At 35.2% G+C, this 57,671-nt stretch carries 50 protein-coding genes, 1 rRNA gene and 1 pseudogene (1 of these 52 running past the window's edge); 34 read left to right on the forward strand and 18 right to left on the reverse strand.

Translation table 11 applies throughout. From position 1 onward, the window contains the following. Positions 1-5: 5 nt before the first annotated feature. The 7 genes and pseudogenes from rrf (at position 6) to DKK70_RS00165 (ending at position 5,636) form a co-directional block, all read left to right on the forward strand. Positions 6-121 (forward strand): 5S ribosomal RNA (gene rrf / locus DKK70_RS00135). A 75-nt stretch (positions 122-196) separates the two neighbouring features. Beyond that, complete coding sequence (locus tag DKK70_RS00140) at positions 197-763, forward strand: pseudouridine synthase (RefSeq protein WP_110422370.1); 567 nt, start codon at positions 197-199, stop codon at positions 761-763. 155 nt (positions 764-918) lie between these two features. Further along, positions 919-1,842, forward strand: a pseudogene (gene ftsY / locus DKK70_RS00145) (signal recognition particle-docking protein FtsY); the annotation flags it as partial. A 9-nt stretch (positions 1,843-1,851) separates the two neighbouring features. Further along, complete coding sequence (gene ftsE / locus DKK70_RS00150; RefSeq protein ID WP_110432230.1) at positions 1,852-2,511, forward strand: cell division ATP-binding protein FtsE; 660 nt, start codon at positions 1,852-1,854, stop codon at positions 2,509-2,511. Then, positions 2,511-3,485: a permease-like cell division protein FtsX gene (gene ftsX / locus DKK70_RS00155; RefSeq protein WP_110432231.1), complete on the forward strand. Its 975-nt coding sequence runs from the start codon at positions 2,511-2,513 to the stop codon at positions 3,483-3,485. Before ftsE ends, ftsX begins: the two co-directional genes overlap by 1 nt. 162 nt (positions 3,486-3,647) lie before the next feature. Continuing rightward, a complete protein-coding gene (gene rpoH, locus DKK70_RS00160) occupies positions 3,648-4,508 on the forward strand; it encodes an RNA polymerase sigma factor RpoH (RefSeq protein ID WP_110432232.1) in 861 nt (286 codons plus the stop codon). An 828-nt stretch (positions 4,509-5,336) separates the two neighbouring features. Then, positions 5,337-5,636: a hypothetical protein gene (locus DKK70_RS00165; protein ID WP_110432233.1), complete on the forward strand. Its 300-nt coding sequence runs from the start codon at positions 5,337-5,339 to the stop codon at positions 5,634-5,636. On the opposite strand, the gene DKK70_RS00170 is transcribed toward DKK70_RS00165, so the two are convergent. Further along, positions 5,622-6,311 carry an aspartate/glutamate racemase family protein gene (locus tag DKK70_RS00170; RefSeq protein WP_110432234.1) on the reverse strand — a complete coding sequence of 230 codons (690 nt, stop codon included), beginning with the start codon at positions 6,309-6,311 and terminating at the stop codon, positions 5,622-5,624. The genes DKK70_RS00165 and DKK70_RS00170 overlap by 15 nt on opposite strands. Before the next feature lie 192 nt (positions 6,312-6,503). Between DKK70_RS00170 and DKK70_RS00175 the strand changes: the two genes are divergently transcribed. Both DKK70_RS00175 and cobB read left to right on the forward strand, forming a co-directional pair. After that, positions 6,504-7,319 (forward strand): hypothetical protein, encoded by an 816-nt coding sequence (locus DKK70_RS00175; protein ID WP_110432235.1) that lies wholly within the window; start codon positions 6,504-6,506, stop codon positions 7,317-7,319. Positions 7,320-7,371: 52 nt separating this feature from the next. Continuing rightward, entirely contained in the window at positions 7,372-8,058 is a 687-nt protein-coding gene (gene cobB / locus DKK70_RS00180; RefSeq protein ID WP_181415205.1) for a Sir2 family NAD+-dependent deacetylase, read from the forward strand. A gap of 9 nt (positions 8,059-8,067) precedes the next feature. Here cobB and mtgA read toward each other — a convergent pair whose 3' ends face one another. Then, positions 8,068-8,760, reverse strand: coding sequence for a monofunctional biosynthetic peptidoglycan transglycosylase (mtgA, locus tag DKK70_RS00185; RefSeq protein ID WP_110422375.1), 693 nt, complete (start codon positions 8,758-8,760; stop codon positions 8,068-8,070). Positions 8,761-8,841: 81 nt separating this feature from the next. Continuing rightward, on the reverse strand, positions 8,842-9,336 hold the full coding sequence (gene mobB, locus DKK70_RS00190) for a molybdopterin-guanine dinucleotide biosynthesis protein B (protein WP_110432236.1): 495 nt from the start codon (positions 9,334-9,336) through the stop codon (positions 8,842-8,844). Positions 9,337-9,409: 73 nt separating this feature from the next. Between mobB and DKK70_RS00195 the strand changes: the two genes are divergently transcribed. Further along, a complete protein-coding gene (locus tag DKK70_RS00195) occupies positions 9,410-10,441 on the forward strand; it encodes a threonine aldolase family protein (protein WP_110432237.1) in 1,032 nt (343 codons plus the stop codon). A gap of 372 nt (positions 10,442-10,813) precedes the next feature. Here the strand turns inward: DKK70_RS00195 and mobA are convergent, their stop codons facing one another. Then, complete coding sequence (mobA, locus tag DKK70_RS00200) at positions 10,814-11,407, reverse strand: molybdenum cofactor guanylyltransferase MobA (RefSeq protein WP_110432238.1); 594 nt, start codon at positions 11,405-11,407, stop codon at positions 10,814-10,816. Between the two features lie 236 nt (positions 11,408-11,643). Here mobA and DKK70_RS00205 point away from each other — a divergent pair, with 236 nt between their 5' ends. Further along, positions 11,644-11,913 (forward strand): YihD family protein, encoded by a 270-nt coding sequence (locus DKK70_RS00205; protein ID WP_034884473.1) that lies wholly within the window; start codon positions 11,644-11,646, stop codon positions 11,911-11,913. Positions 11,914-11,927: 14 nt separating this feature from the next. Further along, positions 11,928-12,674 (forward strand): DsbA family protein, encoded by a 747-nt coding sequence (locus DKK70_RS00210; RefSeq protein WP_110432239.1) that lies wholly within the window; start codon positions 11,928-11,930, stop codon positions 12,672-12,674. A gap of 89 nt (positions 12,675-12,763) precedes the next feature. Here DKK70_RS00210 and DKK70_RS00215 read toward each other — a convergent pair whose 3' ends face one another. Next, positions 12,764-14,728 carry a MacB family efflux pump subunit gene (locus tag DKK70_RS00215; protein WP_110432240.1) on the reverse strand — a complete coding sequence of 655 codons (1,965 nt, stop codon included), beginning with the start codon at positions 14,726-14,728 and terminating at the stop codon, positions 12,764-12,766. Position 14,729: 1 nt separating this feature from the next. After that, entirely contained in the window at positions 14,730-15,929 is a 1,200-nt protein-coding gene (locus DKK70_RS00220; protein WP_110432241.1) for an efflux RND transporter periplasmic adaptor subunit, read from the reverse strand. A gap of 305 nt (positions 15,930-16,234) precedes the next feature. Here DKK70_RS00220 and DKK70_RS00225 point away from each other — a divergent pair, with 305 nt between their 5' ends. Both DKK70_RS00225 and DKK70_RS00230 read left to right on the forward strand, forming a co-directional pair. Then, positions 16,235-16,996 carry an IclR family transcriptional regulator gene (locus DKK70_RS00225; RefSeq protein ID WP_110422382.1) on the forward strand — a complete coding sequence of 254 codons (762 nt, stop codon included), beginning with the start codon at positions 16,235-16,237 and terminating at the stop codon, positions 16,994-16,996. A gap of 53 nt (positions 16,997-17,049) precedes the next feature. Next, positions 17,050-17,817: an IclR family transcriptional regulator gene (locus DKK70_RS00230; protein WP_110432242.1), complete on the forward strand. Its 768-nt coding sequence runs from the start codon at positions 17,050-17,052 to the stop codon at positions 17,815-17,817. A gap of 43 nt (positions 17,818-17,860) precedes the next feature. Here DKK70_RS00230 and DKK70_RS00235 read toward each other — a convergent pair whose 3' ends face one another. From DKK70_RS00235 to DKK70_RS00255, 5 genes are all read right to left on the reverse strand, one after another. Beyond that, positions 17,861-18,793 (reverse strand): sugar kinase, encoded by a 933-nt coding sequence (locus DKK70_RS00235; protein ID WP_110432243.1) that lies wholly within the window; start codon positions 18,791-18,793, stop codon positions 17,861-17,863. Between the two features lie 95 nt (positions 18,794-18,888). Then, positions 18,889-19,353, reverse strand: coding sequence for a YhcH/YjgK/YiaL family protein (locus tag DKK70_RS00240; protein ID WP_110422384.1), 465 nt, complete (start codon positions 19,351-19,353; stop codon positions 18,889-18,891). 77 nt (positions 19,354-19,430) lie between these two features. Then, positions 19,431-20,192, reverse strand: coding sequence for a 2-dehydro-3-deoxy-D-gluconate 5-dehydrogenase KduD (gene kduD, locus DKK70_RS00245; protein WP_110422385.1), 762 nt, complete (start codon positions 20,190-20,192; stop codon positions 19,431-19,433). 28 nt (positions 20,193-20,220) lie between these two features. After that, positions 20,221-21,225, reverse strand: coding sequence for a zinc-dependent alcohol dehydrogenase (locus tag DKK70_RS00250; protein WP_110432244.1), 1,005 nt, complete (start codon positions 21,223-21,225; stop codon positions 20,221-20,223). 29 nt (positions 21,226-21,254) lie between these two features. Beyond that, the gene (locus DKK70_RS00255) at positions 21,255-22,199 is read right to left on the reverse strand and encodes a C-terminal binding protein (protein ID WP_110432245.1); all 945 of its coding nucleotides are present in this window, start codon (positions 22,197-22,199) and stop codon (positions 21,255-21,257) included. 466 nt (positions 22,200-22,665) lie between these two features. On the opposite strand from DKK70_RS00255, the gene kdgT reads away from it, so the two are divergent. The 8 genes from kdgT to DKK70_RS00295 all read left to right on the forward strand — a co-directional run bounded on the left by kdgT (position 22,666) and on the right by DKK70_RS00295 (position 33,626). After that, a complete protein-coding gene (gene kdgT / locus DKK70_RS00260; RefSeq protein WP_110432246.1) occupies positions 22,666-23,664 on the forward strand; it encodes a 2-keto-3-deoxygluconate transporter in 999 nt (332 codons plus the stop codon). Positions 23,665-23,689: 25 nt separating this feature from the next. Then, positions 23,690-24,124 carry a nuclear transport factor 2 family protein gene (locus DKK70_RS00265; RefSeq protein ID WP_110432247.1) on the forward strand — a complete coding sequence of 145 codons (435 nt, stop codon included), beginning with the start codon at positions 23,690-23,692 and terminating at the stop codon, positions 24,122-24,124. A 1,598-nt stretch (positions 24,125-25,722) separates the two neighbouring features. Then, the gene (locus DKK70_RS00270; protein WP_110432248.1) at positions 25,723-26,271 is read left to right on the forward strand and encodes a pentapeptide repeat-containing protein; all 549 of its coding nucleotides are present in this window, start codon (positions 25,723-25,725) and stop codon (positions 26,269-26,271) included. A 551-nt stretch (positions 26,272-26,822) separates the two neighbouring features. Beyond that, positions 26,823-27,341, forward strand: coding sequence for a pentapeptide repeat-containing protein (locus DKK70_RS00275; protein ID WP_110432249.1), 519 nt, complete (start codon positions 26,823-26,825; stop codon positions 27,339-27,341). A gap of 633 nt (positions 27,342-27,974) precedes the next feature. Continuing rightward, complete coding sequence (locus tag DKK70_RS00280) at positions 27,975-28,988, forward strand: pentapeptide repeat-containing protein (RefSeq protein ID WP_110432250.1); 1,014 nt, start codon at positions 27,975-27,977, stop codon at positions 28,986-28,988. A 512-nt stretch (positions 28,989-29,500) separates the two neighbouring features. Continuing rightward, entirely contained in the window at positions 29,501-30,649 is a 1,149-nt protein-coding gene (locus tag DKK70_RS00285) for a pentapeptide repeat-containing protein (protein WP_110432251.1), read from the forward strand. A gap of 845 nt (positions 30,650-31,494) precedes the next feature. Continuing rightward, complete coding sequence (locus DKK70_RS00290; protein WP_110432252.1) at positions 31,495-32,229, forward strand: pentapeptide repeat-containing protein; 735 nt, start codon at positions 31,495-31,497, stop codon at positions 32,227-32,229. 1,142 nt (positions 32,230-33,371) lie between these two features. Then, positions 33,372-33,626 (forward strand): YfhL family 4Fe-4S dicluster ferredoxin, encoded by a 255-nt coding sequence (locus DKK70_RS00295; RefSeq protein WP_110432253.1) that lies wholly within the window; start codon positions 33,372-33,374, stop codon positions 33,624-33,626. Here the strand turns inward: DKK70_RS00295 and ispH are convergent. From ispH to folE, 5 genes are all read right to left on the reverse strand, one after another. Beyond that, positions 33,623-34,573 carry a 4-hydroxy-3-methylbut-2-enyl diphosphate reductase gene (gene ispH / locus DKK70_RS00300; RefSeq protein WP_110432254.1) on the reverse strand — a complete coding sequence of 317 codons (951 nt, stop codon included), beginning with the start codon at positions 34,571-34,573 and terminating at the stop codon, positions 33,623-33,625. The genes DKK70_RS00295 and ispH overlap by 4 nt on opposite strands. 1 nt (position 34,574) lies before the next feature. Beyond that, entirely contained in the window at positions 34,575-35,045 is a 471-nt protein-coding gene (lspA, locus tag DKK70_RS00305; protein ID WP_110432255.1) for a signal peptidase II, read from the reverse strand. A 98-nt stretch (positions 35,046-35,143) separates the two neighbouring features. Then, the gene (gene ileS, locus DKK70_RS00310; protein WP_110432256.1) at positions 35,144-37,951 is read right to left on the reverse strand and encodes an isoleucine--tRNA ligase; all 2,808 of its coding nucleotides are present in this window, start codon (positions 37,949-37,951) and stop codon (positions 35,144-35,146) included. Positions 37,952-37,988: 37 nt separating this feature from the next. Then, entirely contained in the window at positions 37,989-38,927 is a 939-nt protein-coding gene (gene ribF / locus DKK70_RS00315) for a bifunctional riboflavin kinase/FAD synthetase (protein ID WP_110432257.1), read from the reverse strand. Positions 38,928-39,114: 187 nt separating this feature from the next. Next, a complete protein-coding gene (gene folE / locus DKK70_RS00320) occupies positions 39,115-39,774 on the reverse strand; it encodes a GTP cyclohydrolase I FolE (protein ID WP_110422393.1) in 660 nt (219 codons plus the stop codon). Positions 39,775-39,977: 203 nt separating this feature from the next. Here folE and polA point away from each other — a divergent pair, with 203 nt between their 5' ends. From polA to asnB, 6 genes are all read left to right on the forward strand, one after another. Then, entirely contained in the window at positions 39,978-42,752 is a 2,775-nt protein-coding gene (polA, locus tag DKK70_RS00325; RefSeq protein WP_110432258.1) for a DNA polymerase I, read from the forward strand. Between the two features lie 264 nt (positions 42,753-43,016). Continuing rightward, positions 43,017-44,447, forward strand: a complete 1,431-nt coding sequence (gene gltX, locus DKK70_RS00330) for a glutamate--tRNA ligase (protein WP_110432259.1) — start codon at positions 43,017-43,019, stop codon at positions 44,445-44,447. A 48-nt stretch (positions 44,448-44,495) separates the two neighbouring features. After that, on the forward strand, positions 44,496-46,103 hold the full coding sequence (locus tag DKK70_RS00335) for an intermembrane phospholipid transport protein YdbH family protein (RefSeq protein WP_110432260.1): 1,608 nt from the start codon (positions 44,496-44,498) through the stop codon (positions 46,101-46,103). A gap of 18 nt (positions 46,104-46,121) precedes the next feature. Then, entirely contained in the window at positions 46,122-46,307 is a 186-nt protein-coding gene (locus tag DKK70_RS00340; RefSeq protein WP_110432261.1) for a YnbE family lipoprotein, read from the forward strand. A gap of 125 nt (positions 46,308-46,432) precedes the next feature. After that, positions 46,433-46,777: a YdbL family protein gene (locus DKK70_RS00345; RefSeq protein ID WP_110422398.1), complete on the forward strand. Its 345-nt coding sequence runs from the start codon at positions 46,433-46,435 to the stop codon at positions 46,775-46,777. Positions 46,778-46,936: 159 nt separating this feature from the next. After that, complete coding sequence (gene asnB / locus DKK70_RS00350; RefSeq protein ID WP_110432262.1) at positions 46,937-48,610, forward strand: asparagine synthase B; 1,674 nt, start codon at positions 46,937-46,939, stop codon at positions 48,608-48,610. Between the two features lie 86 nt (positions 48,611-48,696). On the opposite strand, the gene satP is transcribed toward asnB, so the two are convergent. Beyond that, a complete protein-coding gene (gene satP / locus DKK70_RS00355) occupies positions 48,697-49,275 on the reverse strand; it encodes an acetate uptake transporter (protein ID WP_110432263.1) in 579 nt (192 codons plus the stop codon). Positions 49,276-49,505: 230 nt separating this feature from the next. On the opposite strand from satP, the gene dnaK reads away from it, so the two are divergent. From dnaK to DKK70_RS00380, 5 genes are all read left to right on the forward strand, one after another. Further along, the gene (dnaK, locus tag DKK70_RS00360; RefSeq protein WP_110432264.1) at positions 49,506-51,425 is read left to right on the forward strand and encodes a molecular chaperone DnaK; all 1,920 of its coding nucleotides are present in this window, start codon (positions 49,506-49,508) and stop codon (positions 51,423-51,425) included. A gap of 125 nt (positions 51,426-51,550) precedes the next feature. Beyond that, positions 51,551-52,693, forward strand: a complete 1,143-nt coding sequence (gene dnaJ, locus DKK70_RS00365; RefSeq protein WP_110432265.1) for a molecular chaperone DnaJ — start codon at positions 51,551-51,553, stop codon at positions 52,691-52,693. A gap of 195 nt (positions 52,694-52,888) precedes the next feature. Beyond that, a complete protein-coding gene (locus tag DKK70_RS00370) occupies positions 52,889-53,386 on the forward strand; it encodes a MarR family winged helix-turn-helix transcriptional regulator (RefSeq protein WP_110432266.1) in 498 nt (165 codons plus the stop codon). Then, complete coding sequence (locus DKK70_RS00375; protein WP_110432267.1) at positions 53,383-54,018, forward strand: peroxiredoxin-like family protein; 636 nt, start codon at positions 53,383-53,385, stop codon at positions 54,016-54,018. The genes DKK70_RS00370 and DKK70_RS00375 overlap by 4 nt, the downstream gene beginning before the upstream one ends. 240 nt (positions 54,019-54,258) lie before the next feature. Further along, the gene (locus DKK70_RS00380; protein WP_110432342.1) at positions 54,259-54,981 is read left to right on the forward strand and encodes a GntR family transcriptional regulator; all 723 of its coding nucleotides are present in this window, start codon (positions 54,259-54,261) and stop codon (positions 54,979-54,981) included. Between the two features lie 54 nt (positions 54,982-55,035). Here the strand turns inward: DKK70_RS00380 and DKK70_RS00385 are convergent, their stop codons facing one another. Further along, the gene (locus DKK70_RS00385) at positions 55,036-56,235 is read right to left on the reverse strand and encodes an enolase C-terminal domain-like protein (protein ID WP_110432268.1); all 1,200 of its coding nucleotides are present in this window, start codon (positions 56,233-56,235) and stop codon (positions 55,036-55,038) included. A 267-nt stretch (positions 56,236-56,502) separates the two neighbouring features. Here DKK70_RS00385 and DKK70_RS00390 point away from each other — a divergent pair, with 267 nt between their 5' ends. Next, positions 56,503-57,671 carry the 5' portion of a PTS transporter subunit EIIC gene (locus DKK70_RS00390; protein WP_110432269.1) on the forward strand. It continues 220 nt past the right edge of the window, so 1,169 of the gene's 1,389 nt are visible here — the first part of the coding sequence; its start codon is at positions 56,503-56,505; its stop codon lies beyond the right edge, outside the window.

Below are 57,671 nucleotides of genomic sequence, written 5' to 3' on the forward strand. Positions count from 1 at the left end.
ATATGTCTGGCGGTAATAGCGCGGTGGTCCCACCTGACCCCATGCCGAACTCAGAAGTGAAACGCCGTAGTGCCGATGGTAGTGTGGGTATTACCCATGTGAGAGTAGGGTGCCGCCAGACTTTTAAATACACGAGCCCAGCAGCAATGCTGGGCTTTTTTGCATTCTAAGATTATTTAATTCTTCTGGGGATAAGATGAGTTCCTTAATCGCCTTTAATAAACCGTTTAATGTTGTGACGCAATTTTCTGCTCATGAAAAATATCAGACGTTAAAAGATTATATATCCTTACCACGATTTTATCCTGCTGGCCGTTTAGATACTGATAGTGAAGGATTATTATTACTCACCAACGATGGTCAATTACAAGCAAAAATTAGTTCGCCAAAGTTTAAATTACCTAAAACTTATTGGGTACAAGTGGAAGGACTAATTGATAACCAAGCGATTGATAAATTAACCAGAGGTGTTCAACTAAAGGAATTTCATACGGCACCGGCAATAGTGACTTTTCTCGATGAGCCAACTAATTTGTGGCAACGAGTTCCACCTATTAGAGAACGCAAAACAATTCCGACTTCATGGATCACTATTACCATAACCGAAGGAAAAAATCGGCAAGTTAGAAGAATGTGTGCTGCTGTTGGATTTCCTTGCTTACGCTTAATTCGCGTTCAGATTGGTAACTATAATTTATTTACTCATCACTTACCGTTAGGCGAATGGCGATCTATTAACATTAACGATCTTTATATTAGATAATTAATTTATGATCCTTAAAGAATTCTATTTTTGTAGGATCAAATAGATCAATAATATGATTCTCTTTGCTCGAATCCGTTGGGCTTTAAACTAAAATAAGATAAAATGATCACCAACATTGATCATGGGATAAGTTATTTATGATTGAAAAAAAGAAAGAAGGTTTTTTTTCTCGTTTAAAAAAAGGTCTTTTTAAAACTAAACAAAATATAGGATCTGGTTTTCTTAGCTTATTTAAAGGAAAAAAGATCGATGATGAGCTATTTGAAGAATTAGAAGAACAATTACTTATTGCGGATGTTGGTTTTGATACCACACAAAAATTAATAACTACGTTAACGCAGCAAGCTTCGAGAAAAGAGTTAAAAGATGCCGATGCATTACATGATCTATTAAAAAATGAAATGAAATCTATTTTAGATGGTGCTCAACAACCGTTGAATTTAGAAGAGCATAAGCCTTTCGTTATATTAATGGTTGGTGTAAATGGCGTTGGCAAAACCACAACCATAGGTAAATTAGCCCGTCAATTTCAACAACAAGGGAAATCGGTTATGCTTGCCGCTGGTGATACTTTTCGTGCAGCTGCCGTTGAACAGTTACAGGTATGGGGTGAGCGTAATAATATCCCTGTCATTGCTCAGCATATTAATGCTGACTCAGCGTCAGTAATTTTTGATGCTATGCAGGCGGCAAAAGCGAAAAATATTGATGTATTAATTGCAGATACAGCTGGTCGTTTGCAAAATAAATCTCATCTAATGGATGAGTTGAAAAAAATAGTCAGAGTAATTAAAAAACAAGATGAAACTGCGCCACACGAAATCATGTTAACTATTGATGCTGGAACCGGTCAAAATGCCATTAGTCAAACGAAATTATTTAATGAAGCTGTTGGTGTAACAGGGATGACATTAACTAAGTTAGATGGTACTGCAAAAGGTGGTATTATATTCAGCATTGCTGATCAGTTTAATATTCCAATCCGTTATATTGGTGTCGGTGAAAAAATTGAAGACTTAAGGCCATTTGTTGCAGATGATTTTATTGATGCACTTTTTGATGAAGCAGAAGAGTAGAGATAAATCATGATCCAATTTCAACGCGTTAGCAAAGTTTACCTTGGTGGCAAGCCAGCTTTGCAAAATATAACTTTTACTTTATCACCCGGGGAAATGGCCTTTTTAACCGGTCATTCAGGTGCCGGTAAAAGCACATTGATGCGTTTGATTTGTGGTTTAGAAAAAGCGAATGATGGCAAAGTATTATTAAATGGTGTTGATGTTTCCCGATTAAAAAAACATCAGATGCCATTTTTGCGTCGCACAATTGGTATGATATATCAAGATCATCAATTGTTATTTGATCATACTGTCTATGATAATGTAGCGTTTCCATTGATTATCTTAGGTAAGCCTGCTGACGAAATTAAAAGGCGTGTTTCAGCATCCTTAGATAAAGTAGGCTTGATTGATAAAATGAAATTTTATCCAATACAGTTATCTGGTGGCGAACAGCAACGAGTAGGTATTGCCCGAGCAATTGTCAATCGCCCAACTGTACTACTTGCTGATGAACCGACGGGGAATTTAGATAATAAACTGTCAAAAGATATACTAAAATTATTTGAAGAATTTAATCAAGCGGGGGTAACGGTGTTAATGGCAACCCATAATATGGGGCTTATTCGTCGAAAACATCACCGAATATTAAATTTGAATCAAGGACGTTTAGAGGTTAAAAATTGATGATAAAGGCAAAGTTTAAGCCATCTAAACAAAAAAAACACAAGAGCCATAGTTTTTTAGGGCGCTGGCAAAGACAGATTGGTTACGCATGGCATAATGTGTTTAACTATTTTTACCAAAATATCTTTGCCTCGTTGCTAACAATTTTTGTTATTGCTATTTCAATTACATTACCGACAATCGGCTATATATTATTGAAAAATGCCAATCAAGCAGCTGAACAATGGTATCCAACACCAAATTTAACGGTATATATCGACAAAACATTAAGTGATGAGCAAAGCAAAGATTTAATTGATAAATTTAAGGCAATTTCTGAAGTCGAAAATGTTATTTACCTTTCTCGCGATGAAACTCGTGAAGAATTCAAAGCTTGGTCTGGATTTGATGATGCTCTTGACTTACTGACTGAAAACCCATTACCGGCGGTTGCTATTGTCTTTCCAATTGAAACAGCTAAACAAACCAATAAATTACATGCATTACAAGCAGAACTACAAAAAATAGTAGGCGTTGATGATGTGCATCTTGATGATAGTTGGTTTACTCGATTAATGGCATTAACTAATATGGTAAAATCCATAGTTTGGACCATTTCAATCTTTATGGTTATTGCGGTATCATTAGTTATTGGTAATAGTATTCGCTTGAATATAGTTGCTCGAAGGCAGACAATTATCGTTATGCAATTAATTGGTGCAACAGAAGGTTTTATTTTACGACCATTTTTATACAATGGCATTTTCACTGGATTGATAAGTGCTATTTTGGCTCTCGTTCTATCGAAAGTATTTATTCTTCAAATAGATTCAACCATGTTGCAAGTATCCAATGTTTTTGGAAAAATAGTTAGTATCAATGGTCTTTCATGGGATGAAAGTTTATTAATTATTTTATTTTCGATAATTATAGGTTGGCTTTCAGCATTTATTGCCACTAAAAAGTATTTGAACGAAATGGTGATAGTCTCATAATTGTAGATTAATTATCTACGGTTTTTATTGGATGCTTTACTGCAAATATAATGATAAAAATGTGAACTAAATCACATTTTGGTGGTCTAACTAAACAGAAAGATTTTAAATTGCTACATTAATAGCGTGTAGCAAAATTAGTTTAATTTAAGGGGGAATTAAATGACTACTGATTTAAAAATGCAAGCAGGTGCTTTAATCCCACAAGGAAATATCGAATCATACCTTCGCATGATAAATACCTATCCGATGCTAACAGCTGAGGAAGAAAAGTCTCTAGGTGAAAGACTTTATTATCATGATGATGTCGATGCAGCAAGACAATTAATTTTATCGCATTTACGCTTTGTTGCGCATATTGCTCGTGGCTATTCTGGTTATGGTTTGCCACAAGCTGATTTGATTCAAGAAGGTAACATTGGTTTAATGAAAGCGGTACGTCGATTTAATCCAGGAATGGGCGTGCGTTTAGTCTCTTTTGCCGTGCATTGGATAAAAGCCGAAATTCATGAATATGTATTAAAAAACTGGCGTATTGTTAAAGTTGCAACCACTAAAGCGCAAAGAAAATTATTTTTTAATTTAAGAAAAAATAAACAACGTTTAGGTTGGTTTAATAGTGCTGAAGTCGATCTGGTTGCCGATGAGTTAGGCGTGAGTCGTAAAGATGTCTTAGAGATGGAATCACGAATGGCTGCGCAAGATATGTCATTTGATATAGATAGTGATAATGATGATAATTCAATTGTTGCACCAGCTCTTTATTTAGAAGATAGCAATTCTGACTTCTCAAAATCGATTGAAAATGACAATTGGGAAAATGACGCAACCGATAAGCTACATGATGCCTTATCTCAATTAGACGAACGTAGCCAAGATATTATTAAAGCACGTTGGTTAGATGCTGATGATAGTAAATCAACATTGCAAGTATTGGCCGATAAATACAGCGTTTCTGCTGAACGTATTCGCCAACTTGAAAAAAATGCCATGAAAAAACTACGAGTGGCTATAGAAGCATAATTGATTTTTATTAATAATAAATAAGCCCTACTTTAGTTAAAGTGGGGCTTTTTTATAAGCTGAATTTAATGTAGCTAATAAATAAGTTAACAATTAAAACTACCATTTAGTAATAAAAAATTATGTTTTTATTTTTTTGTTTTTTATTGGTTGATAAGCTGTATTTTATAAATAAAAATCAATACTAATATTTCTTAGTCTCAGTCATATCTTAATAAATATTGCAAATTTATGACCATACTGACTTGTATTGCTTTAATAATGATACTTATTGGAATGGTATTACTATTATTTTTTAATATTTAAAAATATTGGTTTACCCTTATAAGTTTATTTTTTATTACATATAGCTATGAGATTAATTCTGATATTGCTTCAACTAAACTTTCTACATGGCGAGCAGTTTTAATTACCTTAATCGATACCATTATTATGGCAATTTTAACTTATGGTTTCTTGCAATTTAGATTATGGATTTTAAGTTATCGTAAATCGGACTATTTTTAGCAAATTGAGTAATTTATTGTTATAAGTTTGCTAATAAATTTGTTGTTTGCGACGTTATAGAATTAACTACTAGACCACTATGATCACTAATTTTATCTGTTAATAACACGCCTTATGAACATTACATCTCTTTATCATTTATCGGTGAAGATTTAATGTTATTATTTACTTCAATTAGTATTATGATATTTGAACAAATATTAAAAATAAGCATGCCAACTAGTTGAATAACATAGTTATATTTAAAGTGTTTTTATACACGATAGTTTAAGATTAATTAGATAATTATCTAAAAGTTTGTTTTTATATAAGGGATAAAGAATGTTAAAAAGTTTATTGAGAGTTATTTTATTTAGTCTAATTGCTGTTAGTTTAATTGCTTGTAATGATAATGCTAAAAATACATCTTCTGACTTATCCATTGATACCGGGGTTATTGACTGTGATCGCTATATAAAGTTAGTTCACGAATTACAATTATCATCTAAACTCCCGGCTGATCCTCAAGAATCTTTAGAAAATACTATAAATCATTTTAAGCAATTGATAGAAAAAAATCCGGAATCAGCTAAGAGAGAGTGTAATTCTGCCTATACAGCTTTGCGATCAATTAATCGCTAACCATGCTGCTTCTTGGGCATGTAATAGGGCTGTATCAAAGAAAGGGATGGCGTAATCTTGTTGGCAGATTAATAAACCAATCTCAGTACAGCCTAAAATTACCCCTTCAGCACCTTGCTTAACAAGTTTATCAATAATATTGAGGTAAGCTTGCTTAGACTCAGGTTTAATTTTTCCAAGGCAAAGTTCATCATAAATAATATTATTGATGATTATTCTATCTTGTTCATCAGGGACTAAAACATTTAAGCCTTTTTCAATTAGTTTTGATTTGTAAAAGTCTTGCTCCATGGTGTATTTGGTACCAAGTAATGCAACTGATTTTATTTTATTTTTAATCAAATGTTTGGCCGTTACGTCGGCGATATGAATGATAGGAATAGTAATGGCCTTTTGAATTTGCTCTGCAACCTTATGCATGGTATTGGTACAAATAATAATAAAATCAGCGCCGGCTAATTCTAATCTTTTCGCCGCATCGCTTAAAATAACCGCGCTTTTATCCCATTCATTATTCGCTTGGCAACTTTCTATCTCTTGAAAATCGACGCTATATAATAGTGTTTTGGCTGAATGTAATCCACCAAGTGATTTGCCAATAACTTGATTGATAACTTGATAATAAGTAACGGTACTTTCCCAACTCATGCCACCAATTAATCCAATTGTTTTCATTTCTAATACTCCATAATATTTTTTCGTTACTAACTAGTAGTAATTGATTATTAATTATAATTATTAGTATGTAAAGATGATGAATTAGAATAAAATATCATCAACTATCAGATCGTTGTAGTAAGATCGTTGTAGTAAATGAGTTAAAAAACTCATTGTAGCCGTTGGTTGATAAATGGATGTTTATTATTAATGAAAAACTATAAAAACTATTTAGCATTTCTCTCATTTGGATTGCTGATGTTATCATTTTCATGTCTGGCTGAACCAAAAGTGATCCATGTGCTGGTGGCATTATGTGATAACAAATATCAGGCTATCGCTCCAGTACCAGCGGCAATTGGTAATGGTCAAGATCCGAAAAATAATCTTTATTGGGGCGCGGCTTATGGTTTTAAAACCTATTTTGCTAAACAAAAAGAGTGGCAAGTTCTACAAGTTAATAAACCCAATAAAGGCAAGATATTAGAGGAAATAATTTACAAACATCAAAGCAAGGATGTCTATCTTATTGCTCAGGCATATGATGGTAAATATATCAACGATACAGTAGATGATTTTATTAGTTATTCAGCTGGAAAAAAATCAGCGTCCTTTTTAATCGATAAAACTCAAATTGATGCAGGAGCAAAAGCTCATTTAGTTGTTTATGTTGGACATGATGCATTAATGGAATGGTCTTGGTGGAATTATTTACCAGATAGTTGGCGTTGGTACACGCTGTCAAAAGCAGAACAAGAGAAACAAAAAACACGCTATGCTGCCGTATTTGCCTGTAAAAGTCAGAAGTATTTTACGCCACCATTATCTCGATTAGGTATAACACCACTTATTTTAACCCTGCACCGTATGGCACCGGAAGCTTATAGTATTCATGCTATGATTAGTAGTTGGTTGAATGGTGAAGCAAAAGATGAAACAAGGCTTAAAGTAGCAACGGCTTATAGCCAATATCAAAAGTTAAGCAAACCCGCTTTACATATATTTACCACAGAATATAGTCAATAATGATGTTTAATTATAGTAGATGATTTAACTTATTAATAAAAGGCAAACAGATATGTTGCAAACACCTAAAATAGTCATTTTAACAGGTGCCGGTATCTCTGCTGAATCTGGCTTATCAACTTTTCGCGCCCAAAATGGATTGTGGGAAGGTCATAATGTGGATGATGTTGCCACCTACCAAGGTTATTTGCGAGATCCCATTGGCGTACATAATTTTTATAATATGCTACGCAATAAGTTACAAAATCCTGAGGTAAAACCCAATGCGGCTCATTTTGCCTTAGCGCAACTAGAGCAGACCTTAGGCTCGGATAATGTATTAATTGTTACCCAAAATGTGGATAACCTGCATGAAAAAGCCGGTTCAAAAAATATCATCCACATGCATGGTGAATTATTAAAGGTTCGCAATGAAAAAACCGGACAGATTCTTGATTATTATCAAGATGTCAATTATGAAGAAAACAAACTGATTCGCCCACATATAGTTTGGTTTGGTGAAATGCCATTACAGATGGATGAAATCTATGATGCGCTCTCAAATGCTGATTATTTTATTTCAATTGGTACTTCTGGAAATGTTTATCCAGCGGCTGGATTTGTGCAAATGGCGAATCAATTTGGCGTTAAAACGGTAGAACTTAATTTAGAGCCAAGTTTAGGTGAAAACTTATTTCAAACTAAAATTTATGGCCCTGCAAGTCAAGTGGTGCCAGAATATATTAAAAAATTTATTTAATAAGTAATATCAATTGAGCTGTTTCAGGTAATTTTTACCACCTAAATTGGTCATCTGTTGACGAATCCATTCGGCCTTTTTTTGGATCCTATCATTAGGATTAGCTGGGTTCCATTTTCTTGGATTTGGCAGGGTTGCAGCTAATAAACTCGCTTGATGTGGCGTTAATTGGCTAGCACTGACATTAAAATAGTGACGAGAGGCCGCTTCAATGCCGAAAATTCCTTCACCCCATTCAACGCTATTTAAATAGATCTCAAGCGTACGTTGTTTTGACCAAAGAACCTCAATCCAAACGGTAAACCATGACTCAAAACCTTTACGGATCCAACTTCGGGATGGCCATAGAAATATATTTTTTGCCACCTGTTGAGTTATGGTGCTCGCGCCAATCATCTTTTGGTTTTTTTGATTATGAATTAATGCGCGATTAATGGCTTTAAAATCAAACCCCCAATGATCGGCAAAATGTTGATCTTCAGCGGCAATCACCGCAATTTTAATATTATCTGAAATCTGATCCCAATCTTTCCAGGTGCGTTGCTGAGTGATATTCCAATGAGCGATCTTTCTTTCCACCATCAACATTGAACCAAACGGATTAAACCAACGCATTAATAAAATAAGAAAAACCGAAACAAGCATAAATCCAAGTATGATTTTTTTTATGAGGTTTAACGTTTTCCTTAATTTGCGTTTCATAGTAGTCCAAATATGATTAGTTAAAAATAGTTAAATAAAGAATTAATTTAGCAAAAAAACCGTTAAGCAAGATACGCTATATTAACATTTAAATAAACTATTATTTATAAACTTAACTATTTGTTCTGGTTGGTTAATATCTAATACTGGTACAGATGTGTTTAAAGACTCATCACTGGCAACGGCAATGGTAAAATTATCAATAAATAATGGTTTAGCGTTGGCTTTACGATGGCACATAATTTTGGGAATTTGCTCATCTTTAAATCCTTCAATAAATATCACGTCAACATCAGTAAAACGATCAATCAACGTTTTTAAATCGGCAGGAATATCTGGTGTTTCCTCAATCAATGCATAACGTTTATCACACGCAATAATCGTTTGTAGTGAACCTGCTTTGCGTAACTCATAGCTATCTTTACCGGGGATATCTAACTCAATATCATGGTGGGCATGTTTTAGTGACCCCACCTTAACATTTTGCAACACCATTAACTGAATAATTTTTTTTAACAAGGTAGTTTTACCAGATCCACTGTATCCAGTAATCCCAATAATTTTTTTACCATTCATAGATTTTCAACATTATCATGTTATATTTAAGTGCAAATATTACATCATTTTATACAAGATTAAAGGTAATGGTATGTACGATTTTTTAAATGATTATAACCAAACGGTTCACCCTCAATTATTAAAAGAATTTATCGATATCAATAATAAAAAATTGAGTGGTTATGGCTTAGATGATTGTTGTAATGATGCCATCAATCACATTAGACAAATATTAAATTCACCGAATGCCGATATCCATTTTATGGCAGGAGGAACCATTACCAATTTAACGACAATTTCCCATATTTTAAAACCTTATCAAGCAGTGATTGCAGCCGAGACCGGACATATCAATGTGCATGAAACTGGCGCTATTGAGGCGACAGGGCATAAGGTGGTAACAGTTAAAACCGAAGATGGTAAATTAACCCCAGAATTAATAAAACCGGTTTTAGATTATCATTGTGACGAACATATGGTTCAACCCAAACTGGTGTATATTTCCAATACCACCGAATTAGGTACTCTATATAGCAAGCAAGAGCTGAAAGAATTGTATCAATTTTGTCAAAAAAACCACCTTTACCTTTATTTAGATGGTGCTCGTTTAGCAATGGCATTAGGAGCGAAAGATAATGACATAACTTTCCCTGACTTAGCTAAATATACGGATGTATTTTATATTGGTGGTACTAAAGTTGGTGCTTTTGCTGGTGAAGCATTGGTATTTAATAATCATACTATCAATCATGACTTCCGCTTTAATATGAAACAAAAAGGGGCAATATTAGCGAAAAGTTGGATTATAGCCGTGCAATTTAAAGCATTAATGCAAAATGACCTCTATATCTCTTTAGGTAAACATAGTAATACCATGGCTGAAAAACTGATAACCTTATTTGACAATCATGGATTTACTTTTGCAGCAACACCACAAACCAATCAGATATTTGTTAAATTGCCCAATCAACTAGCCAACAAAATTGTGTCGCTTTATGCGGTGGATAATTTAGGACAAAGCGATCCCGACCATATTTGCTTACGCTTTTGTACTTCATGGTCGACCCAAGAAGTTGAAATTGAAAACTTTGCTACACAACTAAAGAAACTGCTTAAAAATTAATAACGGCTTTTTTATTTATTGAGTTATTAATCATCTAAAAAAATAAAAAAGTTGAGGGGTGGGATTTTGGAAATCTTGTATGACTGAAAATCCCAGTTACCTCAGCTAAGATTTATAATCATGTAATCTCCTAAAAGCATTAGTGATCAAAAAGGCCAAAACAGTATTATAAATAATTGAGAAGCAGGGGTTTTAAACTATGAGATCGCTAAAAATCCTCTTTATACCAGCTAAGCTTGGCAATGAACTTATCTACTAAAAGTATGGCTAATCTAAGGTGATTAAAAATTGTATTTGCCAAAATGTTGAGGAACGGCTTTTTTAACGTTGAACCCCAGCGATTTATTATTTATAAATGGCCTTAGATAGGATTTACTTATTCGCTTTAATTGCCAAATTAGCACTTTCGAGCATTTCAACTGTATTAATATTGGTAAAACTAGCCGGCGTATCGCTAAAATCAACCGCGGTTGCATGAATTTGTTTTAAAAATAACATCAGTTTACGATCACCATTTTCCAAATATTTTTTTAGTTGTGGGAGGACGGATTTATTAATTAATAAAACGGTTGGATGATTATCTTTGCCGTCAAAAGGGAAAATAGCTTGATGGGTTGTTGTGAATTTGGCTAAACGAATTAGTAGATCAAGTGGCAAAAAAGGGGTATCACAACTAACAACTAAGTTCCAATCTGTCGAGCTGCGCAATAAACCGCTATAGATACCGGCAAGCGGCCCTAAAAATCCCGGTAAATCATCACCAAAAACCGGGTAATCTAGCGCAGCATACTGATCAGCATGACGATTACAATTAATCATTATAAAGTCAACTTGTGGCTTAATCCGATCAATAACATGCTGAAATAGTGGTTTTTCTGCTAATAACATTAAGCCTTTATCCACACCATTCATACGGTTACTTTGGCCACCAGCTAAAATAATGGCTGTCACAGGCAGTTTTTCCATAAATACTTTCTCTTTTACATTGCTAAAAAACAAAATAACATTACTATATAACAAAGTTATTTTTAGATACAAAATCTAGCGTAAGTTATCCGTTTATACAGTCTTTATGTTCTCATTAGATTAAAAGCCGAGTATATAATAAAAGCTTTTTAATATACAGATTGCAATATAAAGATTAACATAAAGGTTTATATCATCATCTTCAACATAGTTGAATAATTAAAAAGGTAATTATTATGAAATGTCATCGTATTGATGAATTAATTGAGTTATTACAACCAGCTTGGGAAAACGATTCCGATCTCAATTTGTTACAGCTTTTAGATAAATTAGGTAAAGAAGCCGGTTTTGATGGTGATTTGAAAGATCTTAGTGATGAAGTTTTAATTTATCATTTAAAAATGCGTAATTCAGATAAAAATGAAGCCATTCCTGGATTAAAGAAAGATTATGAAGATGATTTTAAATCAGCAATATTAAAAGCTCGCGGAATTATTCAAGAATAAGGAGAATGAACTAGATGAAAAAAACGCTCATTGCTATTGGAGTATTACTAACTTCTATGAGCAGCTTTGCTGACGAAGCACCGGTAAATACTAAGAATGAAACTCAACCAGCTACAGCAAGTGCCGTCTCACAATTAGAACCGATTGAAAGTGGTAAACAATATGGTGTTTTACCATTTCAGCCATCTCCAGACAAAGAAGTTGTCGAATTTTTCTCATTCAACTGTCCTAGCTGTTTCAAATTTGAAAGCGAATTTCATGTACCAGGCGAAATTGCTAAAGCATTACCTAATGGTACTCAATTTAAACGTTATCATTTAGAAAATTTTGGCCCTTTAGCTAAAGAGTTAGCTGAAGCGTGGGCAGTTGCTAATGTTTTAGGTATCGAAGATAAAGCTTCTGATGCACTTTACAAAGCGGTACAAACAGATCGTAAAATAAAAACTGCCGAAGATATTAAAGCTGTTTTTGCTGATTTAGGTGTTGATGCTGAAAAGTTTGATAAAACCAAACAAAGTTTTTTAGTCAAAGCATTTATGGCACAACAAACAGAGGCAATTAAGCAATTAAGTCCAGATTCAATTCCAACTGTTGTGGTTAACCGTAAGTTTTTTGTGAATTCACGAGGACTAAATGTTGACAGTACCACTAATTATATCAACGATTATGCGAGAGTAACTGCTTACTTAGTTGGCTTAGATCCTAATATTAAGGTTGAAAACGATAAAAAATCAGCAAATGAAGACAAGTCAAAAAAATAATTAGTTGACGTTTTTAATTGTTTATTAGAAATAATTGAGATCCCTTTGTCGTTAATCAGTACAAAGGGATTTTATTTTAATGGAATTTTTTATTCTCTTTCTAATGCATAAATTGGATCAAGTTTTGCAGCTCGTTTTGCTGGAACATAGCCAAAAATAATCCCAATCATCGACGAACAGCTAAATGCGGCAATAATAGAAATAATAGAAAAACTCATAGCAAACGAGGTCACTAAATAATTAAAAATAAAACCAATTAAAAATGACAACACGATCCCTAATGTGCCGCCGATTAAACAAACCAGTACGGCTTCAATAAGAAATTGTTGCAAAATATCACTCGAACGTGCACCAACTGCCATACGAACACCAATTTCTCGCGTTCTTTCTGTGACAGATACCAGCATAATATTCATTACCCCAATACCACCAACAACAAGAGAAATTAAAGCAATAGTTGAGATCAGCAAAGTTAAAACCCAAGCTGATGAATTGACGGTTTCTCGGATACTATCGGAATTAAAGATAAAGAAATCTTTAGTGCCATGGCGTTGTAGCATAATTTTATTAATCGCTTGTTCTGCCACACTTAAATCAATATTATCATTGATGCGAACGGTAATACTTTTTAATGATGTTTGCCCTACCATACGATTTATTACTGTGGTGTAAGGTAACCAAATATTAAGGCTTTCGTTATTACCAAATCCTTGCTGTTGTTTAGTGGCAACTCCGATGATTCTAACCGGTAATTGACCGACCATGAGAATTTTGCCTACTGGATTTTGATCACTAAACAGCCTTTTAACGGTGTTCTCATCAATTACCGCTTCTTGAGCGGATGCGTTTACTGCCTCTTGATTAAAGGCTATTCCTTGACTAATGGTATAGCCGCGTACGGCAAAAAATTGTTCACCTACACCATTCACCGTACCGGTTACAGCTAAATTATTTATTCGAAAATAGACGCTGGTGGAAAGATTTGGTGTTGTACTATGAACAAAGCTTTGTTGCGCAAGAAAATCGGCATCAGAGGAACGTAACGTTGTGATTTTATCGGCGTTACGATCACCAAAACCGCTACCGGCATAAATTTCTAACGTACTTGTACCTAACGAATTAATATTGGATAGTATTTTCTGTTTTGTTCCTTCGCCTAAAGCAACCATAGATACCACTGAAGCAATACCAATAATAATTCCTAGCATAGTCAAAAACGTGCGTAACCGTTGTGACAACATGGATAATATTGCCATTTTAAATGCATCACGAAAACGGTAATATTTGGCGGAAAAATTATCTTGCGTTTTGGTTATTTCGATTTGCTTAACTTGTCGATTATCAACTTGCGCAGATGAGTAATTGGGATTAATTGAATCAGAAATAATATTACCATCACTAATCTCAATAATCCGTTGAGCACTTTGGGCAATGTTCGGATCATGGGTAACAATAATAACAGTGTGCCCTTGTTGATGCAGTTCTCGTAAAATGGTCATGACTTCTAAACCACTTTTACGATCGAGAGCACCGGTTGGTTCGTCAGCTAAAATAATTTGTCCGCCATTAATTAGTGCACGGCCAATACTAACACGTTGTTGTTGTCCACCCGATAATTGATTAGGCTTATTATTTATTTTATCAGCAAGGCCTAAACGCGCTAATATGTTAGCCGCTCGACTTTGACGTTGTTCATTGGTAACACCTGCATAAATGGCGGGTATTTCAACATTACCTTGTGCTGTTAATGCATTTAATAAATGGTAACGTTGAAAGATAAATCCAAAATGTTCACGGCGTAATTCTGCTAGCTCATCAGGTGATAACTGACTGGTGGTTCGCCCACTAATTGAATAAGTTCCTCTGGTTGGCTTATCCAAACAACCGAGAATATTCATTAGTGTCGATTTGCCAGAACCGGAAGCACCAATAATCGCCACCATTTCTCCAGCATTGATGGTTAAATTGATGCCTTTAAGAACTTGTATCGTTGATTCTCCAGCGGGAAATTCACGAATAATATTTTCAAGTTTAATTAATGGAGTATTGGTCATCTTAGAATCTTATCCTTGGTCCTTTGCTATTGGGATTAAATGTTGCACCATTTGCGCTACTAACAACGACAACTTCTCCTTCTTTCAGACCAGATTTGATTTCAACATTAATATTATTATTAATCCCTAAATTGACTTCCCGTTCCTCAATCTCATTGGATTGATTAAGAATATAAACAATTGCTTTATCAGTGCCTATATTTTTTTGGATAGCCTGAGATGGAATCGTAAGTACATCCTTCGCTTCAGCTAACACAATATATACTTGAGCCGTCATTGATATCCGTAAAATACGATCAGGATTATCAACATCCAACAATCCATTATAGTAAATAGCAGTTTTGGTGGTAGATGATGAGCTTGAAGTCGAACTTTCGGTATTAATTGAGTCTGGTGCGGGTTCGATCGCTCTTAATGTTAATCCATCAAAACGCTTATTGGGTTGTCCCAAAATTGTGAAGTAAACCGGCATACCTTTTTTAACACCAATAACGTCGGCTTCTGAAATTTGTGCTTCAATGGTCATTTTATCCAGTTGGGCAACTTTAACGATAGTTGGCGCACTTTGCACCGAGTTTACCGTTTGTCCCTGATCAACCGGAATGGCAACTATCACACCATCAATCGGTGAACGTATCTTAGTGTAACCTAGATTAACTTTTGCCGTATCAACCGCCACTTGAGCACTGACGATATCAGCATCGAGTGCAGCAATATCGGCCTTAATCGCATCAAGATCAGCTTTGGCGGAATCTAAATCCGATTGGACACCGACCCCTTTTTTAACCAGCTTTAATTGACGTTCATAGGTTAATTGATAATTGATTAATTTAGCTTTCTTTGAAGTTCGCTGAGCTTCTAAGCTATTAAGTGATGCTTCCGATTGTTTAAGATCATTACTTTGTTTAAGATCGTCAATCTCAGCAATCATATCACCTTGTTTAACTTCATCGCCAAGCTCAACATACAGTTTTTTTATCTGTCCTGAAACTTGCGCACCTACGCTAACTTGTTTAAAGGCACTTATGGTGCCATCAGCAAGCACCGTTTTCTCAACACTCCCTTTAGTGACTGGCGATGTAATATAATTGACCGCTTTTTCCACAGGGAAAAAAATGGCTTTTACTATATACAACAATACTAAAGCGGCAATCGCGATAACGATATATTTGAATCTTATGAATTTTGCCAATCTTTTCATCCTTTAATTTTTTGTTATTTTTTGAGCATTGTATCGTATTAATTCAATTTGCAATGATAAGCAAAGATAATAAATTGTAATTATTATGAAAATTTTTAACTATGCAAAATAGTAAAGATGTTATTGAATTAATAGAAAAAAAATGATTATTCTAGTAATATGTAACCGCTAAGCTGAATTTATACATATAATTAGATAAAAATTGTATTCTAAAAATTGCCTTTTTAAAGTGCATCTTAATTATTTATTGTATTGTTTTTAATCAATCTATTGGATAGATAATATCATGGTCTGGGGTTTAATAAATGTCATTTGAAAAACAACAATCCACTTTAGATAATGCCTTAACTTTGCTTGAAATAATTAGTCATTATTCATCAGGCATTTCTCTAGCTGAAATTGTCAAATTAAGTAGAATGGCAAAAACAACAGTATTTAGAATTTTAGATACTCTCAAAAAAAGGCAATATCTTAGTTATGATGCGAATACTGAAAAATATTCTTTAGACGTTAAAGCTTTTGAATTAGGTGTAAAGGGATTAATGAATATCTCTTTGGTTGGTATCTCAATCCCTTTTTTAAAAAAGCTAGCTTCAAAAATTAATGAAACGTGTTTTCTTGCCGTCTATCATGATGGCAGTGTTATTTATTTATATAAAGCTGAAGGTGAACTGGCTGTTAAAACCAATTCACACATAGGAAGCCGAATGCCTGTTTATTGTACAGGACTTGGCAAATCATTATTAGCTTACCAACCATTAGTCGAAATTAATAAAGTATTAAGTCGCCCTTTAGTTCAATTTACAGATAAAACCATTATTGATCGTGAAATGATTCATAATAGTTTAGCCAAAGTATGTATCGACGGTTATTCCATGGATGATGAAGAAGTGGAAGAAGGATTGTCTTGCATAGCAGTTCCAATTTTTATAAAACAAAATAAAGTTGTTGGCGCGATTAGTGTTGCCGGATCTTCTTTTCGAATTATACAGAAAAAAGAGTTGATTATTAACGAGTTAAAAAATATTTCATCATCAATTTCAATTGAACTAAAAAAGAAAAATTAATGTGATCGGTCGGTTGAATTAATGGCTGACTATTTTTATAAAGGTTTAAAATTATGATTCAAAAAGAAGCAACATCAGCAATTGATAAGGCTATTTCAGTTTTAGATGTGATTAGTAATTGCGCTGCAGGTGTGACAATTAATGAAATCATTGAAGCGACCAAACTAAACAAAATTATTATTAAGAAGATATTAAAAACATTACTTGATCGAGAATATGTTTTTTTTGATGAAAAATCAGATAAATATACATTAGGGTTCAAATCACTTGAACTAGGTATATCAGGTTTAGTAAATGTTAATATTGTTGATGTTGTTATTCCATTTATCAAATCACTTTCAAATACAATAAATGAAACCTGTTTTTTAGGGGTCTATAATAGCGGTAATGTTGTCTATTTATATAAGAGTGAAGGGAATAATGCTATTCACACCAGCTCCAATTTAGGTCATATGCGCCCAGCATACTGTACCGGATTAGGTCGAATATTACTTTCACATCAATCTCAACAAGAGATCGATAGGGTATTGCTTTCTCCATTATTAAAACATACTAAAAACACCATAACAGATACCCAAAAGCTTTATGATATTTTAGATGAAGTTCGCCGAGAAAATATTGCTTATGATTGGGAAGAGGTTGAAGAAGGACTTATTTGCGTAGCATCAGGTATTTTTAATTACAGCAATGATGTCGTTGCAGCATTAAGTATTACTGGTCCTAGCAATCGAATGCAAAACCAAATGAAAAAATGCGCCTCTTTATTAAAAGAGACGACTAATTCAATTTCTTCCAGATTAGGATATATTGCAACCAAATAACCTGATTAGGTGGTTTTCATTTTATTGTTAAAACGTTTATCGTTTAAATTAAGTTATTCATAGCTTCAAGAGGAATAATGGCTCCTCGATATTGAATAACGGTTCCCGCTAAATCGTGACCTTTTTGGATTGCATCTTCAATTGTTCCACCTTTTAATCGAACGGATAAATAACCGGCACTAAATGAATCACCGGCGGCAGTAGTATCAACGATTTTATCTTTAGTAATAACATTAGCTGGTACTTCTACACGTTCATTTAAAGTTTCGACTATACAGCTTTCACTTCCTCTTTTGATAATAATTTCAGAAACATTTAACTTTTTACTACGAATAATACTATCTTGATAGTGGGTATTGCCCCAAAGTAACTGTTCATCATCCTGCGTCAAAAATGCTATATCGGTATAAGAAAGAATTTTAGAATAAACATTTTGGGCATATTCCTGACTACGCCATAATCGAGGGCGATAGTTATTATCAAAAATCACTTTACCGCCATTGGCTTTAAATTTTTCTAATAACTCGATCAGTTTATCTATACTGTATTCATCTAAAATAGCAATACTAATTCCACTTAAGTAAATATAATCAAATGTGGTTATTTTTTCACAGATCTGTTCTGTTTGTTCCGTTTTTAACCAAAACTTTGCCGCAGCATCATTACGCCAATAATAGAATGATCGCTCACCATTACTATCAGTCATAATGGCGTACAATCCCGGTATTTTATTATCTAATTGTTGGATGAGATCGGTTTTGATGTTCTCTTTTTGCCATTGATCTAACATCTCTTGGCTAAATGGATCAATACCGAGCCCGGTGACATAATGAATAGAGGCTTGGTCATTGGGAAATAAACGGGACAAATAAACAGATGTATTTAAAGTATCACCACCAAAACTTCTAGTTGTTAAATTATCTTTAATTGAGAGTTCAATCATGCACTCTCCGATTACCGCGATATTTATACTCATCACTATTCCTTATCAGGTATTGTTGATAATCTAAATAACCAAATCAGGTGAAGTCATATGAACCTGTTTTAGTTATTGTTACAATTAGTTACAAGTCAATCTATAGCGACTTTAACAACCACTTTACGAATTTTTTCTGCTTTACCACCAACAATACACAGTGGTTTATGTACTTCTTTAGGATAAAAAATGACAAAATCCTTAGGTTGCATAACAAACATTGTCTCTTCTACTGGCGCTTTTACAAATGCAATATCCCCATTAATTAGTTTATCTTCAATTACCTCAGAATGAGGTGGAAGCGTAGATACTGCCATACCTTCTTGTCCAGACAATACAATTTGAATATCAATATATTTAGCATGATATTCATATTTACCTTCTTCTTGAGTTCTCGATAAGGTTTCTGAAACCATATAAAAAACATCATCACCATCAATGGTATAACGTCCATTTTCTGTATTATCATTGACCTCTTTTTTTACTGTTTCTATTGCATGTTTGAGTTTATTTGGTAAGTAAGGGATTAACTCAAGATGTTCAATATTGCCAATAATCATAATGTCCTCCTAGACATCTTAATTATTGGTGTTAACTGTTAACCAATAATTAAGATAAAATTAATTTAAAAAAACGACTATCTACCTAACCATCCACCATCAACAGCAATGGTAAAACCATTGATATAATCAGATGCACTAGAGGATAAGAATACTGCGGCACCACCCAAATCTTCAGGATTTCCCCATCGTCCGGCCGGAATCCGTTCTAGAATTTGACGATTACGCGTTTCATCGTTCATCAATGCTGTATTCATTTCGGTAGCAATATAACCAGGAGCGATACAATTGATGGTAATCCCCTTAGATGCCCATTCATTGGATAGTGATTTTGAAAAACCAGCCACTGCCGATTTAGCAGCTGTATAAGCTGGGATGGTATATCCGCCTTGGAACGCCAATAAAGAAGCAATATTGACTATTTTTCCGTAACCTTGTTCAATCATGTGTTTACCCACTTGTTGACACATAAAAAATACTGCATTCATATTAATATTAATGACGAGATCCCAATCATTTTTCGGAAAATCAACGGAAGGGTGACGACGCTGTATACCGGCATTATTGATTAAAATATCAATATGTTGGTATTTTTTAATAATATCTGAAATAAGATTTTCATATTTATCAAAGTTAGCTAGGTCAAATGTAATAGTTTCACAAGATACGTTATATTGTTTTATCGCTAACTCAGTTTGTTCATCACGAGCAACATCGATGATAATAATATTAGCGCCGGCATTAGCTAAGCTCATTGCTAGAGATTTACCTATTCCGCGAGAGGCTCCTGTCACAATGGCGTTTTTACCGGTTAAGTCAAAAGGGTTTTTATTTTTCATAATGGTATACCTTAAATTTATAAGCTTATTAATCAGAAAATTTAAATATTGTTTTAATTACGTTTTCACCGGTTAAAGCATTAGCAAATCCTTGTTTTGCTTCCTCTGGAGGCAATATGGTGAGTAATTTTTTATATGGAAAATCTTGTTGTATGAATTGGATTGCAGTTTCAAAATCCCTTGCTTCATACACTCTGGTACCAATGATGTTGAGTTCTTTAAACTCAATGTCGAGTAATTTAAATTCTGTCGGTTTTTTATATGAACCAACAATTTCAATCGTACCTTGAACTCTGACTAAATCAGTTAATTGCAAAGCAACAGAAGGGTGTGCGGCACAGTCATAAACAATATCAGCACCGACTTGGTTGGTTAATTTTAATACTGTATTTAATACATCATCTTCTTTTGGGTTGATCACCGTAAAACCGAGATCTTTAGCTAAATTAATGCGGAAATCATTGGTTTCAATAACAATCACTTGTTTGGCGCCAGCTAGTTTCAGCACGCTTGCTACACAAAGGCCAATTGTGCCAGCACCAAACACAACAACGCTATCACCTATCTTAAAAGGTGTTCTTGCTACAGCGTGAATACCTACCGCTAATGGTTCAACAAAAGCCCCCAAATCCATCGGAAAATCATTTGGTAAAACATGAATTTTACTTCTATCTACTTTCACATATTCAGCCATCCCCCCAGCGGTATCGATACCATAAAGTTTAAGTGTTTTACAGACATGACTATTACCTGATTCACAAGCAGAACATTTACCGCAAGAAATAAGTGGGCGCACACATACTTTAGTTCCAGTTGGTAATTGCTCATCGCCATTAACGACATAACCTGAAAATTCATGACCTAATACTAATGGTGCTTTGGCTCTAGGATGTACCCCTAAATAAATATTAAGATCAGAACCACAAATTCCCGCATGACTTACTTTTATTAATACTTCATTTTCATTAACTTCCGGTTCAACGGTTTGCTCACAAGCTACATCATTTGGACCTTTATAAATTATCGCTTTCATGTTTTATATCCTGTAATTGATAGATATTCTTATTTGTTTAAACAATAGAGTGGTTTTTCACCCTTTGCTAAGCGGATTGCTTCTTCAGCCGCTTTTCTTTTTAAATCTTGTTGAGATTGTTCTGAATACCAAGCAGCATGAGGCGTTGCAATGAAATTATCTAAGCTGAATAATTTTCTATCTGTTGGCGGTTCTTGCTTAAATACATCAAGCGCTGCACCAGCGATGGTATGATTTAATAATGCTTGATAAAGCGCTTCTTCATTTACAATGCCGCCTCTTGCGGTATTAACTAAATAGCAATTGCTTTTCATTTTTGAGAACTCTTTACTATCAATTAAGTTCTCGGTGCTCTTTGTTAATGGTAAATTAAGCGAAATAATATCTGAGTGGGCTAATAACTCATCTAAACTAACAAAGTCGATATAATCTGGAAGTTGCTCTTTTTTAGCTAACGGGTCAAAACCAATAACTTTTAATCCAATACCATGAAGTTTTTTGGCTAATGACAAGCCAATTCTTCCTAAACCAATAATGCCAGCAGTTTGTTCTTGTAATCGATAAATAGGAATAGCTTTTTCATAAGCCCAAATATTGCTTTTTGTATCTTTTATCAACAATGGTAACTTTCTGGCTAAAGCCATAATAAGAGCCAAGGCGTGATCAGCAACTTCATTTGTTCCATAATCAGGGACATTACAAACCGCTACGTTATTTTTGGTTGCTGACTCAATATCAATGGTATTAACACCAACACCATAACGGACAACACCTTTTAAATTTTTTAAAGAACTCAGTACGTTATCGGAAATAGTCGCATATTGTAAAATCAATGCATCTGCATCGTGACAAGCTCGGATAATATCTTCGGGTTGTGTGACGTTTAAAATTTCAAAATCCACACCCTCTTTAGTAAAAGTCTTTTTTTCAATGTCCATGGATTCATGGTCACAATCTGTAATATAAATCTTCATTCGTTTACCTCTATTAAATGGAATATCATTCCGAAATAATCATAATTAAGAATTTAAAAGAATGATATTTCATTTATTATTTATTGTGATCTGCGTCACATAAAATTTTAATCCATTATTAGCATCATAAATGCTAACTATTTGTTTATTTTGTTTTTATTTATATGTTTTATTGTTTGGTATTTTTTTACTATTTTTTCTATCGCTATCCTTTATAAACAATATTCAATCGGGGTTGTTAATTTAGTCAATTTATCAATGAAAAAAATAATATTAAAAAATAATAGGTTGATTTTTAATTGGTGATGTTTATCACAAAATTAAGAATCAAAATTGATTTTATTTTATTATTTTGTATATTCAAAAAAGGAATGATATTCCGAATATATAATTTTGCTTAAAGTCTTTTTTGCGTAAGTTAAATTAATTTATTTAAATCATATTGTTAATTTTTAGGAATGTATAAATGAAAATAAAAAAGTTTATTGATAAAGTCCCAGGAGGATTAATGTTAATTCCTCTTTTTCTTGGCGCCTTATGTAATACGGTTTTTCCTGGTGGAGGAAAATATTTAGGATCTTTTTCTAATGGATTAATTTCAGGAACAGTACCTATATTAGCCGTATGGTTTTTTTGTATGGGAGCTTCTATTGAGCTTAAAGCTACCGGCATGATGCTAAGAAAATCCGGTGTATTAGTCGTCACTAAAATCGCGACCGCATGGTTTGTAGCCCTTATTGCTGGTACTTTTTGGACCAATGGTTATATGGTAGAAGGTGGCATATTTGCTGGTTTCTCAATTCTTGCCTTAGTTGCTTCAATGGATATGACTAATGGTGGTTTATATGCTGCTTTGATGAATCAGTATGGTTCAAAAGAAGAAGCCGGTGCTTTTGTATTAATGTCTTTAGAATCCGGCCCTTTGATGACAATGGTCATTTTGGGGACTTCTGGCGTTGCTTCATTTGAACCAAGACTGTTTGTTGGTGCGGTATTACCTTTCTTAATTGGTTTTATGCTAGGTAATTTAGACTCTGATCTTCGAAAATTATTTGGTAACGCAGTACAGACATTAATTCCGTTCTTTGCTTTTGCACTAGGTAATAGCATAAAACTACAGGTTATTTTTGAAACAGGTTTAGCCGGAATCTTATTAGGCTTATTAGTTATAGTTATTACCGGTATTCCGCTTATCTTATCAGATAAATTTCTTGGTAAAGGAAATGGTACCGCGGGGGTTGCCGCCTCGAGTTCTGCCGGGGCCGCTGTGGCAACACCTTTATTGATTGCTGAAATGGTACCTGAATTTGCTCCAGTTGCTTCTGCGGCTACGGCAATGGTTGCCACGAGTGTGATTGTTACATCAGTTGTGGTACCGATTATCACTTCAATTTGGGCAAAAAAATTCAATCCAAATTTAATTAAAAATGATGAAGAGTTAATTCCTTCAACAAAAAGTGAATAAACAAAAGTAATTAAGGAGAAATAGTATGAAAAAAATTTTAAGTTTTATGTTAGTTATCGTGTTATCAATTGGTTATAGTCATGCCGCTACTCCAAATCAAAGCACGGTAGAACAAGCTGTAGAAACTATGCGATTAGCCATGCTCAGTGCCGATAAAGCACAGTTAGAAAATGTTGCATTACCTTCATTAACTTATGGCCATTCTAGTGCTGTTATTGAGAATAAAGCAGAATTTGTTGATGCAATAGTCAGTGGACGTTCTGGTTTTACCACGCTTGAATTTCAAGATCAAACCATCACCACTGAAGGTGATACCGCTATTGTTAGACACGTTTTTTCTGCTGATACCAACAATAGTGGTAAAATCGGTAAAGTAAAAATTGGTGTGATGTTAGTCTTCAAAAAAGTTGATAGTGATTGGAAACTACTTGCACGTCAAGCCTATAAACTTCCACAATAATAAATATCAATGAGCGTTACGATCTATATTTATTTGATTAGTAACGCTTATTTTGTGAAGTTTTAGAACTTGCCCCCCCCGCTCCTCAAAAAATCGTGGCAAAAATTTTGTCAATGTTCAATGTTCAATGTTAACGTAGATCCGTATTAGGATTTATTTAGTATTATGTTATTAACTAGGTTATTTACATATTTGGGTTATCAGCCATGTATAACACTTTGATAACACGAATATTACTTTAAAAACTTGACAGATTTACTATTTCATCACTTGCGTAACAACAAGGTCTGCATCTTATTTTTACCATGGTTGATAATACATATCGTTATAATTCACCATGGATTATATATCATTGCTATTCAGTGATGTCAGAGCGTAAAACAAATGAGGAACACTTGTATAATTGATAACCATTCCCGTTGAGATTTGAATTGAAATATTGGTGTCTTATAACTTAATGGTTTCTCGAACTAATATTTATCAGTTTAAGTAGATTTTATCAGACCTAGTTAAGTGAACGCTTTTTCATTATTAACCAATTATTTGCATGTGGTATCACAATTGTAATTAATATTTCTTCTATTCTGGTCATAGCCCTATATCCTTGTGTTGGTATAAAACTTTTATAATCATGATTAAGTAGTTAAAAACTATCTATATTTAATTGAATAAAAATACAATCAGCGCAACACCATAATACCTAATAGACACAATTGGTGGTGATAACATGCTTATTTATAAAGGAAAACTATATAGGGTTAATTGAATTTAAAGATTTAATAGCAGTAATTAATTGCGCAAAATAAAAAATTAAGAATGTTTTATGATACAAAGTTAACTATATCGGCAGTGATTACTGGCATAAAATTACAGGTATTTAATGTCACAAAATTATTTGAATCAAAAATAGTAATTCTTTTGCCAATTATCCTAATATTGAACTGAATTAAGTCATGAATTAATAAATTGAATATTCAATTTACCCATTCATTGATATAAGAAATTAAGCGATGATGATATTTTCTAGATTGAAAACAACATTATGAAGATATTTGCTTCGAAATTTATCAAACCTGACGATATTTGAGAAATACTTAAACTTTTTTCATATAAAAGCAATATTCATATAAAAGCTATATGCAAAATTAACTATTCAAAAGCAATGTTGAACGTGGGTTAATTAACCTAAAAGTTATAAAGCAATCAATAATAATGAATATCTATCATAACTATACATTAACAGTTGTTTCAAACAAAATATACAATACAATATAATATAACTACAACAGCATTATTCACGTTTCAACTAAATGCGATCAAGAAAATGACAGTGATGTACTTGATCTTATTTTTGAAAAAGATCGATTGGACGATTATTCAATCACGTAAGCTGATTAGTGTAATGTTCAGCTAAGATCAAAAATAAGAGTAGAAAAATAGGAATATAGGAGCTATCGGTTCACACTAAAGTAGTAAATATATCGACGCTTCACAAGCGGGAATAAATATTTAATGTTTGATGCTAGCCTTATGCAGTATATTACTAACATCCGCTTGCCTCTGTTGAGGACTTTTTAACAAAAATTGAGGAATGGATAATGGATCTTTATGAGATATTGGAACAACACAAGATTTGGGTTGAGACTTTGGGTCAAGAGGGTATAAAAGCCAACTTTTACGAAGCCGATTTGCGTGGTGCCAATTTGTTCTGTGCCGACTTACGAGAAGCCGATTTGCGAAGTGCTGACTTGAGCAATGCCCGCTTGTGCGGTGCCAACTTAAATGGTGCCCGTTTGTGCGGTGCTAACTTGCGCAATGCTGATCTGCGTGATAGCAATTTGTATGATGCCGACTTACGTGGCGCCAATTTGCTCGGTGCCAATTTGCGTGATGCTGATTTACCGGAATCAACATTCATAATACAGGGTGAAAAATATTTTATTTCAATAGTTAACGGAGATTGTGTCAACGTGGGTAATCAGTCTTATTCAGTTAATCAATGGCGTCAATTTAACCGACAAACTATTGAGGAGATAAATGGTAAAAAATTACTCAAATTTTACCCTCGCTTATTGGATATTATTGATTTTTATTGTGGAAAAGGTGATCGTCCTCAATGGCTTAAAGAACAAAACTGTGTTGAGTAATACCGTTATAGAGTAAATGCCGATTGCACTAGCTAAAAAGTAGGTTTTGCAATAAATTTCATTCTGAATATTTTGATGAATAGAATGAGTCTAAAAAATAATAAGGTGGAATTTGATATTAAATACCGTATAAAGCCAATGTTTATATTAAGTTATGGCGTAAAATCAATAAAAAGTGGCGGTATGTTGCTTTGCATAAAGAGGTAACCATCTTCTTTCATGATTGCCAACTAAGAAAGCGACATTATTCAATTTTCAACTAAATATATTCAAAAAAATGGTAGTAATGTATTTAATCCTATTTTTGAATAAAACCAACTTTGACTATTATTCAATAGAGTGAGCTGATCAGTGTAAAGTTCAACTACGATCTAATATAGGCGTAGAAAACTAGGCAGAAAGGCGCTATCGGCTCATAATAAAGTAGTAAATATACCGAAACTTCACAAGTGGCAATAGCTTTTTAAGGTCTAGTATCAGCCTTATGCAGTGTATTACTAACATCCGCTTGTCTCTGTTGAGGTTTTTTTATAAAAATTGAGGAATAGATAATGAATATTAATCATATATTGGAACAACACGAGATTTGGCTTGAAACCTTTTGTCAAAAGGGGAGTAGAGCTAACCTTTGCGGTGCCAATTTGCGCGGTGTAGACTTGAGGGGTACCAACTTGCGCAGTGCCGATTTGCGTGATGCTGATTTATGCGCAGCCGATCTGTCTAATGCCAACTTGTTCGGTGCCAACTTACCTGGTGCCAATTTGAGCGTAGCTAACTTGGGGGGGACTAGATTGTCTAATGCTAACTTGAGTGGAGCTAATTTGAGCGGTGCCAATTTGTGCTGTGCCAACTTGAGTGATACCGACTTGTCTGGTGCTAACTTGAGTGGTAGCGACTTGAGTGCAGCTAGCTTGCGAGGTGCCAACTTGTGTGGTGCCAATTTGCGTAATGCCGACTTGTTCAATGTTGACCTCAGCGGTGCCAATTTGAGCGGTGCTGACTTGAGCGAAGCTAACTTGAATGGGACCAACTTGCCCGAAGGCAATTCGTGTAGTTCCGAGAATGTTTAATGTTGACTAGAGCGGTGCTAAAACAATTTATATTTATTGGAATCGACATCCTTAGTAGCATTGAACGATGATGAAGAGCATTTAATGCCTAATTGCACTAGTAAAAAATTGGCGGCTCTCTGTTAGATTTTATTCTGAATATCTTGATGAATGAAAAAAGTCTAAAAATAATAAACTAGATTTTGATATTAGATATCGTATAAGGCTAACAACAATATCTTACCTATTTGGGGTAAGTTATGGCGTAGAATCGATAAAAAGTAGCGATATGTTGTTATGGATAAAGACTGAATAATCTTCTTTCATGATTACCAACTAAGATAGCAACATTATGCAAGTGCCAGATAAATACGGTCAAGAAAGTGATAGTTATGTATTTGAACTTATTTTTAAATAGGAAAATTTATTGATTATCAATACGATGAGCTAACTAGTTTAATGTTCAAGTACGTTTTAAAATAAGAATAGAAAAATATGAAAACGGCTGCTATTGGCTCATAACACAGTAGTAAAAATATGGACGCTTCACAAGCAGGTATAGAGTTTTTAAGGCTTGGTGCTTGCCTTGCGCAGTTTATTTCTAACATATGCTTGCCTCTTTTGAGGGCTTTTACTGAATTTGAGGAATGGATAATGAATATTAATGAAATATTGGAACAACACCAAATCTGGCTAGAGACTTTTTGTCAAAAGGGAGTTAGAGCCAACTTTTGCGATGCTAACTTGCGTGGTGCCGATTTGAGCAATGCCAACTTGCGCAGTGCCGACTTTCGCGGTGCCGATTTGCACGGTGCCAATTTGTGCAATGCTGACTTGTTCGGTGCCAACTTACCTATTGCCGATTTGAGCGAAGCCAATTTGCACGGTGCCAACTTGCAACATGCTGACATGTCACGAACCTACATGAGTGGTGCCGACTTAAGTGATACCAACTTGCGCAGTGTCAACTTTTGTGATGCTGACTTGCATGATGCTAACTTGAGCAATGCTGATTTGCGTGATGCCAAATTGAACCAAACTGACTTAAGTGGTGTCAATTTGTGCGGTGCTAAGTTACGTGATGTAGAGTTGTGTGAAGCAAATTTAAGTTATGCTGACTTGTCCGGCACCAATTTGAGCTATACCAACATGTTAGCTGTTAATTTGAACGGTGCTGACTTGTGCCAAGCCAATTTACGTCGTGCAAATTTGGAAGGTAGCAATTTTATTGGTGCCAATCTGCAAGGTGCCGATTTGTCCGATGCCAACTTGTTTAATGCTTGCTTGTGCGGTGCTAACTTGAGTAGTGCCAGCTTGTGCGGTACTGATTTTCGTGGTGCCAACTTGTCTAATGCTGACTTGAGTGATAGCAACTTGTACGATGTCGACTTGCGCGATGCCAATTTGTGGGATGCTGAATTACCGGAATCAACATTCATAATACAGGGTGAAAAATATTTTATTTCAATAGTTAATGGGAATTGTGTCAGAACGGGTTATCGGTCCCATTCAGTCGATCAGTGGCGACAATTTAGCCAACAAACTGTTGAGGAAATAGATGGTGAAGAATTGCTCGAATTTTATCCTCGATTATTGGATATTATTGATTTTTATTGTGGAAAAGGTGATCGCCCTGAATGGCTTAAGGAACAAAATAATGACAAATAATGCTATTTAGAGTAAGAACCGATTACATTAGCTAAAAAGGGCAACGGTTAAATTTTATTCTGAATATCTTGTTGGATGGTAAGAGTCTAAAAATAATAAGATAGATTTTGATATTTAATTCTATCTAAAGCCAATGTTTATATCTATTTATGGCGTAGAATCAATAAAAAGTGGCAATATGTTGCAATCGATAAAAACAGAATAATCTTCTTTTATAATTGCTGACATAGGAAAACCACAATAATGCATTTAATCCTGTTATTGAAATAGGTCGATTTAATTAATGTTCAATAAAATGAGTTGACTAGCTTAATGTTTAAGTCCGATCTAAAAATATACAGTAGAAAAGATGAATTAGTGAGAGCTATCGACTCATACTAAAGTAGTAAATATATGGACGCATCACAAGCAGGAGTAGATTTTTATAAGGCATAGCGCTTGCCTTAAGCTGTTTAATTCTAACATCCGCTTGCCTCTTTTGGTCGTTTTTTACTGAAATTGAGGAATGGATAATGAATATCAATGAAATATTAGAACAACACCAGATTTGGCTTGAGACCTCTGGTAAAGAGGGAATTCGAGCCAACTTGCATGGTATCGACTTGAGTCATGCCAACTTACGCAATGCTGACTTGTCCGGAGCCGACTTGCGTAATACTAACTTGCTTAATACTAACTTGCGTAATGTTAATTTGCGCGATGCCAACTTAAACGGTGCTAATTTATGGGGGGCTTACTTGCCCTACGCCAATTTGCGCCGAGCCGATTTGCGCGATACCAATTTAAACGGAGCCAACTTGAGCGGTACCAACTTGTGCAATATCAACTTGAGCAATGCTAACTTATGCGGTGCTGATTTAAGCTATGCCAACTTACGTTGTTCTGACTTGAACGGTGCCAACATGCGCCATGTCGACTTGCACGAAGCCAACTTGTTCAGCGCCAATTTAAATAGTGTTAATTTATGCGGTTCCATTTTACAGGTCGCCAATTTGCGCAATGCTGACTTGTGCAATGCCAACTTGAGCGAAACCAACTTGTTTAGTGCCAATTTGCTAAATGCCAAATTACGTGGTACCAATTTGTGTGATGCCGACTTAAGGGAAACCAATTTGAGCGGTGCCAACTTGTGCGAAGCCAATTTGCGTGGTGTTAATTTGTGCAGCTCCGATTTACGTGGTGCTAACTTACGCAATGCTGACTTAAGCGGTGCCAACTTGAACAATGTCAACTTGTGCTGTGCCAACTTGAGCCGTGCCAACTTGAGCAATGTCGATTTGTACTTTGCCAATTTGAATGGTACCGACTTAAGCTACGCCAACTTGCGAGGTGCCAACTTGCGTAGCGCCGACTTGAGCAATACCGACTTACACGATGTTGACTTACGCGATACTGACTTGTGGGATGCTGATTTACCATTATCAACCTTTATAATAAAGGGTGAAAAATATTTTATTTCAATAGTAAACGGAGATTGTGTTAGAGCCGGCTCTTGGTCTTATACGGTTAATCAATGGCGGCAATTTAACCAACAAACTATTGAGGAAATAGGTGGCAAAAAATTACTAAAATTTTACCCTCGCTTATTAGATATTATTGATTTTTATTGTGAAAAAGCTGGTCGCCCCGAGTGGCTACAAGAACAAAACAATGACGAATAAAGCTGCTAGAGAATCATTACCGTTAGCCAATTAGAGTGTTGTATGGCAAACAAACACATGAACGCAATTTTTTGTAAATAAATAAGTGAAGACACAAAAATCACCTAGCATAAAGCTCATTAAGTAAGCGAAGAACATCAATTTAAAAATTTTTTAACCAATAATACTGCTTAGTGTTAGTTTTTTTGAAGAATGATAACGGTATTTTGTCCATGCCATAAATGGTTACAACATTACTTTGCATATAAAAAGATAAAAGTATCACCGATTGCTTCTTTAATTTAATAAAGGCTAGTGATGAAAAATTAATACCGCAAAACGAAGATGAAGATCATTTAGTACAGATTGCCCGAACTAAAAGAGAAAGTAATCGGATAAATCGTATCTTAAATATTTTGAGGAATGGAGAGAGCCTAAAATAACAAGGTAGATTTTGCTATCAAATAATGTATAAAGCTAACAATACCTGTTTCTCATAAGTATGACATAGTATCAATAATAAGTATTAGTATATTGCAATGGATAAAGATGGAACAATCTTCTTTTATGATTGCCAACCAAAAAAGCAATATTATTCAATTTTCAACTAAATACGATCAAGAATGTGACAAAATGTATCTAATCTTATTTTTAAAAAAGACCGGCTTGACTATTATTCAATAAAATGAGCTAACTATTTTAATGTTCAATTACGATCTTAAATAAGAGTAAGGTACTATGAAAAAGGGGACTATCGACACATAATAAAGTAGTAAATATATGGACGATTGATGAGCAGGATTAAAGTTATCAAGACTAGTGATTAGCTATCTTTTGATGGCTTTAAAAATAATGTGGAATGGATAATGAATATCAATAACCTATTGAAACAACACCAAATTTGGCTTGAAACTTTTCATCAATGGGGATGTAGAGCCAACTTAAGCGATGTTGACTTGCGTGGTGCCGATTTGTACGAAGCCAACTTGCGCTTTGCCAACTTGTCCGATGCTGACTTACGCAATGCTGATTTGCGTAGTGCCGACTTGTGCAATGCTAATCTGTGTGGTGCTGACATGGTCGAAGCCAACTTAGTTAATACTCGCTTGTGCAGAGCTAACTTGCGCGATGTCAACTTGAGCCGAGCAAATTTGCATGGTGCCAATTTATTCAGTACTAACTTATTCGATGCTAACTTGTCAGATGCCAACTTGCTTAGTGCCGACTTGCACGGTTGCGACTTATGTAATGCCGACTTATTTAAAGCCCGGTTGCGTGGTGCCAATTTGCGCGATGCAGACTTGCGACGTACTAACTTGCGTGAAGCCAATTTGCATGGTGCCAACTTGCGAGGTATTGATTTACGCGAAGCCAACTTATGTGGTGCTGATTTGAGCAATGCCAACTTGTTCAAGGCTAACTTGAGCGGTGCCAATTTACGTGGTGTCAACTTGTATGGTGCCAACTTGCGAGATACAAGCTTACGCGGTGCCGATCTAAGTGATGCCGACTTGTGCGGTGCCAATTTTTGTAATACCAATTTGTTTGCTATTAGCTTGCGCGGTGCTAAGGTAATGCAGCTTTACCAGAAATATAGTTGAACAATGGCAACATGTTTCCGTTGATTATGTATTATCCAATGTATATTTTTCCATTATACAGTTAGCCAACTAGCTATGATTTTAGGTAAGTTGATTAGATGATTTTACCCGACAAAAAAGAGTAATTGAGTTTAGCTTAGCTAAAAATGAATTGTAGCTATAATTTAATTTTCGACGCTAATTATAGTTAACTGTAGCGGAGATGAAATATCATTAAGTAACGTTGTTATTGTCTGTGTTATTTTTAATTTTTCTTATTAACTGCATTGTATTATTTCATCAACTGATCAACCGTTTAGCTTGATGTTTTAGAAGTGTGCGCTCAAAAATCGCGGTTATTAACGTCTATTTTTTATGGTTTGATTTCTTTGTACTTAACTATTTATAAAACGGTATACAGTCCTCAATTATGTTTACTAACCTATCTCAGTAACCCAAACTAAAAACTTTTATATTGCTAAATGTAATTGATCTAGTTATTGTTGCTTGTGGAGAAATATTTATCTGAAATAACTCAATTAATAAGTTTGATTATTGTATCTTTTCTGATTTACGCTTAATGTTATGGACGGTTGATTTATGTGCAAAACTTAATGAAACGGTATAGACTTCCTAACTATTACCCTCATATCTCAATAACTGACTAAATAAGCATTACCTACAAAATATAAAAGGACAATTGGTATCGTTGTTGTTGGTCGTGAGTATTATCGCTTTCTCTTACTTATTAAATTCAATGAATAAATAATTTTCTTTTTCGTATTTTGAGCGCTGTAGTTTATTCATGTATAATAGTGCCGTTTTTACGGTAGTAACGCAGATTGGCGTGTATGCTAGTGTAAAGTAGTTTACATTCTGACTGTTTACTGAAGCAATTAAATATTCATCAGACTGATGCTTATAAGCTTTTGCGTTAAGCATTAGCTATGACCAACTCTTTCATTTTTAAACAAAACAAGTCAGTATTACACTTGCAGATTTACACCCTAACAATAATGGTGTGTGATACTGTTTTGCGTTATTAGAATGAGTTGCTCCTTATTTTATTTTTGGTAAAAAAGATAATAATTTTGTGATAGTGTGGAATGCAAAAATGATTATAACTACCTGTTTTTATTTTTTAAAATGGATAACGCATTGATATGGCTTTAATTATAACAGAACGCTGTATTAATTGTGATATGTGTGAACCAGAGTGTCCAAATGAGGCCATCTCGATGGGGTTTGATACATATGAAATTGATCCCAATAAATGCACCGAATGCGTAGGTTATTATGATCATTCAACTTGTCAACGCGTTTGTCCGATTCAAAATGCGATTATTGCAGATCCAGACCATGTGGAAAGCCAAGAAGAGTTATTGGAAAAATTTAAGCAACTGACCCATTCTTCTTAGTCTGTTGTTTTAACTTCTATGCGTAACTCTTTAGGAATTTCGAAAGTAATATTTTCAGAAATACCCTCGGTTTCAATCATCGATGTACAACCTAAACTTTTTAGATGATCAATAACTTGTTTGACTAAAATGTCTGGGGCAGATGCACCAGCGGTTACGCCAATCCGTCGAGCATTGGCCAACCATTCTAGGTTAATGTCAGAGGCGTAATCGATTAAGTAGGCATTTTTGCTGTTGCGCCGTGCAAGTTCAGCCAATCGGTTTGAGTTTGATGAATTTTTAGAACCTACGACTAAAACAATATCGGCTTGTGAAGATAACTGTTTAACCGCTTGTTGACGGTTGGTGGTTGCGTAACAGATATCGTTTTTACGGGGACTACGAATATTGGGAAATCGATTTTTTAATGCTTCAATAATCTCTGCCGTATCATCAACCGATAAGGTGGTTTGTGTGGTAAAACAGAGATGATTATCATTTTTGACCTGTAATTTTTCTACATCTTCAATCGATTCAACTAAATAAATGCCACCAGCAGGGTTACTGTATTGTCCCATTGTGCCATCAACTTCAATGTGACCGGCATGACCAATAAGAATAACTTCTTCACCTCGATAGCTCGCTCTGGCGACTTCCATATGAACTTTGGTTACTAATGGACATGTTGCATCAAATATGCGTAGTTGACGGCGTTTTGCTTCATCACGAACCGCTTTAGATACACCATGAGCGGAAAATATAAGGATACTATCATCCGGTACCTCATGGATCTCTTCAATAAATATTGCACCTAGTTCTTTAAGGCGATTAACTACGTAGCGGTTATGTACAACTTCGTGGCGAACATAAACCGGAGCACCAAAAAGTTCCAGTGCGCGTTCGACGATAGTTATAGCTCGATCAACGCCGGCACAAAAGCCGCGAGGATTAGCTAATATAATCTGCATGTTAGGCGGTCTTTTTGGGTTTTGCATAATTGCCTAGGATGAATAATCCAATACCTAAACAAATTGCACAATCGGCAATATTAAAAGTTGGATAATGCCAATCACCAAAATTGACATCTAGAAAATCGACCACAAAGCCATGATAAAGCCGATCAAACAAGTTTCCTAAAGCGCCACCTAAAATCAGCGCTAATGAAATGTTTTCTAATTTTTGTTGCCGATTATTGCGATATAGCATATAGATAATCACTACACTGACAACAAATGCCACTGCGGCAAGTATCCAACGTTGACCCTCAAAAATGCTGAAAGCCGCCCCAATATTGTGTACATAGGTGATCGAAAAGAAGGGCAAAAGATTTACTGATTCATATAAGAAAAAGTGGTTAAGAATCCAAAATTTACTTGCGATATCTATCACAAAAACGACTACCGCAAATAAAAACCAGTAAAGTCCGGTATCTTTTTTCATATAGTTCTCATTATAATAATGCCGCCGACAATCGTCGGCGGTAAGTATACTTAATTGCTATAAGATTATGTTTATAGCCCGGTTTATTTTTTTATCACTTAGGCAAAATGTCTAATTTCACCATTACCATGGATATTCTCTTCACAGCGTTTACATAAGTGAGTAGTTGGGTTGTTATCAACGGTATAGTGCCAACAGCGAGGGCATTTATCACCTTGGGCTTTAACAAGCTCAATTTTTAGACCTTGAATATCGCTTGTTACAGCTTGTTGTGGCGCGTTTTCTAAAGGCTTCACACTTGCTTGCGAAGTCAGTAATACGAACCGTAATTCGTTTTCTAATTTAGCAAGTGCTGTCGCAATTTCGCTATTGGCATAAAGAGTAACAGCTGCTTCAAGCGATCCACCAATAACTTTATCATTACGGCCTTGTTCTAAGACTTTATTGACTTCACTACGGATAGTTAAGATCTGAGCCCAATAAGCACTGTTCAATGTTTCACTTTCCGCTAAGGTAAAGAGTGAGTTATACCATTCATCTTCAAACACAAATTCAGATTTTTCACCAGCAGGTAGATATTGCCAAATTTCATCAGCGGTAAATGATAAAATTGGTGCAATCCAACGAACCATCGCTTGAGCGATATGATATAACGCTGTTTGACAGCTATGGCGCGCAATACTATCGCTTTTCGCCGTATATTGTCGATCTTTGATAATATCTAAATAGAATGACCCCATTTCAATTGAGCAAAATTGCATAATACGTTGTACAACTTTGTGGAAATCATAGTTTTCATAAGCCTGAATGATCTGTTCTTGAGCCTCTTTTGCCACACTGACAGCCCAGCGATCAAGTACTACCATATCTTCTGGTTTAACCATATCTTTAGCTGGATCAAAGCCATTTAAGTTAGCCAGTAAGAAACGGGCGGTATTACGAATACGACGATAACTATCGGCGGCACGTTTAATGATTTCATCTGAATAACTCATTTCGCCTGAATAGTCAGTCGAAGCAATCCATAAACGTAAAATATCTGCCCCAAGTTTGTTCATCACTTCTTGTGGCGTCACGATATTACCGAGTGATTTAGACATTTTACGACCTTGTCCATCAACCACAAAACCATGAGTTAATACTTGTTTATAAGGCGCTTTGTTATCAATCGCCGTTGATAACATTAATGAAGACATAAACCAACCACGGTGTTGATCTGAACCTTCTAAGTACATATCGGCTTCGTGGCCAGCAAATTCAGGACGCACGCCGACAACAGAGTAGAAGGTTGAACCTGAATCAAACCATACATCTAGCGTATCTGGTACTTTGCGATAGTCATCAGCATCAGGGCCTAATAGATCTTTAATATCGGCATCCCACCATGCTTGAATACCGTTTTGCTCCACCAATTTCGCCACTTTTTCGACTAACTGTAATGTGTCTGGATGTAACTCTTCAGTCTCTTTGTGTACAAATAGCGTCATTGGTACGCCCCAAGTACGTTGACGTGAGATACACCAATCCGGACGGTTAGCTACCATGGTTTCAATTCGCGCTTGACCCCAATCAGGGATCCAACGAACTTGTTTAATCTCTTTTAGCGATTGAGCACGTAAACCTTGTTTATCCATGCTGATAAACCATTGTGGCGTTGCACGATAAATTACCGGTGTTTTATGTCGCCAACAGCATGGGTAGCTATGTTCGATATTTTCAAAGTGTAGTAATGCATTGTGTTCTTTTAATAATTCAATGACTACTTTATTGGCTTTAAAAACAAATAAACCATCTAAACCAGCGCCAGTTCCCGGTAAGTAACAACCATTGCCACCAACAGGATTAGCGACTTCAAGATCATATTTTTGACCAACGATAAAGTCTTCTGCACCGTGACCTGGAGCGGTATGCACTGCACCAGTACCGGCATCAACCGTAACATGTTCACCAAGTACAATTGGCTCATCAAAATCGAGGAACGGATGTTTGAATCGCAATAATTCAAGCGCATCACCTTGGCAAGCGCCTAAAATTTTCCAATCAGTGATTTCAGCGCGCTTCATTACTGATTCAACTAAATCAGCAGCTAAGATTAAGCACTCTTTATCATTGATTTGGACTAGTTGATATTCTACTGTTGCATTAAGTGCAATTCCTCGGCTAGCTGGAAGTGTCCATGGTGTAGTGGTCCAGATAACGGCATAAATGGTTAAATCGGTATTGATACCAAATTTACTCGCTACCGCTTGATTGTCGGTGGCTTGGAATTTGACATCAATTGCCGGTGATGATTTATCATAATATTCAACTTCGGCTTCAGCTAACGCTGACATACAATCGGTACACCAATAAACTGGTTTAGCACCTTTGACTAAATGGCCATTTTCGATCACTCTACCTAAAGCCCGAATAATATTCGCCTCAGTATCATAGTTCATTGTACGATATGGGTTTTGCCAATCGCCAAGTACCCCCATACGAATAAAATCAGCTTTTTGTAGTTCAACTTGTGAAGCAGCGTAATCACGACAAATCTGGCGAAACTCGGCCGGTGTTACTTTTACGCCAGGTTTACCAACTTGTTCTTCAACTTTTTGCTCAATCGGCAAACCATGACAATCCCATCCTGGAATATACGGGGAGTCATAACCACTCAAGCCTTTTGATTTGATAATAATATCTTTAATTATTTTATTAACGGCATGACCAATATGAAGTTTTCCGTTTGCATAAGGAGGGCCATCATGCAAAATAAAGGTTTTTTTGCCTTTTTTCACTTGACGGATTTTGCGATAAAGTTCTTTATCGTACCAATTTTGCAACATTGCCGGTTCACGTTTAGCAAGATCGCCTCGCATAGGGAATCCGGTTTCCGGTAAATTCAATGTATTTTTATAGTCTGTCATGCTAATTTATTCCAGTTAATTTTGTTGATACTACTTTTTAATTGGTTAATTTTGCACTGATCTGTTGCGCAGTGCAAACATCTTGTGCAATTTGTTGTTGTAAATCGGTTAGCGAATCAAATTTTTTCTCATCGCGTAATTTACGAACAAAGGTAACGTCTAAATATTGTCCATAAATATCACCTGAAAAGTCAAATAGATTCACCTCTAAAATCGCTTTTTTGCCTTGAATAGTTGGTCTGATACCGATATTGGCAATACCATGATAATGTTGATCATCACAACAATTCCTGACTTTAACCAAATAGACGCCTTGCAAAGCTGGTTTACTGCGATTTAAATGAATATTGGCTGTCGGGAAACCTAATTGTCTTGCTAACGCATTGCCATGAACCACCTTGCCTTGAATAGTGTAATGGCGACCTAAAAGGCAATGCGCTAATTTAAAATCACTATTAAATAAAGCTTCACGAACCGCGGTGCTGCTGACCCTTAAAGTGTTGTATACAAACGTTGGCATACTTTCTACGGCAAATTGATTATTATGCGTATACTGTTGTAAAAGGGTGATATCACCTTTACGTTCATGGCCAAACCGGAAGTCATCACCAATAACAATATATTTAGCTTGTAATTGGTTTATCAACCAATCTTGAATAAAATTTGCGGCTGACATATTGGCAAAGGTTTGGGTAAATGGAACCGCGATAATATAGTCAATACCGAGTTTTTCAATTAACTGCACTTTTTCTTTAAATGACGTTAATCTTGCCGGAGCATTTTGTTTGCTAAAAAACTCTAAGGGTTGAGGTTCAAATAACATAACCACTGTTGGCAAGTTTAATTTCTTACCTTGTTCTATTAAATGGTTAATTAATTGTTGGTGTCCTAAATGCACGCCATCAAAGTTGCCCAATGTAAGTACACATTGAGAAAATTGATTGTTTAAATTAGCTATACCGCGGATTATCTTCATGAAAGCGTGTTATTAATTATGATGTTTTAACTTAAATAGTTGTGGATTATACCAATCTTTCGGAAAGATGCACCTAATATCAGTAGGGTTTTAAATAAGCAATATTTTGTGATAAAAAATTCAAACGCTTGATGTGGATACCAAGCGTTTGGGGTATTTTACTACTGTATATTTTTAATAATTTTTATTAATAGTGTTTTAGTGCTCTTAAAAATTCTTGTCGAGTACTAGGATTCGTTTTAAATCCCCCACCTAATGCGGTAGTAGTGGTTAAACTATTGGAATCTTTAATACCACGAGCTTTCACACAATAATGGGTAGCGTCAATTGAAACGGCAACATTGACTGTGCCTAATAATGTTTGCAAGGCAACTAAAATTTGTTGGGTTAATCTTTCTTGTACTTGCGGACGCTGGGAGAAAAATTCAACAATCCGATTGATTTTCGATAGACCGATCACTTTATCTTTGGGAATATAAGAAACGGTAGCTTTTCCGTCGATGGTGACAAAATGGTGTTCACAAACGCTGGTTAAAGTAATATCCCGAACGGTAATCATTTCATCAACCTGCATTTTGTTTTCAATCAGGGTGATTTTGGGAAAGTTATGATAGTTAAGTCCGGAAAAGATCTCATCAACATACATTTTGGCAACGCGGTGTGGCGTTTCGCTAAGGCTATCATCACTCAAATCTAGCTCCATGAGTTTCATGATTTCGCGAAAATGTTCTTCAATTTTGGTTTTCCGTTCGTTACTGTCCATAGGTAAACGACATGATGGGGTTTCAAGATTTTTAGCTGCAAGTGCTTTTTTGACTTCTTGAGCAGCGAGACTTAATTCTGTCATTTATTCAATACTCAGACGAAAATAGATATCACATTATATATTACAGATATAGCGATATACAGTATTTTTAACCAATCAATTGAGGATAAAGCGCCGCGACATTCAAATATTTTTGCACTATATTATCGTGGTTCACAAGAATATTGCTACTAATTAGGTTATACTGATAATAATCGTATAAAATAACATTTGGGTAACTATTAATGCCAAATAATACGCCAATTATTTTAATTGATGGCTCTTCTTATCTTTATCGAGCTTTTTTTGCTTGTCCTCCTTTAACTAATGCCAAAGGTGAACCAACTGGGGCTATTTTTGGGGTGATCAATATGATTCGTAGTTTGATGAATCAATATAACCCTACTCATATTGCAGTAGTTTTTGACGCCAAAGGTGGATCATTTCGAAATGAAATTTATAGCGAATATAAAGCAACACGTGACGAAATGCCTGAGAATTTACGCCCACAAGTTGAACCAATTCACACTATTTTAAAAGCAATGGGGTTACCTTTGCTTTGCGTAGATGGTGTTGAAGCTGATGATGTAATAGGAACTTTAGCCAGACAAGCTGAAAAAGAAAATCTCGAGGTACTTATTAGTACCGGGGATAAAGATATGGCGCAATTAGTGAGTGATAAAGTTACACTGATTAATACCATGAATAATACAGTGCTTGATCCGCAAGGTGTTATCGATAAATTTGGGGTACCACCTGAAAAAATTATCGATTATTTAGCATTAAGAGGCGACAATTCCGATAATATACCAGGTGTAGCAGGGATTGGAGAAAAAACAGCACAGGCTTTATTAACAGCTTTTGATAGTGTAAAAGATATTTATGACCATTTAGATGATATTGAAAAATTATCGATTCGAGGTGCTAAATCATTAAAGCAAAAATTAATAGACAATCAAAAAGATGCTGAGCTTTCTTATTTATTAGCTACCATTAAAACCGATGTGGCATTAGATTTTACTAATGAACAACTACTTGTTACAGATCTTGATGTAAATAAGTTAGTCGAATTATTTGCTTATTATGGTTTTCATCGTTGGCAAAAAGAATTAATAGCGGGTAATTTTTTAAAACAACAAAAACTAACGGCTACTGATATTAATAATCTGTCGTTATTCTCACAGGAGAGCGATACCGTTAAAGATAAGATTGACACCGATTATCAATGCATCTTAACCCATGAGCAGTTAGATGATTGGCTCGCTAAATTAACTAACTGTCAGCAGTTTGCCTTTGATACTGAAACGGATAATGTTGATCATATTCATGCTAAATTGGTTGGCATATCGCTAAGTGTTACACCTCATCAAGCTGCTTATATTCCTATTAATCACCAATATCTTGGTGTGCCAGATCAATTACCATTAAATGAGGTATTAACTAAATTAAAACCAATATTAGAAAATCCTAAAATTAAAAAAATCGCGCAAAATGCCAAATTTGATTATAGTGTGTTAGCTAATTATGGTATCCATGTGCAAGGTATTGCTTATGACACCATGTTAGAGTCTTACGTGCTAAACAGTACTGAACGACACGATATGGATAGTATGGCAAATCGTTATTTGCATCTTAAAACTATTACCTATAATGAATTAACCAAGGTGGATAAAAAACAGGTCACCATCGATGCTATTGAGGTTGAAAAAACCACGCAATATGCCGCTGAAGATGCCGATGTTACTCTGCAACTTCATCAGAAACTATGGCCAGAACTGGAAAAAGACCAAAAACTCACCAAGTTATTTACCGATATTGAAATGCCACTGGCGATTGTGTTGGCTGATATGGAAAGAACTGGGGTGTTAATTGACCCTAAACAGTTAAATGAGTATTCCACAGAATTAAATAAAAAAATGCTAGAAATAGAAACTGAATTGCAATTTCTAGCGGGTGAAAAATTTAATCCTTCTTCACCAAAACAGATTCAAGCTATTTTATTTGAAAAACACCAACTACCCGTATTAAAAAAGACCCCAAAAGGTGATCCATCAACGAGTGAAGATGTGCTCAGTGAGCTTGCTGAGCAATATGTTTTACCACGTAAAATTTTGCTTTATCGTAGCTTAGCAAAACTGAAAAATACTTATACTGATAAATTACCTTTGATGATAAGTCCAATCGACCACCGAATTCATACCAATTACAACCAAATTGGTACGGTAACAGGACGACTGTCATCAAATGATCCAAATTTACAAAATATTCCAGTTCGTAATGAAGAGGGGCGGCGAATTCGGCAGGCATTTATTGCACCACAAGGTTATAAAATTATTTCAGCCGATTATTCACAAATAGAGTTGCGTATTATGGCGCATTTATCACAAGATCAAAGTCTGCTTAGCGCCTTTGCTAATGATAAAGATATTCATAGAGTAACCGCGAGTGAAGTATTAAGTAAACCAGAAGCAGATGTGACAGCCGAAGAGCGACGACGCGCTAAAGCGGTCAATTTCGGTTTGATTTATGGTATGAGTGCATTTGGATTATCGAAACAAATTAATATTCCTCGTAAAGAAGCACAATTCTATATTGATCGCTATTTTGAACGTTATCCTGGTGTACAAACTTATATGGAAGAAACACGCCAATTGGCAACGCAACAAGGCTATGTGGAAACTCTATCAGGAAGACGATTATATTTACCAAAAATTATTTCTGGCAATGCTATTGAAAAACGAGGTGCTGAGCGTGCGGCAATTAACGCACCAATGCAAGGTACTGCAGCTGATATCATCAAAACCGCTATGATTAAGATGAGTGAGTGGATAAAAAGTCAACCGACCGGTAGTATCAAAATGGTGATGCAAGTGCACGATGAGCTGGTGTTTGAGGTTAAAGAAGAGTTGGTGAGTGAATATAGTGTGTTGATTAAATCAATTATGGAAGATTGTTACCAACTGTCAGTACCATTAAAAGTAGACGTCGGTGTAGGTAATAATTGGGATGAAGCGCATTAATTTTTAAATTAACTTCATCCTATAGTATATAGTGTAATTTTTATATTAGACTATATATTGAGTAAATAGTTAAAATAAGTTACTAATTATGCCTTTTACTGGTGACTTGCTGAAACCTTTGGGCATGTTAGAATAAGCAACTAAATCGAATTTATTGCAAAATATTATTGTCTTTCCCATTTATGGGAAAAGTTTGAATAAAAAAGAGCGCGAGTGACGAATTGATGTTCTAGTGTTCTTTTTTGTTATTTATAGGATTATTTCATGAAAATTAAAACCCGTTTTGCGCCAAGCCCAACAGGTTACTTACATGTTGGCGGTGCTCGTACTGCGCTTTATTCTTGGCTTTATACCCGCCATGCGCATGGCGCCTTTGTATTGCGTATTGAAGATACCGACCTTGAACGTTCAACACCAGAAGCCATTGACGCGATTATGGAAGGTATGAACTGGTTAAAATTATCATGGGATGAAGGTCCCTATTTCCAAACTAAGCGCTTTGATCGCTACAATCAAGTTATTGACGAAATGTTGGCGAAGGGAACGGCTTATCGTTGCTATTGTTCAAAAGAGCGCCTAGAAAAATTGCGTGAAGAGCAAATGGCTAAAGGCGAAAAAGCGCGTTATGATGGTCATTGCCGTTGTGATGAAGTGCAAAAACAACATTCCCATAGCGAACCGCATGTTGTTCGTTTTGCTAATCCGGTTGATGGTGTTGTGATCTTCAATGATTTAATTCGTGGACCGATCGAAATTGCCAATAAAGAGCTTGATGATCTCATCATTCGTCGTACTGATGGTTCTCCAACTTATAACTTTTGTGTCGTGGTTGATGACTGGGATATGGAAATCACCCATGTGATTCGCGGTGAAGATCATATCAATAATACCCCTCGACAAATTAATATTTTAAAAGCATTAGGGGCCCCTCTGCCTGAATATGGTCATGTATCGATGATTTTAGGTGATGATGGTCAAAAACTCTCGAAACGTCATGGCGCAGTGAGCGTGATGCAATATCGTGATGATGGCTATTTGCCAGAGGCCTTGCTTAACTATTTAGTTCGTCTTGGTTGGTCGCATGGCGATCAAGAGATATTTTCAGTACCAGAAATGATTGATTTCTTCTCGCTAGATGCCGTTAGCAAATCAGCCAGTGCCTTTAATACTGAAAAATTACTCTGGTTAAATCATCACTATATTAACCATTTAGATGCTGATTATGTCGCGCAACATTTAGTTTGGCATATGAATCAACAAGGTTATGATTTAACTCAAGGTCCAGATTTGATTACTATCGTTAAACTCTTTGGTGAACGTTGTAAAACATTAAAAGAGATGGCTGAATCATGTCATTACTGTTATCAAGATTTTGCTGAGTTTGATAGTGATGCGGCTAAGAAACATTTACGACCGGTCGCCAAAGAACCTTTAGAAGCAATTAAAGCCAAAATTGCAGCGATTTCCGATTTCGATTGGCAAATTGATAAAATTCATCATGCTATTGAGGCAACCGCAACCGAACTTGAAGTTGGTATGGGAAAAGTCGGTATGCCACTTCGTGTTGCAGTAACGGGGATAGGTCAATCACCTTCTGTTGATGCAACGGTTTATGCTGTTGGGAAAAAACGTACATTAGCAAGAATTGACAAAGCATTAGCTTACATTGCTAATAGAGAGCAAACTCAAGCATAATAATATTCCGTCGCCGATAATGTTCGGCGACTCACTTATAGAGAGTTTATGATGACTCGCTTAAAGAAACGTTATTGGATTCCAGCCATTATATTACTTATTATAGTAATAGTGAGCTTATATGGTTGGCGATATTGGCTAGCATTTAAGGATGAACATAATCTTTCTGTAGACTGGCAAGGTCTCGATATCAGCCTTGACGGATTATCTTTTGCTGAACTCACTATTTCTCAACAACCACAATTATCGTTAAAAGCGAACAATATTAAACTATCTTGGTCAACCTTAACTGCAAAAAGTATTGATATTTATTGGCAATCCACCGAGTTAACTGACAAATCGACTTTGTCAAAGGTGGCAGATAATGTTAATCAACAAATCGAGCAATCCCCATTCAACTCTTCGCTTATATCTACCATCATTTATTGGTTACCGAAAACAATTAAATTCGACTCGTTAAAATTTTATCAACAAAAAAATGAGTTAGTTAATCTAAAGATTGAAACCACTAAAAATCAAAACACTATTGAGCTCAAGCTAGCAAGCAATACTCAGGATATGGCAACGCTTGCGGCCAATGTTTCATTCAATCAATCTAATTCTTGTTTTGTTATTGAAAATGGTATTTTAACTACCACTTTGCACCACTTTGGTATCGAAAAAGGTAATTTAACTTTACCATTTAGCGGAGTTTTAACCGATAAACAACTTACTTTAAAAAGTAGCGACAAAGCATTGCTTAATATCGATAAAGCTAAATTTTCGGATGATTTACTGGTACAAAAACTAGTCGGCAAAGTCGCATTTGAATTGGTCATACCGATTCCATTTCAATCAAAACAGATCAATGGTAATGTGGCATTAATTATCAACCAATTCAATGGGATATATAAAGCGAGTGAAATTAAATCCGCAGTTGGTGATGTCAGCATTTTAGTAAAAAATAATCAACTTTCTATTTCGACTTCGTCACTAACTGTTCAAGAAGTTAATATTGGGGTTAGTTTCGAGAAAGTTAAACTTGCTGGTAGTTATTTGGCATCTTTAGATAAGCCGCTTAACGGTATTGTAAAATGGCAATTAGCTCAAGCTACTATTTTTTCCGGTTTAGTTTTTCTGGATAAAGGACAATTGAATTTTGCTAAATTACCTCAACAGTTTAATTTAAGATTAAAAAAGTTACAATTAAAGGATATCTTTGCTAAATATCCGGCGGAAGGTTTAGCTGGTGATGGCGCTATTGATGGAACTTTGCCGGTAACACTATTACCATCGAGTAAAAAAGGGGCGGCTTTAACGGAAGTAATTATCAAAAATGGTCAATTAGTCACGGTTAATGATGGTTTCTTACGGTTCGATAATTCTGCCTTGAAAAATTATGCACTTACAAATCCTAATATGAAAATTCTCACTGATCTTATTAAGAATTTTCATTATACTAAATTATCTGGTACCGTTAATTATGCCAATGAAATTGCTAAATTAGGACTAAACATTCAAGGAAGTAACCGTGATGTTGAGAATAATAAAGCAGTAAATTTAAATATTAATCTTGAAGAAAATATTGCAAAATTATTAATAAGTTTACAACTTGCTGATCAAATAAACGAACCTATTCGAAAACGTATTGAAGCGTATTTAAAAAGGAAATCTTGATAGATAAGAGGTTAATCTATGCTTAAAAATATTATTACCATTATAGTGTGTAGTACTGTACTAATAGGTTGTACGCCAACGGTTAAAGTACAAGCGCCTAACGAACCAATTAATATCAATTTGAACGTTAAAATTGATCACGAAATTAATATCAAAGTGGATAAAGCTCTAGATAATATTATCAATAAATCAGGTTTATATTAACTTGATAATATTATTCGTTGTTATTGGTTAATGAAACTGACCTTTACCGCGAAAGATTTAAAGTTTAATCGTTTTTACACATATTCATCTCATTTTAATATGATGTATTTAATAAGGAGTCTGTCATGAATATCTATAAAAAAGCAACAGTAGCATTATTATCAATCACCTTAGCTTTACCGGTATTTGCTTTAAATTTAGATCAAGCGATTGATTCACTAGGCCAAGCTAAAGCCAATGGTTTAGTGGGAGAACAAGCTGATGGTTATTTAGGGGTAGTAAAAAATGAAGGTAATGCCAGCGAAATTGCCCAGTTAATTAATCAGGCTCGTAAACAAGAGTATCAAAAAGTATCAGCTCAAAGTAATGTGCCATTAGTGGAAGTTCAAAATAGAGCAGGAACTAAAGCACAAGAAAAAACACCAGCTGGTCAATATATTAAACAACAAGGGCAATGGTTAAAAAAATAATAGTCAACTTTTACAGTAATAGAAAAAGTATAATGATATTGTACTTTAATTGTTAACCAATAATGTGTATGCTGTTATTTTTATGCTTTGCTTGTAATATTTAAAATAAATTTTATTAGTAAATAGTATCGTTTTAACGATTTTAAATGGAGAAATTCAATGTGTTCGATTTTAGGTATTCTTGATATTAAATCAGATCCAGAACAACTACGAACAAAAGCATTAGAACTATCAAGTCTACAACGTCATCGTGGACCTGACTGGTCTGGTATTTTTGCTTCTGATAAAGCTATTTTAGCCCATGAACGTCTATCAATTGTAGATGTTAATACAGGATCTCAGCCGCTCTATAATAAAGACAAAACACTTGTTTTAGCGGTAAATGGCGAAATTTATAATCATCAAGAACTCCGAAATCAGTATAAAGATCGTTATGAGTTTCAAACAGGATCTGACTGTGAAGTGATCTTAGCTTTATACCAAGAAAAAGGTATTCACTGTCTTGATGATTTACAAGGTATGTTTGCGTTTATCCTTTATGATATTAATAAAGGTACCTATTTTATTGGTCGTGATCATATCGGTATTATCCCAATGTATATGGGATATGATGAAAACGGCACATTTTATGTTGCCTCTGAAATGAAAGCATTAGTCCCAGTTTGTAAAACTATTGAGGCTTTCCCTCCAGGTTGTTATTTATCTAGCACTGAAGGTGAAATCAAAACCTATTACAAACGTGATTGGATGGAATACGATAATGTCAAAGATAACAAAACTGATATCAATGAACTTCGTATTGCATTAGAAGAATCTGTTAAAAGCCACCTGATGTCTGATGTGCCTTATGGGGTTTTATTATCTGGGGGACTTGACTCTTCAGTTATCTCTGCGATTACCAAAAAGTTTTCTGCACGTCGCGTTGAGGATCATGAAAAATCAGAAGCTTGGTGGCCACAATTGCATTCATTTGCGGTTGGTTTAAAAGGAGCGCCAGATCTTAAAGCAGCACAAGCGGTTGCTGACCATCTAGGTACGGTTCACCACGAAATTAACTTCACCATCCAAGAAGGTATTGATGCGATTCGTGATGTTATTTATTACATCGAAACTTACGATGTCACAACTATTCGCGCTTCAACCCCAATGTATTTAATGGCAAGAAAAATTAAAGCAATGGGCATCAAAATGGTGTTATCGGGTGAAGGTGCTGATGAGGTATTTGGTGGTTATCTCTATTTCCACAAAGCGCCAAATGCTAAAGAGTTCCATGAAGAAACTGTGCGTAAATTAGCTGCGCTTCATATGTATGATTGTGCTCGTGCTAATAAAGCAATGGCGGCTTGGGGTGTCGAAGCTCGGGTACCATTCTTAGATAAGAAATTCTTAGATGTTGCAATGCGCATTAACCCTACAGATAAAATGTGTGGTAGTAACGGTAAAATGGAAAAACACATTGTCCGTGAAGCCTTTGAATCTTACTTACCGGCTTCAGTAGTATGGCGTCAAAAAGAGCAATTCTCTGACGGTGTAGGTTACAGTTGGATCGATACCTTAAAAGAGATTGCGGAAAGCAAAATTACCGATCAACAGTTAGAAAACGCAAAATTCCGCTTCCCATACAATACGCCAACCTCAAAAGAAGCGTATATGTATCGTGAGATTTTTGACGAACTATTCCCAGTTGAAAGTGCGGCACATTGTGTACCTGGCGGTCCAACCGTTGCTTGTTCAACAGCGAAAGCGATTGAATGGGATGAGTCATTTAAAAATCTAAATGATCCATCAGGTCGTGCAGCAGTTGGTGTGCATAATGATGCTTATAAAAAATAAATAGTATCATAAAGAAAAATAAAAAAACGGGGATATTTCCCCGTTTTTTAATGCTCACAATGCTATTATCACAAAAAGGATATTGCTTAATGTGCTGCGCCTTTTGCCGCGCCAATTGGTAAAATTGTACGGCCGTATTGCTCATTGAGAACTTCAGCCATAGCAAGATAAATTGCACTCCCACCACAAATAATGCCTTCAAAGCCGGCAATATGAATAATGTCATGGTTACCAGAGATGTTACCGATTGCTAATAAAGCAAATAAAACCGTTAAGCTAGCAAAAACGAATTGCAATGCACGATTTGCTTTTAAGGTGCCGATAAACATAAAGGCGGTAAAAATCCCCCACAGTGCTAGAAAAATACCTAAAAAAGTTGCATCAGTGTTTACCGTTGCTGATGAAGTTGGTAAATACCAAATACCGACTAATGCTATCCAGAAAAAACCATATGAAGTAAAAGCTGTGGTGCCAAAGGTATTGCCTTTACGAAATTCTAAAATTCCGGCAATCACTTGAGCTAGTCCACCATAAAAAATACCCATAGCAACGATGGCTGTGGTAACCGAAAAAAAGCCTGCATTATGAATATTTAATAAAATTGTTGTCATACCAAACCCCATAAGCCCCAATGGTCCCGGATTGGCAAGTTTAGTTTGTTGCATAAAATTCCTGTTTTTAAACACAATAATAAAAATGGGTTGCAATAATAAGAGGTGAGATTATCGGAATCAAGGTCTATAAAAAAATTATTTTTAATTGCCCCCTTGATATTAACAATAATGTTCCCATTTATGTGAAAACAAAAACATATCTTTGTCAAAATAAGGCCTTGAAATTGAATATTTAAGACTTATATACAGAGAATAAAATACAGGTTTGAGGAGAAACGATTATGGGTAAAATTATTGGTATCGACTTAGGTACAACAAATTCATGTGTTGCAGTAATGGATAACGGCCAAGCAAAAGTATTAGAAAATGCCGAGGGTGATCGCACAACCCCATCGATTATTGCTTACACACAAGATGGCGAAATTCTAGTTGGTCAACCAGCTAAACGTCAGGCAGTAACTAATCCACAAAATACATTATTTGCAATTAAACGTTTAATCGGTCGTCGTTATGAAGACGCTGAAGTACAACGTGATGTTGCTATTATGCCATATAAAATTGTTAAAGCAGATAATGGCGATGCTTGGGTTGATGTTAAAGGTCAAAAAATTGCGCCACCACAAATTTCTGCTGAAGTTTTAAAGAAAATGAAGAAAACTGCAGAAGATTATCTTGGTGAGCCGGTTACTGAAGCAGTTATTACTGTTCCTGCTTATTTTAATGACGCACAACGTCAAGCAACCAAAGATGCTGGTCGTATTGCTGGTTTAGATGTAAAACGTATCATCAACGAACCAACAGCTGCCGCGCTTGCTTATGGTCTAGATAAAGATGTGGGTAACCGCACTATCGCAGTATATGACCTTGGTGGTGGTACTTTCGATATTTCAATTATCGAAATTGATGATGTTGACGGTGAAAAAACATTTGAAGTATTAGCTACTAATGGTGATACTCACTTAGGTGGTGAAGACTTTGACTCACGCTTAATTAACTACTTAGTTGATGAATTTAAACGTGAACAAGGTTTCGATCTTAAAAATGATCCACTTGCGATGCAACGTTTAAAAGAAGCGGCTGAAAAAGCGAAAATCGAATTATCATCAGCTCAACAAACTGATATTAACTTACCTTATATCACTGCTGATGCAACCGGACCTAAACACTTAAATATCAAAGTGACTCGCGCAAAACTTGAATCATTAGTTGAAGATTTAGTTAAACGTTCAATGGAACCAGTTAAAACAGCATTAAAAGATGCAGGTCTTTCTGTTTCTGATATTAAAGATGTCATCTTAGTTGGTGGTCAAACACGTATGCCAATGGTACAAAAAGCCGTTGCCGACTTCTTTGGTAAAGAGCCACGTAAAGACGTTAACCCTGACGAAGCAGTTGCAGTTGGTGCTGCGGTTCAAGGTGGTGTATTAGGTGGTGATGTTAAAGACGTATTATTACTTGACGTAACACCATTATCATTAGGTATCGAAACCATGGGGGGTGTCATGACTACCTTGATTGAGAAAAACACAACTATCCCAACTAAACATAGTCAAGTGTTCTCAACAGCTGAAGATAATCAATCGGCGGTAACTATTCATGTGTTACAAGGTGAACGTAAACGAGCAAGTGATAACAAACCATTAGATCAATTTACCCTAGATGGTATTCAACCTGCACCACGCGGTATGCCACAAATTGAAGTAACCTTTGATATTGATGCTGATGGTATTTTGCATGTATCTGCAAAAGATAAAAATACTGGTCGTGAACAAAACATTACCATTAAAGCTTCTTCAGGATTAAGTGAAGAAGAAATCCAAAAAATGGTAAGAGATGCAGAAGCAAATGCTGATGCTGACCGTAAGTTTGAAGAATTAGCACAAATTCGTAACCAAGCGGATCACCTTGTTCACTCAACTCGTAAACAAGTGACTGAAGCTGGCGATCAATTATCAGCTGATGACAAAACCGCTATCGAAAGCGCGGTAAGTAATTTAGAAAATGCTGCCCGTGGTGAAGATAAAGCAGAGATCGAAGCTAAAATTAATGCATTAATGGAAGCGTCAAAAAAATTACTTGAGTTAGCACAACAACAAGCTCAAGCGGATCAATCTGCAGGTCAAGCAAATAGCGGAAGTTCTGCAGGGCAAGATGATGTTGTGGATGCCGACTTCAAAGAAGTTGATGACGAGAAAAAATAAGCATTAACTAATATGTTCTTTAATGAGTTATTGCAACGAGTTTTAAACATGTAAAACATCAAACGGGCGCGAGGTAACTCAAGCCCGTTTAGTTGTTTATATAATGATTAAAGTAAAGGTTAATTATGGCGAAGAAAGATTATTACGAAACATTAGGCGTAAGTAAAAGTGCCACTGAAGCAGAGATAAAAAAAGCCTACAAACGCCTAGCCATGAAATATCATCCGGATAAAAATCAGGATAATAAAGCAGAAGCTGAAGCAAAATTTAAAGAAGTCAAAGAAGCTTATGAAATCTTAACCGATCCGCAAAAGAAAGCCGCTTATGATCAGTATGGCCACGCTGCTTTTGAACAAGGGCACGGTGGTGCTGGTGCTGGAGGATTCGGTGGTTTTGGTGGTTTTGGTGGCGGTTCGGCATTTGATGATATCTTCAGTGATTTCTTCGGCGGAGGTCGAGGGCGAGGACAAGGGCAAACAGCGTCACGAGGTAATGACTTACAATACAATATCTCCTTAACGCTAGAAGAAGCAGCAAGTGGCGTAACTAAAGAGATCAAAGTACCAACTTGGGTAACTTGTGATGTATGTCATGGACAAGGGACTGAAAAATCATCTGATGTGGTAACTTGTGATACTTGTCATGGTTCTGGTGTCGTCCAAATGCGGCAAGGCTTTTTTGCGGTACAGCAAGAGTGTCCAACCTGTCACGGCCGTGGAAAAATCGTTAAAAACCCATGTAAAAAATGTCGTGGTGAAGGACGAATCCAAAAAACAAAAACGTTATCTGTTACTATTCCAGCCGGTGTTGATACAGGAAACCGTATTCGACTTTCAGGTGAGGGTGAAGCAGGACTTAATGGCGCACCAGCGGGTGATTTATATGTTCAGGTACAAGTAAAGCCACATGCAATTTTTGAGCGAGATGGTACTAACTTACATTGTGAAATTCCGATTAACATTGTATTAGCATCCCTTGGTGGTGAAGTTGAAGTGCCAACCCTAAATGGTAAAGTTAGTTTAACCATACCGGCAGAAACGCAAACCGGTAGAATGTTTAGATTACGTGGAAAAGGTATTAAATCATTACGCGGTAGCACAGTAGGTGATTTGTATTGCCATGTTGTGGTTGAAACCCCTGTAAACTTAACTGGCAAGCAAAAAGAGTTACTCAAAGAGTTGGGTGACAGTTTTAAAGCTGATAAAAACGCCAAACATAGTCCAAAAGAAAAAAGCTTCTTTGATAAAGTGAAGAAGTTTTTTGGATAATATAAATCGTTGATTATACAATCGAGCCTTACGAATAAGGCTCGATTTTTTTTATCCTATTGATATCTTAATATTTTTCATTTCAGTTATCTTGAATTTTCCCTTTATTATTAGATATTCATAATTTGACATTAAGTCATATAGTATTTAATATATCTAATTAGTAAGGGGGCTAACTAATTTGGAGGGTAATGCATGCAGCTCGAAAATCGCTATTTATCTTTTTGCAATATTTTGAAGAAACAAAATACGGTTGATTTAGAAAAGATTAGAACATGCTTTACATTATTATCTGTTGCTAATCTGATCGATATAGAGTGTGCTAAACGTCTTGATAAATATCATCTTTCAGAAAGTCGACTAATTATTTTAGTTTTACTGAAAGAATATCAAGAATTATCTTTGCAAGAAATTGCCAAATTATTAGGAATAACTAAAGCTTCGACAACCACGCTTGTCAGCTCGTTAATTAATGATGGGCTAGTATCAAAAAGAAATGATGAAAATGACAAAAGAATTTCCATTATTTGTTTAACCCCAACAGGAATGGATTTATTAACGGAAACGTTAAACGAACACAGTGTTTGGATCGAAAAAATCACTAATAACTTATCTGATAATGATGTTGCTATATTCAGAAAAGTACTAAGCCAAATTCATGAAAATGTATCAAAAAAGGAAATTATTAAATGAAAGTAATTGAAGATTTACAAATATTAAGACAAGATCTATTAGCACAATTACCACCCGATGTACTAAATATGTTAGATAATTCACTAGCTGATATGCTAAGTGAAAAACTAGAAAGTCATGCTTTACAATGTGGCGATATTGCACCTGACTTTTCATTAATCTCAACTGATAATGAAAAAATCAATTTATATCAATTACTGGAAACTCAACCGGTAATCATTAGTTTCTTTCGAGGTAGTTGGTGTCCGTTTTGTGTAAAAGAATTGGAGCATTTTCAAAATAACTTAGAATTGATGCAAAAAAATGCACATTTCATTGCTATTTCACCGCAGAAATCTTCAATTAGTGGACAGTTAAAAAAAGAAAAATCGATGTCGATAACGATACTATCAGATATTAAAAACAACATAGCTAACCAATTTGGTTTAGTATTCACATTACCGGAAAAAATGCGAGAATTATATAAGAGTTTAGGTGCTAATTTATTGGATTTTAATGATGATGATAGTTATACATTACCAATACCAGCAACTTATGTAATCGGGCAGGATAAAAAGATTCAGTTTGCTTATGTTAATGCTAATTATATGGAACGAGCTGATATATCTGAATTATTAAAAGTATTAAACTAAGAAAAAACTAGCAGCACAACTTCCTATTAATCATAGTTAATAATATAAAGAAATTTAAATTTATCTAACCATATAAAAAGTTATTACTGTTATGTAAAAAAGGATAATATTTTATATTATCCTTTTTTGTATTAAATTTAATTAAAAGTATAAACTTACCTTTTAGTCGTAAAGGCATGAGCAGTAACATTATATTATTGTTCGGTGGTGAGTGAGTTATAAGGGTAATAGCTTGTGAAGATAAAGAAAAAAGATTTTATTGCTCAAGATCTTTTAGGGCGAATTTATCAGCAATTAAGTTTTGCTAATCAAAAATTGCCTGCCGAACGAGAGCTTGCAGAAAGTTATGGCGTCTCTCGTCACACAATACGTAAAGCGCTAGAAAAATTGCTGCAAATCGGTATTATTTCGGTTCAAAAAGGTTCGGGTACTTTTATTAATCAACAAGCTAAAAATAATCCATTAATTTATAATTCGCTGACGGAAAAACATTACGATCAAATTAACTCTAAACTTATTTTATTTCGTAAAAGACGTGCACAGTTAGCAGAGAAACAGACCTTTAATCTAATTGACGATGATTATATTTGGGAGTTTCATCGTATTCGTTTTGTTGATGGTCGTGGTACCCAAATTGAGATTTCTAAGTTACCTTGTCGATATTTTCCAGATCTAAAACAAAAAAATATTGAAAGCTCTATCCAACAATATGTATTAAGTAAAGGTTATGAAATATCCCATTATTTGACGCAATATCAAGCTGTTGCCATTAATCGTCAGGAATCAGAATTACTCAAATGCAAAAAAGGCATGCCTGCAATGAAAATTATCAATCGGTGTTTTTTAAATAATGGTGCAATTTATGCCATTAGTGAAATTATTGATATTCACTATACTTGTACCTATATCACACCATTTAATAAACCTAATTTTGAATTAAGATTAGTTGATGATAAAAAGTAAATTTACCCATCAACTTGGTGTCAACTAGTTTAAAAAACTTTCATTAAACCTGATTTATGGCGTATGTATGACCCCATTAGGTAAACGGCTTTGAGTCCATTCATGTGGTCGATAAACCACAGGATATTTACTTGCCTCAGCTTTATTAATTGTAACACCAATACCTACTTGCTCGATTGGATATAAATAGCCTTGCTTGGCGGCAATAATACCTGGAAATACTGCCTGCGTATTTGTCGAATAAGGGATATATTCTTGAATTGCCGCATTATGCAAATGAATATTTAGATGAGTATTTACCGCTGCAGCAATTGGTGTCATATCTGGTGGACAATGCCAGGCAACTCTTACCCCAAATGGTTGGCAAAATGCGGCTAATTTTAAAGCAGGTGTGATTCCGCCAATTTGTGAAACATGACAACGAATAAAATCAATTTTACGTTGAATAATCAGATCTTGCCACTCTAATGGATTATTGAATAGTTCACCGGTTGCCAAAGCAACTGAAGTTTGGCTACGAATTTGATCCAACCATTGATTTTGATTCGGCGGTAAAATATCTTCAATAAAATAGGGCTGATATTGTTCAACTTGTTTCGCAAAAGCGACGGCCTGATTAGGAAATAATCTTTCATGAACATCATGCAAAAAATGGATTTTATAGCCATATTTTTCTCGTAACTTTTTAAACATCTCTAAAGTATTTTGCATATACTGATCTTGATCAAAGTAAGCCCCACTACTTGACTGTTGTGGACTATGCAATTCATCTGGTTTGCCACCATAAAATCCTAATTGACAACGAATATGGCGATAACCTTGGCTGATACATTGGTCAACCTGTTTAAAAAGTTCTGACAGTGTTTCACCGGTTGCATGGGTATACACTTCTATCGCATCTTTTGATTTACCACCAAATAATTGATAAAGAGGCATATTCGCTAGTTTAGCTTTAATATCCCACAATGCCATATCAATTCCAGCAATAGCATTATTAATAATTGGTCCATTACGCCAATAAGCATTAACCATTAACATCTGCCAAATATCTTCAATATGATTGGCATCTCGGCCAATGAGCAATGGTTTTAAATATTCATCAATAATGGTTTTTACGGCTAATGGTCGCTGTTGAAAAGTTGCACAGCCATAACCGATAACCTCTTTATCCGTATAAATAATTACGCTAACAAGATTATGTCTATCCGGTTTAGTAATGATACATTCAATGTCAGTGATATGGGTTGGTAACATAGGGTTAGTATCCTCATTAAAACTTTTTCTTTTTATATAATTACCGATATTTTCCACATCTGTAAAGCGCAAAATATTGGTGAAAAATTATTGGTTCAAATTTAAATAAAAATTGTCGAGAAAAAGCATACCAATTGGAAAATAAAGTAAATTTCAGTGTCAAAACCGCTTTTTTTGTGATCTAGATCAAACTTTTCATTCTTGTATTGGTAATTTAAAGTTTCTATTATTTTAGATAAACCAATTCTAAGGACGATTGAGGTTCTAATGAGTAAACAAGAAAGTATTCAAAAAATTATTGCTAATATTGGCGGTAAGGAAAATATTAAAAATGCTTGGCATTGTATGACACGTTTACGATTTGATTTAGTAGATCAAACCAAGGTTAATTGGGATGAAATTAAACAAATTTCTGGGGTAATTGCTGCGCAATTTCAAAGTGATCAATGCCAAATTGTAGTAGGCACTCAAGTTAAAGCTTATTTTGACTTTTTGGCTGATGAAATAGGATTACAAACACCAGTAAATGATCAAGCTAAACAATCCGTTAAACAATCAGTTAAACAACATAAAGGCATTGTTTCTTTGTTTATGGATACTGTCTCTGGTGTTTTTGGTCCTATTGTACCGGCAATCGCTGGAGCAGGGATGATTAAAGGGTTACTTGCTGGCCTAATTGCGTTAAAAGTGGTTCCTAAAACCAGTGATACCGTTATTATTATTGATTTAATCGCCAGTGGTGTGTTTTACTTTTTACCGTTCTTTTTGGCGGTTTCGGCAGCAAAAATATTTAAAACTAATGAGTATTTAGCCGCAGCTATCGCAGCTTGTTTGATGTATCCAACTTTAATTGATGCGGCAAAATTGTTAGCAACTAATCCTAATGCTGCCAGTTTTTATTATTTTTTGGATATGATACCAATATCGATTTTTAGCTATGCTGGTAGTGTTATTCCTATTATCTTCTCGGTTCTGGCATTAAGTTATATCTATCGATTTGTTGATAAAATTATGCCTAATGTACTAAAAACAGTTTTCACACCAACGGTAACTTTATTTATTGCTGGTTTATTAGCGCTTAGCGTAATTGGTCCTATAGGTATCTATTTAGGTAAACTATTAGCGCTGTTTATCCGTTCATTATTTGATGTTTCTGCCGTATTTGCTGGCGCTATTGTTGGGGCGATTCGACCAGTCGCTATTTTAACCGGGATGCATCATGCGATGACACCGATAGCGCTGCAGAATTTTGCTGAATTAGGCTATGATATGTTGATGCCGATGATGTTTATGGCGAATATGGCAATTGCCGGAGCGACTGCTGCTATGTATTTTAAGGCGAAAAATAAACAAGAAAAAACAGTGATTGTTTCTGCCGCGGTATCCGCATTATTAGGTATCACCGAGCCAGCACTATTCGGAGTATTAACTAAGTA

The organism is Gilliamella apicola (assembly GCF_003202655.1).
Taxonomy (GTDB): Bacteria; Pseudomonadota; Gammaproteobacteria; order Enterobacterales; family Orbaceae; genus Gilliamella; species Gilliamella apicola_R.

Bases quoted from the DNA above. Each gene is read 5' to 3' on its own strand.
- mtgA (WP_110422375.1), bottom strand. From the start codon at position 8,760: ATGAAACGCAAATTAAGGAAAACGTTAAACCTCATAAAAAAAATCATA.
- DKK70_RS00225 (WP_110422382.1), top strand. From the start codon at position 16,235: ATGTCATTTGAAAAACAACAATCCACTTTAGATAATGCCTTAACTTTG.
- DKK70_RS00270 (WP_110432248.1), top strand. From the start codon at position 25,723: ATGGATCTTTATGAGATATTGGAACAACACAAGATTTGGGTTGAGACT.
- DKK70_RS00230 (WP_110432242.1), top strand. From the start codon at position 17,050: ATGATTCAAAAAGAAGCAACATCAGCAATTGATAAGGCTATTTCAGTT.
- DKK70_RS00340 (WP_110432261.1), top strand. From the start codon at position 46,122: ATGCTTAAAAATATTATTACCATTATAGTGTGTAGTACTGTACTAATA.
- DKK70_RS00280 (WP_110432250.1), top strand. From the start codon at position 27,975: ATGAATATTAATGAAATATTGGAACAACACCAAATCTGGCTAGAGACT.
- DKK70_RS00385 (WP_110432268.1), bottom strand. From the start codon at position 56,235: ATGTTACCAACCCATATCACTGACATTGAATGTATCATTACTAAACCG.
- cobB (WP_181415205.1), top strand. From the start codon at position 7,372: ATGTTGCAAACACCTAAAATAGTCATTTTAACAGGTGCCGGTATCTCT.
- dnaK (WP_110432264.1), top strand. From the start codon at position 49,506: ATGGGTAAAATTATTGGTATCGACTTAGGTACAACAAATTCATGTGTT.
- kduD (WP_110422385.1), bottom strand. From the start codon at position 20,192: ATGAAAAATAAAAACCCTTTTGACTTAACCGGTAAAAACGCCATTGTG.
- DKK70_RS00210 (WP_110432239.1), top strand. From the start codon at position 11,928: ATGAAAAAAACGCTCATTGCTATTGGAGTATTACTAACTTCTATGAGC.
- rpoH (WP_110432232.1), top strand. From the start codon at position 3,648: ATGACTACTGATTTAAAAATGCAAGCAGGTGCTTTAATCCCACAAGGA.
- satP (WP_110432263.1), bottom strand. From the start codon at position 49,275: ATGCAACAAACTAAACTTGCCAATCCGGGACCATTGGGGCTTATGGGG.
- DKK70_RS00255 (WP_110432245.1), bottom strand. From the start codon at position 22,199: ATGAAGATTTATATTACAGATTGTGACCATGAATCCATGGACATTGAA.
- DKK70_RS00195 (WP_110432237.1), top strand. From the start codon at position 9,410: ATGTACGATTTTTTAAATGATTATAACCAAACGGTTCACCCTCAATTA.
- DKK70_RS00175 (WP_110432235.1), top strand. From the start codon at position 6,504: ATGAAAAACTATAAAAACTATTTAGCATTTCTCTCATTTGGATTGCTG.
- DKK70_RS00375 (WP_110432267.1), top strand. From the start codon at position 53,383: ATGAAAGTAATTGAAGATTTACAAATATTAAGACAAGATCTATTAGCA.
- gltX (WP_110432259.1), top strand. From the start codon at position 43,017: ATGAAAATTAAAACCCGTTTTGCGCCAAGCCCAACAGGTTACTTACAT.
- folE (WP_110422393.1), bottom strand. From the start codon at position 39,774: ATGACAGAATTAAGTCTCGCTGCTCAAGAAGTCAAAAAAGCACTTGCA.
- DKK70_RS00205 (WP_034884473.1), top strand. From the start codon at position 11,644: ATGAAATGTCATCGTATTGATGAATTAATTGAGTTATTACAACCAGCT.
- dnaJ (WP_110432265.1), top strand. From the start codon at position 51,551: ATGGCGAAGAAAGATTATTACGAAACATTAGGCGTAAGTAAAAGTGCC.
- DKK70_RS00215 (WP_110432240.1), bottom strand. From the start codon at position 14,728: ATGACCAATACTCCATTAATTAAACTTGAAAATATTATTCGTGAATTT.
- lspA (WP_110432255.1), bottom strand. From the start codon at position 35,045: ATGAAAAAAGATACCGGACTTTACTGGTTTTTATTTGCGGTAGTCGTT.
- DKK70_RS00275 (WP_110432249.1), top strand. From the start codon at position 26,823: ATGAATATTAATCATATATTGGAACAACACGAGATTTGGCTTGAAACC.
- ribF (WP_110432257.1), bottom strand. From the start codon at position 38,927: ATGAAGATAATCCGCGGTATAGCTAATTTAAACAATCAATTTTCTCAA.
- DKK70_RS00220 (WP_110432241.1), bottom strand. From the start codon at position 15,929: ATGAAAAGATTGGCAAAATTCATAAGATTCAAATATATCGTTATCGCG.
- mobA (WP_110432238.1), bottom strand. From the start codon at position 11,407: ATGGAAAAACTGCCTGTGACAGCCATTATTTTAGCTGGTGGCCAAAGT.
- DKK70_RS00165 (WP_110432233.1), top strand. From the start codon at position 5,337: ATGTTAAAAAGTTTATTGAGAGTTATTTTATTTAGTCTAATTGCTGTT.
- kdgT (WP_110432246.1), top strand. From the start codon at position 22,666: ATGAAAATAAAAAAGTTTATTGATAAAGTCCCAGGAGGATTAATGTTA.
- mobB (WP_110432236.1), bottom strand. From the start codon at position 9,336: ATGAATGGTAAAAAAATTATTGGGATTACTGGATACAGTGGATCTGGT.
- ftsE (WP_110432230.1), top strand. From the start codon at position 1,852: ATGATCCAATTTCAACGCGTTAGCAAAGTTTACCTTGGTGGCAAGCCA.
- DKK70_RS00345 (WP_110422398.1), top strand. From the start codon at position 46,433: ATGAATATCTATAAAAAAGCAACAGTAGCATTATTATCAATCACCTTA.
- DKK70_RS00265 (WP_110432247.1), top strand. From the start codon at position 23,690: ATGAAAAAAATTTTAAGTTTTATGTTAGTTATCGTGTTATCAATTGGT.
- DKK70_RS00250 (WP_110432244.1), bottom strand. From the start codon at position 21,225: ATGAAAGCGATAATTTATAAAGGTCCAAATGATGTAGCTTGTGAGCAA.
- DKK70_RS00370 (WP_110432266.1), top strand. From the start codon at position 52,889: ATGCAGCTCGAAAATCGCTATTTATCTTTTTGCAATATTTTGAAGAAA.
- DKK70_RS00170 (WP_110432234.1), bottom strand. From the start codon at position 6,311: ATGAAAACAATTGGATTAATTGGTGGCATGAGTTGGGAAAGTACCGTT.
- ileS (WP_110432256.1), bottom strand. From the start codon at position 37,951: ATGACAGACTATAAAAATACATTGAATTTACCGGAAACCGGATTCCCT.
- DKK70_RS00295 (WP_110432253.1), top strand. From the start codon at position 33,372: ATGGCTTTAATTATAACAGAACGCTGTATTAATTGTGATATGTGTGAA.
- ispH (WP_110432254.1), bottom strand. From the start codon at position 34,573: ATGCAGATTATATTAGCTAATCCTCGCGGCTTTTGTGCCGGCGTTGAT.
- asnB (WP_110432262.1), top strand. From the start codon at position 46,937: ATGTGTTCGATTTTAGGTATTCTTGATATTAAATCAGATCCAGAACAA.
- DKK70_RS00285 (WP_110432251.1), top strand. From the start codon at position 29,501: ATGAATATCAATGAAATATTAGAACAACACCAGATTTGGCTTGAGACC.
- DKK70_RS00235 (WP_110432243.1), bottom strand. From the start codon at position 18,793: ATGAGTATAAATATCGCGGTAATCGGAGAGTGCATGATTGAACTCTCA.
- DKK70_RS00240 (WP_110422384.1), bottom strand. From the start codon at position 19,353: ATGATTATTGGCAATATTGAACATCTTGAGTTAATCCCTTACTTACCA.
- polA (WP_110432258.1), top strand. From the start codon at position 39,978: ATGCCAAATAATACGCCAATTATTTTAATTGATGGCTCTTCTTATCTT.
- ftsX (WP_110432231.1), top strand. From the start codon at position 2,511: ATGATAAAGGCAAAGTTTAAGCCATCTAAACAAAAAAAACACAAGAGC.
- DKK70_RS00140 (WP_110422370.1), top strand. From the start codon at position 197: ATGAGTTCCTTAATCGCCTTTAATAAACCGTTTAATGTTGTGACGCAA.
- DKK70_RS00335 (WP_110432260.1), top strand. From the start codon at position 44,496: ATGATGACTCGCTTAAAGAAACGTTATTGGATTCCAGCCATTATATTA.
- DKK70_RS00290 (WP_110432252.1), top strand. From the start codon at position 31,495: ATGAATATCAATAACCTATTGAAACAACACCAAATTTGGCTTGAAACT.